Origin of the sequence: Arenibacter troitsensis (assembly GCF_900177645.1) — a bacterium.
GTDB lineage: Bacteria > Bacteroidota > Bacteroidia > Flavobacteriales > Flavobacteriaceae > Arenibacter > Arenibacter troitsensis.
The window spans coordinates 57,672-115,342 of record NZ_FXAO01000011.1 but is presented as its reverse complement, the minus strand read 5'-3'; the positions used below and the strand labels follow the sequence as shown (position 1 = coordinate 115,342).

Annotated in this window: 36 protein-coding genes and 1 tRNA gene (2 of these 37 cut by a window edge); 18 read left to right on the top strand and 19 right to left on the bottom strand. The window is 41.2% G+C overall.

Features of this window, described 5'->3' with window-relative positions; translation table 11 throughout:
- From B9Y87_RS19660 to B9Y87_RS19650, 3 genes are all read left to right on the top strand, one after another.
- Nucleotides 1-1,828: the 3' portion of an efflux RND transporter permease subunit gene (locus B9Y87_RS19660; RefSeq protein ID WP_085500674.1), read on the top strand. Its footprint begins 1,418 nt before the window's first position; 1,828 of the gene's 3,246 nt are visible here — the last part of the coding sequence; its start codon lies off the left edge, out of view; its stop codon occupies nt 1,826-1,828.
- The gene (locus tag B9Y87_RS19655) at nt 1,815-3,272 is read left to right on the top strand and encodes a TolC family protein (protein WP_085500673.1); all 1,458 of its coding nucleotides are present in this window, start codon (nt 1,815-1,817) and stop codon (nt 3,270-3,272) included. The genes B9Y87_RS19660 and B9Y87_RS19655 overlap by 14 nt, the downstream gene beginning before the upstream one ends.
- A gap of 201 nt (nt 3,273-3,473) precedes the next feature.
- Nucleotides 3,474-5,084 (top strand): sulfatase family protein, encoded by a 1,611-nt coding sequence (locus B9Y87_RS19650; RefSeq protein WP_085500672.1) that lies wholly within the window; start codon nt 3,474-3,476, stop codon nt 5,082-5,084.
- Between the two features lie 271 nt (nt 5,085-5,355).
- Here B9Y87_RS19650 and B9Y87_RS19645 read toward each other — a convergent pair whose 3' ends face one another.
- From B9Y87_RS19645 to B9Y87_RS19630, 4 genes are all read right to left on the bottom strand, one after another.
- Nucleotides 5,356-7,578, bottom strand: coding sequence for a xanthine dehydrogenase family protein molybdopterin-binding subunit (locus tag B9Y87_RS19645; protein ID WP_085500671.1), 2,223 nt, complete (start codon nt 7,576-7,578; stop codon nt 5,356-5,358).
- Between the two features lie 12 nt (nt 7,579-7,590).
- Nucleotides 7,591-8,055: a (2Fe-2S)-binding protein gene (locus tag B9Y87_RS19640; RefSeq protein WP_085500670.1), complete on the bottom strand. Its 465-nt coding sequence runs from the start codon at nt 8,053-8,055 to the stop codon at nt 7,591-7,593.
- A 227-nt stretch (nt 8,056-8,282) separates the two neighbouring features.
- Nucleotides 8,283-9,743 (bottom strand): sulfatase, encoded by a 1,461-nt coding sequence (locus B9Y87_RS19635; protein ID WP_217807553.1) that lies wholly within the window; start codon nt 9,741-9,743, stop codon nt 8,283-8,285.
- Between the two features lie 68 nt (nt 9,744-9,811).
- Entirely contained in the window at nt 9,812-13,930 is a 4,119-nt protein-coding gene (locus B9Y87_RS19630) for a hybrid sensor histidine kinase/response regulator transcription factor (protein ID WP_085500668.1), read from the bottom strand.
- Between the two features lie 294 nt (nt 13,931-14,224).
- Between B9Y87_RS19630 and B9Y87_RS19625 the strand changes: the two genes are divergently transcribed.
- The 6 genes from B9Y87_RS19625 to B9Y87_RS19600 all read left to right on the top strand — a co-directional run bounded on the left by B9Y87_RS19625 (nt 14,225) and on the right by B9Y87_RS19600 (nt 24,554).
- Nucleotides 14,225-17,272, top strand: coding sequence for a SusC/RagA family TonB-linked outer membrane protein (locus B9Y87_RS19625; protein ID WP_085500667.1), 3,048 nt, complete (start codon nt 14,225-14,227; stop codon nt 17,270-17,272).
- A gap of 11 nt (nt 17,273-17,283) precedes the next feature.
- Nucleotides 17,284-18,843, top strand: a complete 1,560-nt coding sequence (locus B9Y87_RS19620; protein ID WP_085500666.1) for a RagB/SusD family nutrient uptake outer membrane protein — start codon at nt 17,284-17,286, stop codon at nt 18,841-18,843.
- Nucleotides 18,830-20,401: an arylsulfatase gene (locus tag B9Y87_RS19615; RefSeq protein WP_217807552.1), complete on the top strand. Its 1,572-nt coding sequence runs from the start codon at nt 18,830-18,832 to the stop codon at nt 20,399-20,401. Before B9Y87_RS19620 ends, B9Y87_RS19615 begins: the two co-directional genes overlap by 14 nt.
- A gap of 160 nt (nt 20,402-20,561) precedes the next feature.
- Nucleotides 20,562-22,106, top strand: a complete 1,545-nt coding sequence (locus B9Y87_RS19610) for a glycoside hydrolase (RefSeq protein ID WP_176225689.1) — start codon at nt 20,562-20,564, stop codon at nt 22,104-22,106.
- Between the two features lie 48 nt (nt 22,107-22,154).
- Entirely contained in the window at nt 22,155-24,272 is a 2,118-nt protein-coding gene (locus tag B9Y87_RS19605; RefSeq protein WP_085500664.1) for a sulfatase-like hydrolase/transferase, read from the top strand.
- 36 nt (nt 24,273-24,308) lie between these two features.
- Nucleotides 24,309-24,554, top strand: coding sequence for a hypothetical protein (locus B9Y87_RS19600; protein ID WP_139827295.1), 246 nt, complete (start codon nt 24,309-24,311; stop codon nt 24,552-24,554).
- Between the two features lie 171 nt (nt 24,555-24,725).
- On the opposite strand, the gene B9Y87_RS19595 is transcribed toward B9Y87_RS19600, so the two are convergent.
- The 7 genes from B9Y87_RS19595 to B9Y87_RS19565 form a co-directional block, all read right to left on the bottom strand.
- Nucleotides 24,726-25,388: a DNA-binding response regulator gene (locus B9Y87_RS19595; protein ID WP_176225688.1), complete on the bottom strand. Its 663-nt coding sequence runs from the start codon at nt 25,386-25,388 to the stop codon at nt 24,726-24,728.
- 13 nt (nt 25,389-25,401) lie between these two features.
- Entirely contained in the window at nt 25,402-27,276 is a 1,875-nt protein-coding gene (locus tag B9Y87_RS19590) for a tetratricopeptide repeat-containing sensor histidine kinase (protein WP_085500661.1), read from the bottom strand.
- Nucleotides 27,277-27,393: 117 nt separating this feature from the next.
- Nucleotides 27,394-29,568: a xanthine dehydrogenase family protein molybdopterin-binding subunit gene (locus B9Y87_RS19585; RefSeq protein ID WP_085500660.1), complete on the bottom strand. Its 2,175-nt coding sequence runs from the start codon at nt 29,566-29,568 to the stop codon at nt 27,394-27,396.
- Nucleotides 29,569-29,572: 4 nt separating this feature from the next.
- A complete protein-coding gene (locus tag B9Y87_RS19580; RefSeq protein WP_085500659.1) occupies nt 29,573-30,049 on the bottom strand; it encodes a (2Fe-2S)-binding protein in 477 nt (158 codons plus the stop codon).
- Nucleotides 30,050-30,361: 312 nt separating this feature from the next.
- Nucleotides 30,362-30,964 (bottom strand): class I SAM-dependent methyltransferase, encoded by a 603-nt coding sequence (locus tag B9Y87_RS19575; RefSeq protein WP_085500658.1) that lies wholly within the window; start codon nt 30,962-30,964, stop codon nt 30,362-30,364.
- A gap of 107 nt (nt 30,965-31,071) precedes the next feature.
- A complete protein-coding gene (locus B9Y87_RS19570; protein ID WP_085500657.1) occupies nt 31,072-34,374 on the bottom strand; it encodes an amidohydrolase family protein in 3,303 nt (1,100 codons plus the stop codon).
- Between the two features lie 540 nt (nt 34,375-34,914).
- A complete protein-coding gene (locus tag B9Y87_RS19565) occupies nt 34,915-35,280 on the bottom strand; it encodes a nuclear transport factor 2 family protein (protein WP_085500656.1) in 366 nt (121 codons plus the stop codon).
- A 537-nt stretch (nt 35,281-35,817) separates the two neighbouring features.
- On the opposite strand from B9Y87_RS19565, the gene B9Y87_RS19560 reads away from it, so the two are divergent.
- From B9Y87_RS19560 to B9Y87_RS19545, 4 genes are all read left to right on the top strand, one after another.
- A complete protein-coding gene (locus B9Y87_RS19560; protein WP_085500655.1) occupies nt 35,818-38,949 on the top strand; it encodes a SusC/RagA family TonB-linked outer membrane protein in 3,132 nt (1,043 codons plus the stop codon).
- 3 nt (nt 38,950-38,952) lie between these two features.
- Nucleotides 38,953-40,407 (top strand): RagB/SusD family nutrient uptake outer membrane protein, encoded by a 1,455-nt coding sequence (locus B9Y87_RS19555; protein WP_085500654.1) that lies wholly within the window; start codon nt 38,953-38,955, stop codon nt 40,405-40,407.
- A gap of 365 nt (nt 40,408-40,772) precedes the next feature.
- Nucleotides 40,773-42,170, top strand: coding sequence for a sulfatase family protein (locus B9Y87_RS19550; protein ID WP_085500653.1), 1,398 nt, complete (start codon nt 40,773-40,775; stop codon nt 42,168-42,170).
- A gap of 291 nt (nt 42,171-42,461) precedes the next feature.
- Complete coding sequence (locus tag B9Y87_RS19545; RefSeq protein WP_085500652.1) at nt 42,462-44,192, top strand: FAD-dependent oxidoreductase; 1,731 nt, start codon at nt 42,462-42,464, stop codon at nt 44,190-44,192.
- A 70-nt stretch (nt 44,193-44,262) separates the two neighbouring features.
- Here the strand turns inward: B9Y87_RS19545 and B9Y87_RS22340 are convergent, their stop codons facing one another.
- Both B9Y87_RS22340 and B9Y87_RS19540 read right to left on the bottom strand, forming a co-directional pair.
- Nucleotides 44,263-44,394, bottom strand: coding sequence for a hypothetical protein (locus tag B9Y87_RS22340; RefSeq protein WP_262483191.1), 132 nt, complete (start codon nt 44,392-44,394; stop codon nt 44,263-44,265).
- Between the two features lie 385 nt (nt 44,395-44,779).
- Nucleotides 44,780-44,852: transfer RNA gene (locus tag B9Y87_RS19540), tRNA-Met, on the bottom strand.
- Nucleotides 44,853-45,101: 249 nt separating this feature from the next.
- Here B9Y87_RS19540 and B9Y87_RS19535 point away from each other — a divergent pair.
- From B9Y87_RS19535 to B9Y87_RS19525, 3 genes are all read left to right on the top strand, one after another.
- On the top strand, nt 45,102-46,583 hold the full coding sequence (locus tag B9Y87_RS19535; protein ID WP_085500651.1) for a Na+/H+ antiporter NhaC family protein: 1,482 nt from the start codon (nt 45,102-45,104) through the stop codon (nt 46,581-46,583).
- A gap of 48 nt (nt 46,584-46,631) precedes the next feature.
- Nucleotides 46,632-47,516 (top strand): GTPase Era, encoded by an 885-nt coding sequence (gene era, locus B9Y87_RS19530; protein ID WP_085500650.1) that lies wholly within the window; start codon nt 46,632-46,634, stop codon nt 47,514-47,516.
- 144 nt (nt 47,517-47,660) lie between these two features.
- Complete coding sequence (locus tag B9Y87_RS19525; protein ID WP_085500649.1) at nt 47,661-49,184, top strand: choice-of-anchor I family protein; 1,524 nt, start codon at nt 47,661-47,663, stop codon at nt 49,182-49,184.
- 365 nt (nt 49,185-49,549) lie between these two features.
- On the opposite strand, the gene B9Y87_RS19520 is transcribed toward B9Y87_RS19525, so the two are convergent.
- Complete coding sequence (locus B9Y87_RS19520) at nt 49,550-50,041, bottom strand: GTP-binding protein (protein WP_085500648.1); 492 nt, start codon at nt 50,039-50,041, stop codon at nt 49,550-49,552.
- Between the two features lie 79 nt (nt 50,042-50,120).
- On the opposite strand from B9Y87_RS19520, the gene der reads away from it, so the two are divergent.
- Complete coding sequence (gene der / locus B9Y87_RS19515; protein ID WP_085500647.1) at nt 50,121-51,425, top strand: ribosome biogenesis GTPase Der; 1,305 nt, start codon at nt 50,121-50,123, stop codon at nt 51,423-51,425.
- Between the two features lie 132 nt (nt 51,426-51,557).
- Nucleotides 51,558-54,323 (top strand): outer membrane beta-barrel protein, encoded by a 2,766-nt coding sequence (locus tag B9Y87_RS19510; RefSeq protein ID WP_085500646.1) that lies wholly within the window; start codon nt 51,558-51,560, stop codon nt 54,321-54,323.
- A 988-nt stretch (nt 54,324-55,311) separates the two neighbouring features.
- On the opposite strand, the gene B9Y87_RS19505 is transcribed toward B9Y87_RS19510, so the two are convergent.
- The 5 genes in view from B9Y87_RS19505 to B9Y87_RS19485 are tightly spaced (at most 21 nt apart) and all read right to left on the bottom strand, a layout consistent with a single transcriptional unit that may run on beyond the window.
- Nucleotides 55,312-56,118, bottom strand: coding sequence for a TPM domain-containing protein (locus B9Y87_RS19505; RefSeq protein WP_085500645.1), 807 nt, complete (start codon nt 56,116-56,118; stop codon nt 55,312-55,314).
- The gene (locus B9Y87_RS19500) at nt 56,099-56,536 is read right to left on the bottom strand and encodes a TPM domain-containing protein (RefSeq protein WP_085500644.1); all 438 of its coding nucleotides are present in this window, start codon (nt 56,534-56,536) and stop codon (nt 56,099-56,101) included. The genes B9Y87_RS19505 and B9Y87_RS19500 overlap by 20 nt, the downstream gene beginning before the upstream one ends.
- A 6-nt stretch (nt 56,537-56,542) precedes the next feature.
- The gene (locus B9Y87_RS19495; RefSeq protein ID WP_072860727.1) at nt 56,543-57,142 is read right to left on the bottom strand and encodes a LemA family protein; all 600 of its coding nucleotides are present in this window, start codon (nt 57,140-57,142) and stop codon (nt 56,543-56,545) included.
- A gap of 21 nt (nt 57,143-57,163) precedes the next feature.
- Nucleotides 57,164-57,493 carry a MerR family transcriptional regulator gene (locus B9Y87_RS19490; RefSeq protein WP_085500643.1) on the bottom strand — a complete coding sequence of 110 codons (330 nt, stop codon included), beginning with the start codon at nt 57,491-57,493 and terminating at the stop codon, nt 57,164-57,166.
- Nucleotides 57,493-57,671 carry the end of a M23 family metallopeptidase gene (locus B9Y87_RS19485; protein ID WP_085500642.1) on the bottom strand. The gene runs 799 nt beyond the window's last position, so only the last 179 of its 978 coding nucleotides appear in the window; its start codon lies off the right edge, out of view; its stop codon occupies nt 57,493-57,495. The genes B9Y87_RS19490 and B9Y87_RS19485 overlap by 1 nt, the downstream gene beginning before the upstream one ends.

The following is a 57,671-nucleotide window of genomic DNA, read 5'->3' as shown; positions in this document are numbered from 1 at the left end:
TACTATGGCCGGGTCCATTGTAATATCAGCGGTTGTGGCCCTTACCCTTACCCCGGTATTATGTGCCATAATGTTAAGGAGCAATCATGGGAAGCCCAAGAGGAAATCGCCCGTGGATAAGTTTATTGCCTGGTTTAATAAGGGCTTTGAACGTCTTACGGGGACCTATGTAAATTTATTGGATAAAATCGTAACCAGAAGGATCGTCACCTTTGGTATCCTAATAGCTTTTTGCGCGGGGATATTTTTTACGAACGAATCGCTGCCAGCAGGATTTATTCCCAATGAAGATCAAGGGATGATTTATGCCATTATACAGACGCCACCTGGAGCCACTTTGGAAAGGACCAATGATGTTGCCCGTAAATTGCAGCAGATCTGTGAAGAAATGGATGGAGTGGAGTCGGTTTCTTCTTTGGCCGGTTATGAGATTATGACCGAAGGACGTGGGTCCAATGCCGGTACCTGTCTCATCAATTTAAAACCATGGTCCGAGCGTCATCATTCCGTACATGAGATTATGGAGGAATTGGAAGAGGAAACCCAAAATCTAGGGGCCAGGATAGAATATTTTGAGCCGCCGGCGGTACCTGGTTTTGGATCTTCGGGCGGATTTTCCATGCGTTTATTGGATAAGACCAATTCCACGGATTATCATGGTTTTGGAAAGATAAATGATGATTTTATGGACGCTTTGTCCAAAAGGGAAGAACTAACAGGATTGTTCTCTTTTTTCTCTGCCAACTATCCCCAATACGAACTTAAAATCAATAATAAGATTGCCATGCAAAAAGGGGTTTCTATAGGTAAGGCTATGGAAAACCTCAATATTTTGATTGGTAGTACCTATGAACAGGGCTTCATTCTGTTTGGGAGGTTCTTTAAGGTCTATACCCAGTCGGCTCCCGAGTATAGGGCACTTCCATCTGATTTGGAAAAATTGTTCGTAAAAAATGAAGAAGGGGAAATGGTACCTTATTCTGCCTTTATGACCATGGAAAAGCGTTTGGGCCCCAATGAGATTACCCGCTACAATTTGTATAATTCGGCCACGATCAATGGGCTTCCTGCGCCTGGGTATACCACTGGGGACGCTATTAACGCCATAAAAGAGGTCGCCGCCCAAACCCTGCCCAGGGGCTATGACATTGCTTGGGAAGGGCTTTCGTTCGATGAGGCCAAAAGAGGAAATGAATCCCTATACATTTTCATCATAGTATTAATATTTGTGTATTTTGTGCTAGCGGCCCAATATGAGAGCTTTCTATTGCCTTTTGCCGTTATTCTATCCTTGCCAGTGGGTGTTTTTGGCTCTTTTGCATTATTGAGAATGATGGGCTTGGCCAATGATGTCTATGCTCAGATAGGGGTAATTATGTTAGTGGGTCTATTGGGCAAGAACGCGGTGCTTATAGTTGAGTTCGCCGTACAAAAGCATCGGCAAGGTGCCAGCATTCTTGAAGCGGCCATCGAAGGTTCACGCGCCCGTTTTAGGCCTATTTTAATGACTTCATTCGCATTTATTGCCGGTTTGATTCCTCTGGTCGTTGCTACCGGAGCTGGAGCCATTGGAAATAGGACCATTGGCGGGTCGGCTTTGGGCGGAATGCTCATAGGAACACTATTTGGAGTGTTGGTCATACCAGGGCTTTACTACATTTTTGCTACTATGGCAGAAGGAAGGAATCTGATCAAAGATGAGGCCAGTGAACCTTTTTCCGAAGAATTGATGCGTACGAGTGAGGGAGAAAGTAGGACTAGGACCAAAATGAGGGAGATTACGAAACTTTTGAAAAAACTAACCAAAGGAAAAGATGATGAAAAATAAGAGAATATTATGCCTAAAAAAGAGCAGGGTTTACGGGCTGACTTTGTTTGCTGTTGTAGCCACCTATTCCTGTGTTCCTTCAAAAACGCTATTGGAGGAAAATTCGGATGTGCCGATGAGGTATCAAAATCAATTGGAAGATAGCCTGAACAGTGCAAGTACCCGCTGGAAAGATTTTTTTTCGGACCCCTATCTAAATGCGCTGATAGATACTGCCTTGATTAAAAATCAGGAGCTTAATATAATGCTTCAACGGGTAGAGATGGCCAAAAATGAGATCAGGACCAGAAAAGGGGAATATCTGCCCTCTGTGAATCTTCAGGCTGGAGCGGAAATTGAAAAAGTGGGTGCTTATACCAGGAATGGTGCAGTGGAGGAACAGCTTGAAATACGGGAGGGAAAAGAGTTCCCTGAACCTCTTTCCAATTTTGTAGTTGGTGCCTACGCTTCTTGGGAGGTGGATGTTTGGAAAAAGCTAAGAAATGCTAAAAAAGCAGCTGTTTTCGAATATCTTTCTTCCATTGAGGGAAAGAATTTCATGGTCACCAATCTGGTATCCGAAGTAGCCGCATCCTATTACGAGTTGGTAGCTTTGGACAGTCGATTGGCTATTATTGAACAGAATCTTGCCATTCAACAGAATGCTTTGGCCATGGTAAGGCTTCAAAAAACGGCAGCAAGGGCGACGGAGTTGGCCGTGCGTAGGTTTGAGGCAGAGGTACTTAAGAACAAGAGCCAAAAATACGAGGTTCAACAGCAGATCGTAGAGACCGAGAATAAGATTAATTTTCTAATCGGGAGATCACCACAACATATCCCAAGGGATTCTAAGGGTTTTATTGAAAGGACCGTGGGAGAGGTAAACGCAGGGATACCCTCCCAACTGCTTCAAAACCGGCCAGATATAAGACAGACCGAATATGAATTGGCTGCGGCCAAGTTGGATGTTAAAGTAGCCAAGGCTAATTTCTACCCTTCCTTGGGGATAAAGGCAGGTGTTGGATTGGAGGCCTTTAAACCGAAATTTTTGACTAGTACACCACAATCTTTGTTGTATAACGTAGTGGGGGATGTAGTGGCCCCGTTAATCAATAGAAATGCAATCAAGGCAGCTTATGGCAATGCCAACGCTAGGCAAATACAGGCAGTGTACGAGTATGAAAAGGCTATTTTAAATGCGTATATCGAGGTAGCCAATCAACTGTCCAATATTGATAATCTTAACAGAAGTTATGAATTAAAAGTAGGTCAGGTACAGGCACTTAATGAATCCATAGATATTTCCATTCGACTTTTTCAGTCGGCCAGGGCAGACTATATGGAGGTACTTTTGACCCAGCGGGATGCCCTCGAATCCAGTGAGGATCTTGTAGAGACCAAAAAGGACCAAATGTTGGCCAAGGTAAGTATGTATAGGGCCTTAGGAGGAGGATGGGATAGATAAAGCTGATCCAAGGGTTGCCAATTACTTTGATGGAAAGCCATTTTACATTCGTGTAGAATGGCTTTTCCTATTTTGAGGTTGATAAGACTTTTGGATTAATTCCAAAATGAAGGGGCGGCTCATATTTATTTGAAGTTTATATATAAACCTTATATATTTAATGTTTCCTATAGTAGAAGCTTTAATAAACCATCCAATTATATGAAAGTATTACCATTATTTTCCCTTGTTGCTCTATGTCTAATATTAGGGTACAGTTGTGCCGAGAAAGAGGCGAAGAAGCCCCAAAAACCTAATTTTTTGTTTATCATGTCCGATGATCATGCTTATCAGGCCATTAGTGCTTATAGCGATCATCTGATCCAGACCCCTAATATAGATCGGTTGGCCAAGGAAGGGATGTTGTTCAGAAATGCCAGTGTTACCAATTCCATTTGCGCACCTTCACGAGCCACCATTCTTACAGGGAAACATACCCACATTAATGGGAAAATAGATAATCACAATCCTTTCGATACTACCCAGGTTACCTTTCCGCAAATCTTTCAGAAGGCGGGTTACCAAACGGCCATGTTTGGGAAGCTACATTTTGGGAACAATCCCAAGGGGGTGGACGATTTTATGATCTTACCAGGTCAAGGACATTATATCAACCCAGATTTTATCACCCAAAAGGGCGATACCACCATTACCGGTTATGTAACGGATATTATTACGGACATGAGTTTGGAATGGTTGGATAAAAAAAGAGATTCCGATAAGCCGTTCTTTTTAATGTATCTCCATAAGGCACCGCACAGACCATGGTGGCCAAGGGCGGATAAGTTTAAGGAATACACTCAAAAAACCTTTCCCTTGCCAGAAACTTTATTCGATGATTACTCCAATAGGGGTACTGCAGCCAAAACAGCCGAAATGAATCTTTTGTACCATATGCAGTATAGCCATGATAGCAAGATTTTTCCAGAAACATTGGAAGCTATGGGAGGAGTGGAGCCATTGGTAGAAGGTTCCCAAGCCGACGTTTACAACGAATTTAACCGTGGGAACGAGGAACAGAGAAATGAATACAAACCTATTCTGGACTCCATTAACCTCGATTTCAAGGAAAAATGGCCCAAGTTGACCGATAAGGAAAAAATGATCTGGAAATACCAGCGGTACATGCAGGACTATTTGGGAAGTATTTCCTCCGTTGATGATAATGTGGGACGGGTACTGGACTACCTGGACAACAATGGCCTGGCCGAAAATACCATAGTAGTCTATACCTCCGATCAAGGTTTTTATTTAGGGGAACATGGTTGGTTCGATAAGCGTTTTATTTACGATGAGTCCTTCAAAACGCCTTTGTTGATCCGTTGGCCAAATGAAATAAAACCGGGAACCACCGAGGAGGAAATGGTGCAGAACCTTGATTTTGCCCAGACCTTTTTGGAGGCTGCCCAAATCTCAGCACCGACAGATATGCAGGGAGAAAGCCTTATGCCGTTGCTAAAAGGGGACGGTGCCAAATGGAACCGCGAAGCTGTTTATTATCATTATTATGAATATCCCAGTGTGCATATGGTAAAACGCCACTATGGCATAGTGACCAAGGAATACAAACTTGCCCATTTCTATTACGATGTGGACGAATGGGAATTATATGATCGCAAGAAGGACCCCAAGGAAATGAACAATGTTTATGATGACCCAGCTTATGCAGAGATCGTGAAGGAGTTAAAGGGAAAACTGGCCGAACTTAGGGTAAAGTATAAGGATTCCAAGGAACTGGATGATAAGTATATTGAACAATCCAAGAAATATTAGAGCCCGCAATTTATGTTTCGGTTGCGCAATCTGTGTGATTTCTCCCTTCCGGTCGAAATGACGGGAGCAGTCACTTCGAAATGAGGGGCTTTCCGCACCGATTGGGAAGTTGCACAAGCAAGGTTATGGTGAAGCCATTCACTTTTGGGGTATAGAGAATTTATGCACTTAATATGTGTTTTGGTTGCCCTGGCTGTGTGATTTCTCCATCCTGGTCGAAATGACCTATTCCATGATAATTTGTATGGTTTTATTGGAGAACAGGATTGGCCTATGCCCTCAATATCTTATCTGGGGTAATCGGTAGATCAAATACACGTTTGTCACAAGCCTTATAAATGGCATTGGCAATTGCCGCAGGGGTTGGAGGCATAGGGACTTCTCCTACACCCTTGGCATCCTCTTCAGGGCGGTTGATAATGGCTATCTCCACTTCCGGGATTTCCGAAAATCGTAAAATGGGGTATTTTAAATAATCCGTGCCAGTGATTTCAGTGGTATTGAAAGACACCTGCTCCTTAAGGGTCCAACTGGCCGCCTGGATCAATCCACCTTCAATTTGATTCGTAATTCCATCCATATTGATCACTTCGCCTACATCTACCGCTGCCCACATTTTAATAAGCTCAATACTGCCCGTAACTTTGTCTACGGCAACTTTGGCGGCCATGGCTATATAGGCGTCCGTATTCTTGTACCTCATAAAGGCATAACCGACACCTTGATCATCGGCTATATTTTGGGAGGCGGTAAGTTCTTTTACCTTCTGGATAACCGCAATGGCCCTTTCGTCTTCCAAATGTTTTAGACGGAATTCCATAGGGTCTTGTCCTGCCTTTTCGGCCAAGCTATCCATAAGGGACTCCACGGCAAAGATATTCGTAAAGGATCCAAGGCTGCGCAAAGATGAGGTCCGCAACGGTCCGTAATAGTAATGCGCATTCACGGTCATGTTCGGAATACTGTAATATGGATCGGCATTTCTATGTCCGCCTCCCAAATATCCTCTCGATTTCATCTGATAAGGGGTTTCCAAATATCTGGCCGTTAATACGGTTCCTGCATCTTCGTTGGGGCGGGTGCTATGGGAGTCTGTCCACACTTCAGCTTTCCAAGAGTTTATATTTTTGTTTTCATCCAAGCCAGCTTCCAATTCCACAATCATGGCCGGACCAAAGGGGTCCCATGTATGTTCATCCTGCCTGGACCACTGTACCCGCACATGGGTGTTGGGGTATTCCAGGGCCAAAAGGGCGGCATCGGCAGCAGCGTCATCCGCAGTGCTATGTCCAAAACAACCGGCTCCGGGAACAGCAGTAATATGAATTTTTTCGGAGTCCAGGTTAAGCATGGTCGACAAGGCTTCCCTCATTGGATATATCCCCTGACTATGGGACCAGACATGCAATACTTCCCCGTCAAACATAGCTATTCCACAGGCTGGCCCCATGGAAGCATGTTTTATATAGGGTTTGGTATATCTTGCCTTAAGGGTGTCCATTTCTTTGGAAATTGCCGTTACATCACCTGCGCTTTTCACGGTTTCTGGTCCGGTGGCAACCTCCTTAATATGTGCATAGAGCTTACTATATTCGGGAAAGGGTATGGGAGTTGTCCATTCGGTATGATTCCTAAGGTATTTTTCCGCTTTAATTGCTTGGTGTTCCCTTTCGGTAATGACTGCTACAATACTGCCTTTTACTACCGTTTTAAGAACACCCGGAACCTCGTTTCTTAAGTCGGTATCATCTATGGACATGAGTTGTGAGGTATATCCTGGAGGTCGCACCACCCTGGCATGCACCATTCCTGGGAAGCGCAGATCTTGAATATAAATGGCCTGTCCACGTACCATGTCCCTAATATCCGTTCTAGGGATAGCTTTTCCTACATAGCGGTGTTCCTTCTTATTTTTAATGGGGACAGGAAGGCTTACTTCCTTTTCTATTTGTACACCTTCGAGGATTTCAGCAAAAGTGAGGGATTTGTTGTCCAGTTTCGACTTTACAATGCCACTGTACAATAGCAGGTCATCAATGGGTGTATTCAGTTTTTTACTTGCCAACCCCAATAATTCTTGCCTAGCGGTAGCAGCTGCATAACGTACGGACATGGCACTGTTCTGAATGGAGGCACTGGCCCCGGTATAGCCTTCATTAGGGGTGCGTCCGGTCTCTGCCAGCTGTACCTGCACCTTCTCCAGATCCATATCCAGCTCCTCCGCAGCAACTTGTTGGATAGCAGTGCGGATACCTTGGCCCAGTTCTACTTTTCCTGATAAAACCCTAATACTACCATCATCCAAAATTTCCAACCAAGCGTTGACCGTATTGGCGCGACCCATACTTCCTGGTAGCTTTCCGTCATAATCCACTCGGGCGGCCATTATGGGGTCTTCCACACCTGTGCAGGCTCCCAACAATGTGAAACCAACGCTGATATAACCCAAGTCTTTGAGAAATTTTCTTCTGGTTCTAAGTGGTTTGACTTTCATGGAGGGTTGGGATTACAGGTTTTTAGCCGCTGTCTTAATGGCTTGGATGATCCTGGGATGGGTACCGCAGCGACAGAGGTTGCCTTGCAGGGCATTTCTGATTTCCTTTTCATCAGGGTTTGCGTTGGTATTTAAAAGCCCAACTGCGGACATTATCATACCGTTGAGACAATAACCACATTGCGCAGCCTGTTCGTTTACAAATGCCTGCTGCACGGCATGTAGCCGGCCTTCAGTAGATTCAAGTCCTTCCAAGGTAGTTATTTCGGCATCCCCAATAGTGGATACCGGAAGCATACAACTGTTTGTAGGTTTGCCATTTACCAAAACGGCACAGCTTCCGCATTGGGAAAGTCCACAGCCAAATTTTGGACCATTAAGTTCTAGGTAATCCCTTAGAATATATAGCAAAGGCGTGTCGGCCTCGGTATCGATCTTGCTTTTGGAACCATTGATGTTGAGGTGGTAGGTGGGCATAGCAACGAGTTAAGCTTCTAAGATAATGAAATGCTTTTCTAATACAAATGGTCGGGCAATATTAGAAAGCAGGAATTATCTGATTTACGATTTTTTTGCCAAACCTCTGGAAATCCTCCTTCATAATGGCATTGATGGCATTTAGAGACCAAATTTTTGGCCTACCAATAATTTATTGAATAATCCCACCAAGTCGGGATTCCGCTCCATAAGATTAGTAAAAATCGTTATCTCACACTTTTTTCTTGAATCATTTTTTGTTCAAAAGCTGCGTCGTATTCATTGTTCTTTTGGCTTGGAACCAAGGCATTGGTTGCGTTGCGCCAATCCATCAGTTTTTTAAGGAGTTCCTGGGTTTTTTCTGGATTTTGTTCTGCAACATTATTTTCTTCACTAGGGTCAGATATTAAATTGTAAAGTTCCAATGCGCCGTCTTCAAAATATTCATGCAGTTTCCAGTCGCCCGAAATAATTACGGAACCTGGGCGAGTACGGAACAAGGGGTCACGGCTACCATCCTGTACGCCTTGGTATTCCTGAAGGTAGATAGGGAAGTGAAAGAAAAGGTCTCTCTCTGCCTTGGAACTGCCCTCGAATATAGGTCCTAAGTTAATACCGTCCAGTAGCGGAGCCTTTTTATCCGGGCTTGCAATATTTTGTAGGGTGGGATAAAAGTCCATATTATTTACACGGGCAGTAGAGCTAGAATTAGGTTTTATTTTTCCAGGCCATTTTATGAGTAAGGGCACACGGATTCCCCCTTCATAGTAAGAACCCTTCCCAGCACGTAAGGGGTTTTGTTCGGATATGGACCTAATTCCTCCATTATCCGAAGTAAAGATTACCAGGGTGTTTTTTTCCAGTCCGTTTGCTTTTAACGAAGATAGAAGTTTGCCCACATTTTCGTCCATGGAGGCCACCATAGCGGCATAGTCCGGTCTATCCTGACCATTGGAACCCTTTTTGGTCTTAAATTTATCAATGAGCTCCTCTTTTCCCATTATTGGGGTATGTACCGTATAGAAGGGAAGGTAAAGAAAAAAGGTGGTGTCCCTATATGTTTCAACAAAAGAGATGGCCTCATTGGTAATGCGGTCTGTTAAATATTCACCCTCCGGGCCATTGGTAATATGGTCTATTTTATAAGGAGAAAAGTACCCCCCTTTTCCAGGATTGCCCTTGGAGCTTCCACCAACATTAACATCTATCCCCTGTTTCTTTGGGTCATTGCCTACATGCCATTTTCCGAAACTTCCGGTAATATATCCGGCCGATTTTAGCATTTGTGGGAGGGTGTATATGGTGTCATTTAAGTGGTCCGTGTTTTGGATAGGGATAAGTTTTCGTGTCTTGGAATTTCCTCTGTCCGATGGGCTTACCGTATAAACACCATGTCGTGGAGTATTAAGTCCGGATAGTAGGCAGGCCCGACTGGGAGCACAATTTGCGGCACCGGCGTATGCATTGTAAAAAATCATACCCTCTTTGGCCAATGTGTCCAAATTTGGGGTTTCATAATACTCACTTCCCATAAATCCTAAATCTTTCCAGCCCAAATCATCTACATTTATAAGGACAATATTGGGAAGTGACTTATTTGGCAAACTTTCTTTGGGGGTTTTGCAGGACTGTAGGCAAGACATTATCGTTAAAACAATAGTGGCGAGGTATGGTCTGATGTGATTCATGTTTCTATGGTAATTTGGTATTGGATAGGGTCTAAGTTATGTTAAAATGCTTTAAACAGTGCCTTGCATTAAGGCACCAAGTCTTTTTTGTTTACTGTTTTATCTTTTGAAAATTGCCTTGCAAATTCTGTGGGACTTTTGCCGTACTGCTTACTGAAACATTTGCTAAAGTATTTTTGATTGCTGAACCCCGTCATATAGGCCACTTCTGAAATGTACATTTGGTTTTTCTTTAGGAGTTGGGCGGCTCTTTTTAAACGTATTTGTTTAATTAAGTTTACAGGAGTATCGTCCATAATGGCTTGCACCTTTCTATAAAGATTGGCCCTACTCATCCCCACTTCCGAAGCTAGAAACTCCACACTCAGTAAATTATCATCCATGGAGTCTTCTATAATTTGAACCAGCTTTTTAATAAACATTTCATCCAGGGAGTCCACTTCAATCTCTTGAGGTTCTGTAGTAATTATTTTACTGTACTTTTCTTTGAGTTCTTGTCGGGTTATAAGTGCGTTTTTTACTTTCCATTTTACAAATTCTAAGCTAAATGGTTTTTCAATATAATCCTCAGCTCCCAAACTCAGACACTTTATTTTTGTCTCTTCCGAGTTTTTGGCAGTTAGCATAAAAATGGGAATGGTATTTATGTCATTATTGTCTTTCACCCTTTTGAGCATGGATACACCATCTTCGATGGGCATAAGTATATCACATATGATCAATTGGGGTTTTTCTCTAAGAATGGTTTCGTAACCTTCTTGACCATTGGAGGCCTCAACTACATGGAAATCATCCTTTAATTCCTCTTTTACCATAAACCTCAAGTCATTATTGTCCTCAATCAACAATACCTTGGGTTTGTCTTTATCCTTTGAATCGGTTTGAGCATCGAATTCTGAGGAGACCTCCTCAATAACCTGAAATTCGGAATTATGGATAAAATTTCGGGTTAGGGGTTTGCCCGTATCTATTCTTTCTTTTTTATCGAAGGCATTTTTATGGATTGGTAGAAAAAAGGTAAATTCTGTAAATACACCTTCCTCACTTTCAACTATGATTTTGCCGTGATGTCTTTCCACAAGTTTTTGTACCAATTCCATGCCTATTCCCGTACCGGGAATCTGATTGCTATAAGTCTTGGTAGCTTGGTAATATCTATCAAAAATATGTGGTAGGTCTTTTTTGGGTATACCAATTCCGTTATCCCGAACGGAACATTTTATATACTCGCCCTTTTTTCTGTGTAGCCTTATAAAATCGTTGTCGTTCATATTTGCAACTTCCAGGGTCACGCTTATTTCCCCTTTTTTAAGGGTGTGTTTAAACGCATTGGAAAGTAGATTGAACAGTATTTTTTCCATGATGTCTACATCGTACCAACCCCTTATTTCTTCCTTGTTACAGTTAAAGTGGTATTTTATTTCGTAAATTCTTGCAAAATCGTTGAAGGCATTTTTTATGGTTCTTATGTCCCTTACAATATCATTTTTGGATATCCGCAATTTGAGTTTGCCCTCGTCAAATTTCCTAATATCCATGATTTGATTGATCAGCCTGTGCATTCGTAAGGTGTTGTTGTAGATGCGTTGGGAAGTCAACGGACTTAGAGTAAATTTCTTTTCTTTTACCACTTTTTCAATAGTTCCAAGAATTAAGGATAAAGGTGTGCGTAATTCATGGGAGATATCCGTGAAAAAAACCATTTTCATTCGGTTTATCTCATTATCTTTTTCTCGGCTTATGGTCTCGGCAACTAAATTTTTCTTTAAAGTATACCATCTTTGCACCAATAGAAAGGTAATGTAGATGCAAACGGCCAGAAGCACAGTGTAAATGAAGTACGCTAAATTACTTCTCCAGTAGGGAGGTGCAATCACAAAGCTGAGTTCGGTGGGGGTGGTATTCCAAACACCGTCACTGTTGGAACTTTTTACCTTAAAGGTGTATTTTCCAGGTGGCAGGTCATTGTAATTGGCATTTCTATTGGAAGCCTTGGTGTGATGCCAAAAATCATTGATGCCCTCCAATTTATAAGTATATTCATTTTTATTCGGTGCAGTAAAATCCAGAGAAGAAAATTCTATGGCGATGTTATTGCTGTTGTAGGGGAGTTCCAGTTTTTCTGAAGCCCCAATGATCTGTATTGGCAATGAAAAATTCTCGGATGGGGATTCTGTAGATTCATTGCCCAGGATATCAAATCTGGTGATAACGGTATTGGGAATAAGTTTTGATTTTTTGTAATTTTTGGTAGCAACGCTGTAAAATCCGCCGGGACAGCCAAAGTATATGGTCCCATCTTGGTCTTTTAAATAAGAGTTGAAGATAAAATGACTTTCCGCCAGTCCATCCTCCATTCCGAAATTCACGAATTTTTTTTCTGTAATATCAAATCTTGAAATTCCACCCTGTGTACTAAGCCATAAATTTCCGGAGTTGTCGGTTTCAATACTGGATACGGTGGTAGATAATAATCCCTGTTTTTTACCAAAGGATTGTACGGTTTTGGTTTCACTGTTGTAAAAATTTATACCGCCACCCCTTGTCCCGATCCAGAGGTTCCCGGGTTCCGTTTCCAACAAACACAAAATGGCATTGGAAGAAAGGCCATCTTTATCTTTAAGGTTGGGGTTAAATGTTTTTAATTCTTCATTAATCAGGTCTACCATAAATAGGCCATCGCCCCTAGTGCCGATCCATAGGTTCTGCTTTTTGTCCAAATGCATTACCGAAACATTCTTTCCCATTAATAGGGAAATAGTCTTTTGTTTAAATTTGGAAAGATTGGGCCCTGTCTGTACAATGTCTATTCCTCCACCCCATAGGCCGACCCATATTTCATTTTTGTTCAAGGGGATAATGTCTTTTATGCCTTTTGAAAAATGTTGCAGGGTATCTACCTCTAAGGTTTGGTTTTTTATTGTGTAATTATTGGATTTCAAAAGTGCTCTTCCAAATCCAATTAACAGCTCCTTGTTTTCATAATCTTTTTTTACTACCGTGTAGTTTTCTGTGGTACGTAGTAGGGGTTCATTGGTATTTAATCTCTTGTTGAATCTGTAAAGACCTTTTTGATTTATAGTCAAGAGGATCTCTCGGTTATTTTCCTTTAAAAAGGATTGAGGGAAAAAATTTGTCAAATTTTCGTCTATACCTGTATATTCGAAAATCGAAGTCCTTCCTATGTATTTATATACTCCTTTGTTGGAGGCAATCCATAGGTTGTTGTATCGGTCAAGTGTCAAGGAATTGATTCTGCTTTGGGATGATCCGTTCTGACTATTGGAATTATTTACGTTCTCAAAAGAATATGTATTGTTTTTCAGGGTTCCCTTGATTAAGCTGGATGGTGTTCCGATCCACAGGGTTGCAGATTCCTCTTCCTGGGCCAAGGCGGTATATGTAGGGACTACAGGGTTGGCATCGGGAAAATCGGTATAGGTTTTTAAGACCTCCAATTTATTATTGGCCTTTGCATAATCAAGAACAAATATACCCTCATCAGTGGTGGCAATAAAACTGTTGTTTTTTGTATGGATAAGGGTTTCGGTGTTTTTTAGAAATCCAGACTGGATTAATTTATTTTCCTTTCCCAAAAAAATTATGCCGTTTGGGGTGGCAAACCAAATACGGCCAAACTTGTCTTCAGCAAATTGATTGACTTGTTTGTCGTTGGCCCAAATGCTATTGTCTTGTGTATAATTAAATTCGGTTTGAAATTGGAGGTTTTCGGCCTTTTCATTGGGAATTATTTTTACGATTCCAGTGTTACGCAAATTGGCCCAAATAGTGCCATCCAAAGATTTCCCTAAAACTTTTGAGGTATTGTTTTTGTAAAAGCCTTTAAACCTGTTGGTTTGCCGATCATAGAAAATTAAGTAGCTTTCGCTTCCTATCCATAAATTTCCAAGATCATCCTCTACAATAGAATTTATACTATTGTTGGGGATGGAATTCTCATCAAATACATCGTATTGATTTTCTATTAGGGAATGTCCATCATATCTATATAGGCCACTATCCGTTCCCAACCATAGAAAACCTAAATGATCCTCAAAAACAATATTGGTCTTTTTGTTAAAGGGTACTCCGTCTATATTCAGTTTTTGTAGGATGGTGTTGTTTCCTTGAGCCATGCAGCCAAGGTGAATTAACAATGTAAACAGATATAAAGTTATGTACTTCATGGTTTGGAGCTGAAATCAGGTATTGGCCGGGTCTTTTAACCAAAGGGGTTTGGATAATACCATGATAATGTTAATAAATGTTAAAAATAGCTCGACTTACTGCGAAATAAGGAGGACTAATGTCAAATATTAAGGGTAAATATGTTGCAAAATAGGCTATCCAGGCCTTTAATTCAAGGAAATGCAACATTATTGCACCAAATTGGGATGTATAGGCCTAGGTCCCATTTTATATTTACACCATGTCGATTATTTTGGGATAATCGTATTAATTATTAACCAACATATACCAATATGAAATTAAAAAGTATTTTATTGTTACTACTGTTTTTCAGTATTGTATCGCTTCAAGCTCAGCAAATTATAAGCGGAACGGTCGTGGATGAAACAGGTCAGCCTCTTCCAGGGGTGAATGTTTTGGTCAAGGGGACTACTACAGGTGCTGTTGCGGATTTTGATGGAAATTATTCCATTGCCGCATCTGAAGGCGCTGTTTTGGAATTTAGGTATTTGGGCTTTATTGCTCAAAGTGTTCAGGTGGGAAAGTCTACTACTATTGATGTAGTGCTTCAGGAAGACGTTTCCCTTTTGGATGAGGTGGTGGTTATAGGTTATGGTACCTCCACCAAAAAGGATTTGGTGTCTTCCGTAGCTTCGATCAAATCCGATGTTCTGGAAAACCAGCCAGTGGCCAGGGTAGACCAGGCATTACAGGGTAGGGCTACCGGGGTGGAAGTTACATCCAACAATGGAACACCGGGTACCGGTGCTACCATTCGTATTAGAGGAAACAGTTCCATTAATGGAAACAATGATCCCCTTTACGTTGTGGATGGGTTTATTGCAGGTACCGGATTTAACCTTAATACTATTAATGTCAACGATATTGAATCTGTTGAGATATTAAAGGATGCTACCGCATTATCAATCTATGGAACTAGGGGAGCTTCGGGCGTTATTTTGATTACCACCAAAAATGGTAAAGGTATGGCACCAGGAAAACCTGTAATCGCAATCAATCATTACCAAAGTATTCAGGAGACGGCCAACCGTATCAATATTTTGGGCGGACGGGATTTTATCGATTATAAAAATGAATCGTATCAATTTGTACCTGGACCCGATGGTTTTGGGTTTACGGATACAACTTTGCCATTGGTATTGGATCCAGAGAATACTACGACAACCGATTGGTTGGATTTGGTGGAGCAACCAGGTTCTATTTCCAATACCGATTTGTCCATTACGGGGAATTCTGAAAATGCCAATTATTTTATATCTGGAAACTACTACAATCAAAAGGGACTGTTAAGAGGTTCTGGATTGGAAAGGGTAAACTTTAGAACCAATGTGGATGTAAAGGTTTCCGATAGGCTTAGGACCGGAATCCGGACAAACTTAACGCATTACAAAATTGAGAACAACAAAGTAGATTATGGCAATATTGTTTCCAGCGTATTGCCAATACGACCAGTTTATCTTGAAGATGGTAGTTTTTCTTTTGAGAATCCTATAAGTGCAGGTCTGGAGAGAAACCCGGAAGCGGATATACAACATAGAGTGGATCACGACTTGGTTACCCAAATCATAACGAATGCCTATGCCGAGTATGAATTGGCAAAAAACCTTTCTTTTAAATCTACTTTTGGTGCACAGTTAAACTATGTTAAGCAGAACAATTATTTGCCAGGGATCTTGCCTGAACGTGTTAATGGTGGTTTTGGTAGGATCAATACCAATTTTTCCAAGAGTTTATTGAATGAGAATACCTTAAATTATGACGTGGATTTGGGGAACCATTCCTTAAAAATATTGGGAGGTTTTACCTGGCAGAAAGATAATAACGAAAGTACGTTTGCCGAAGCCGATAATTTTCCCAATGACGTAGTTTCGTTTAATAACTTGGCATTAGGTGATTCAGAAACAGCACTGGTTGGTTCTGGATATGGACAACGAACCCTGACTTCTTTCTTGGGTCGTGTCAATTATGGTTACAAAAGCAAATACTTGCTTACCCTTGTAGGACGTTATGACGGGTCCTCTGTATTTGAGACAGGTAATAAATATGCCTTTTTCCCTTCTGTGGGTGCAGCTTGGAACGTTGATGAGGAAGAGTTTATGATGGATTCCAACCTGATCAATAGGTTTAAAATAAGAGGTAGTTATGGTATTGTGGGGGAACAAGGTGTTGCGGCTTACAATTCTATAGCCACTTATGCCAATACAACTACTGTCTTTAATGGTTCTCAGGTAAATGGAGTACTTGTTGGACAAGTGCCCAGTAGTGGTTTAACCTGGGAGACAACCAAGCAAATGGACATAGGTTTGGAGCTTGGATTTTTGAACAATAGGATTTCCTTTGAGGCCGATTATTATAAAAAGACAACAGATGACCTACTATTATCCGTAGCCCTATCTGGTCAGGTAGGAGCCAATTCAACTACCCAATTACAGAATTTGGGATCTGTAGAGAACAGGGGCTTCGAATTTGGCCTCAATACCATAAACGTACAGAACGATAATTTTACTTGGGAGTCCAATCTTAGTATATCTTCCAACAAGAGTGAGATATTGGAGTTGGATAATCAGGAATATATTTCATTGCAATCTACAGGAAATCAAGGAGGTAACTCTGCTAGGTTGATTGTAGGGGAAGCATTGCCGACATTTGTAGGGGCTAAATACCTAGGTACCTATAAAACTGCTGATGAGATTATTGCCGATGGAAGGCAAGGTAGATCATTTATCGGAGGTCCAAGATATGAAGACGTTAATGGTGATACCAATATTAATGATGAAGACTTTCAGGTACTTGGTAGTCCAATACCGGATTTTTACGGAGGATTTAGAAACACCTTTACCTACAAAAACCTTTCCTTGGATGTGTTTTTCCATGGTAGCTATGGTGCCGAAATTTGGAATGTAAGAACACAGACGGCTTACTATGGTAGGGGAGAACAAAATGTAGACCCTATCGTTTTGCAACGTTGGATAGCAGGTGTAAATGAGACTTCCGATATACCAAGGGCAGGACCATCCAACAGTCTATTTAATGTTAATAGTGATTTGAACATAGAGGATGGTTCTTATTTGAGATTGAAAACGATGACCTTAAATTATAATATTCCTATGGAGGCAAAAGGGCTCGGAAATGTATTTAGCGCAATGAATGTCTATGTTACCGGTACGAATCTTTTCCTTTGGTCAGACTTTACATTGGGAGATCCAGAAGTAAATGCCTTTACTGCGGGTAGCGGACTTGGTTCTGTTTCCCAAGGTTTTGCTTCGGGTCAATATCCATATGCTAAGTCAATAACCCTAGGTGTAAAACTAGAATTTTAAAAAATACAGATATGAAAACTATAATAACGAGCAAATTTTTAATGCTACTTATGGGCTTATTGGTTTTGAGCTCATGTGACAAGTTTTTGGAAGAGGATTTAAGGGACGAGATTACGCCAGAATCTTTTTTTACCAATGACAAGGAAGCAGAACTTGCTGTAAACGGTGTCTACAGGTTGTTTCATAACAACAACCTTTACGCGCAACGTGGATTGGACAATTATTACACTAGTGGTGCCGACATACAGGCGGCCAGTAGAAATGTGAACAATGAGATACACAATTATCTTATTCAAGAAGGTACGGCGGATGGCAATGGTACCTGGATTTACCTCTATCGTGTAGTAAATAATACTACCGAGTTTATCTCCAATATTGAAGGTAATGAAAGTTTATCGCAAGAAGCCAGGGATCAAAGAGTGGGAGAGCTTTTGTTTTTAAGGGCATTGGCCTATTATCATTTGACCAACCTTTGGGGCGACGTTCCTTTTTATACCGAGCAATTGCCGGTACCAGAAAGGTCCATACTAGGGAGAACGCCAAAAGCGGAAATAAGAAGCGCTATGAAAACAGATTTGGCAAAGGCCTTTGATTTGTTGCCAACTTCCTATTCCGGCAGTAATTTGGGTAGGGCTACTAAATGGGCCGCAGCAACTCTTAAGGCCAAGTATCATCTTTTTGATAAAGAGTGGGGATTGGCGAAGATTGAATGTGATAAGGTAATAGATGAAAGTCCACATAGGCTCTTGGATGATTATGCCGATGTATTCGATCAATCAGATCCAAGTAACCAATACAATGATGAATATATTTTTGTAATCGATTTTGAGGCAGATTTAGTAGGTGAATTATCTACTACAAGAACAGATGATTACAACCCACGTATCAGGGACGAACCTGCAAACCGTAATAAGGATACCGTGGTAAATGGGGTTTCCGGTTCCAAGGTTAATATATTTCAAGGCCTTTTGCGCGAACGAAATGAAGATATGACCGGTTATGGTTGGTCAGTGCCTTTGCCAGAATTTGCCTTAAGGGAAAATTGGCAGGATGGGGATTTACGCTATGATGCTACCATCGTTACAGAGTATTTGGGATGGAAATTATCTTTCCCATACTTCCGTAAAAATTGGAATTTGGACCAGGAAAATTCATTACGAGGCAATCATCCTGAAAACTATATCGTATTTCGTTTAGCTGACGTTTATCTTATGGCAGCTGAGGCTGAAAACGAAGCCAATGGCCCGGGCAATGCCTATGCCTATGTTAATAAGGTAAGGGAGCGCGCTTTTGAGCCAGATCAGCCTTGGAGTGGTATGTCCCAAGTTCAATTTAGGGAAGCCATGTACGAGGAACGAAAATTTGAGCTTAGTGCAGAAGGACATCGCCGAATGGATCTTATTCGTTGGGGTATTCTGTTGGACAGGGTAAAGACGGTTCAACATAGAGCTTGGAACAATCCTGCTGCCAACATACAGCCTTACCATGTTTTATTACCTATTCCACAGAATCAGTTGGAATTGAATCCAAATTTATTGGAGTCGGACCCTACCAATAATGGGTATAGATAGTGCCAAAATTAAGTTATTGCCATGGGGCGCATTTAAGCTGTCCCATGGCATTTATGATACCATTTCAATGATGAGACAGTCTTCTTATTTCGTTATATTTTTATTATTGATTATTGGCTTGTCCTCATGTAAAAACAAGGGGCAGCAAACAACGTCCACCAAAACTGACAATGCTCAGGAAAATACTGCCAAACCCAATATTATTTACATATTGGCCGATGATTTGGGTTATGGGGATCTAAGCGCCTATGGGCAGCAGAAGTTTACAACGCCCAACATAGATAAGTTGGCTAGCCAGGGAATGCTGTTTACCGAACATTATTCGGGTAGTACGGTATGTGCCCCATCTAGATCGGCCTTGTTGACAGGGATGCACACCGGCCATACCTTTGTGCGTGGTAACAAGGAAATACAACCAGAGGGACAATATCCCATTCCAGATAATACCTATACATTGGCGGAAGCCCTGAAGAAAGCGGGTTATGCTACTGGGGTCTTTGGTAAATGGGGCCTTGGTTACCCAGGTTCGGAAGGCGATCCTTTAAACCAAGGTTTCGATACTTTTTTTGGGTACAATTGCCAACGTTTGGGACATAATTACTACCCTCGCCATTTGTGGGCCAATAACGATTCCTTAGTGTTGGAGGAAAATTCAGGGAAGCAAAAAGGGATTTATGCTCCCCAGCTTATCCATGAGAAAACGTTGGATTTTATTGAATTCAATAAGGACAATCCATTTTTTCTCTATGTGGCATCTATTATCCCCCATGCAGAACTTGTAGCTCCAGAGGAAATAATGCAAAAATACAGAGGTAAATTCCCTCCTGAAAAGGCCTATAAGGGTGTGGATGATGGGCCTGAATATAGAAATGGACCCTATGAATCACAGAAGGAAACCCACGCCGCCTTTGTGTCCATGATCCATATACTGGATAACCAAGTTGGTGAGATTATGGCCAAATTGGAAAAGTTGGGCATAGCGGACAATACCATAGTAATGTTTACTTCAGACAACGGTCCACATACCGAAGGTGGTGCCGACCCGGATTATTTTAATAGTAATGGTCCACTTAAAGGTACCAAGCGGGATCTCTATGAAGGAGGAATCAGGGTTCCGCTAATTGTTAAATGGCCTGGATATGTTAAACCAAATACCAGAACAGATCATGTTTCTGCATTTTGGGACGTATTTCCCACATTTGCAAGTATTGCCGATATGGAAGTGCCCTCTTCCTTAGACGGTGTTTCCTTTTTACCTACTCTGTTGGGAGAGGAAAAAGAGCAAAAGAAACACGAATATTTGTATTGGGAGTTTCATGAGAAAGGTGGCAGACAAGCCATTAGAAAAGGCAATTGGAAAGCCGTAAAATATAATGTTTTTGCATCCACCGAAGACCAGATGGAACTCTATGATCTTGATACCGATATAGGGGAAGAGAATAATATAGCCAAGGAATACCCGGAAATTATAGAGGAAATGAAATTGCTTTTCAAGGAGGCAAGGACACCTTCCGACGTATTCACTTTTGATCAGGGTACCTATTTGAGTGTAGAATAAAAAATTGTTAGTAGTTAGATTAGTTTAGTTTTTAAAGAGCCCTATCATTACGTATAGGGTTCTTTTTATTAATTTGTTTCATCAATGATGACTGACATTCTAAGTGTTGATGAAGATTAAAAACAATTTACCCCTACTATAAAATCTGTAAATGGCTGCGATGAAAAATTGGATAAAATTATACTTCATTTGGTGCGCCTTTAATTGGGCGGGAGCACAAGAAAATCCTACAATAGAGGTTTACATAAATAAGAATACCCATTTCCAGACCATTCATAATTTTGCAGCCTCCGATGCTTGGGCTGCCCAGTTTACGGGCTTATGGCCCATTGAAAAAAAGCAAGCAATGTCCGAGTGGTTGTTTAGTTTGGACAGCAATACGGATGGATCACCTCGGGGAATCGGCCTATCGGCTTGGCGATTTAATATTGGGGCAGGAAGTATGGCCCAAGGTGAAGAAAGTGGTATTAAGGATCCTTGGAGGAGGGCCGAAGGCTTTTTACAGGATAATGGGAATTATGATTGGCAAAAACAAGCAGGACAACAGTGGTTTCTGCAGGCCGCAAAGGCGAATGGGGTGAATCAATTCATAGCGTTTGTAAATAGTCCGCCCATACAATTGACCAGAAACAACAAGGCACATTCAGACTATGGATTGGCGGCCAATGTATCCCAGGACAAGTATGTGGATTATGCCAACTTTCTTGCGAGGGTATTACGACATTTTAAGGATAGTTTAGCCATCGATTTCGATTATATAAGTCCGTTCAATGAACCTCAATGGGAGTGGAAAGGCGGACAGGAAGGTTCTCCTTGGAACAACGACGAATTGGCCAATGCCACTAGGGTAATCGATTCGGTATTTAATCAATATAAAATAGATTCCAAAATTGAAATTACGGAAGCCGGTCAAATAGACTATTTAACCGGGGAGAAAGAAAAACATCTTAACAGGAGCAATCAGATTGCATCGTTCTTTGATCCTGAAAATCCGAATTATTTGGGGAATCTAAAATCCTTGGCGCCAAAGATTGCGGCACATAGTTATTTTACTACCTGGGATATTTCAAAACTTAAAAAGGAAAGGGAACGAATAGCTCAAAAATTAGTGGAATACCCTTCCTTGGAATATTGGATGAGCGAATATTGTATTTTGGAGAACAATGAGGAGATTAAGGGAAAAGGTAGGGATTTTGGAATGCCTACGGCATTATATGTAGCCCGTCTTATACATGCCGATCTTACTATTGCCAATGCCAGTGCATGGCATTGGTGGTTGGCCATGAGCCCATACGACTTTAAGGACGGACTAATCTATATTGACAAGGAGACAAGTGACGGGGATTTTTATGGCTCCAAATTGCTATGGGCCTTGGGTAATTATTCCAGATTTATCAGGCCGGGGGCCAAAAGGGTGTCAGTTACCTATGATGCCTATAATACAGAGGAAAACTTAAGGGACGGGGTGCTGCTATCCGCCTATAAAAATACCGATGATAGTTTGGTGCTGGTGGCAATAAATCAAAGTGATGCCGTAACGGATATAAAATTGAACGTGGCCTTACCACCCAATACCAAAATGGAGAGGTATGTTACCAGTGAATCTTACAATCTTAGTAAAATGCCCAACGTTCAATTTGGTAAAGGTAAAATACAGGTCCTGGGTAAATCGCTCACCACATTTGTTTTTAATAAAGCAGATTAATGCTAATTTGCCCGAACCATTTTCAATCATTTAAGAAAAAATCGCTTTATGCTTTATAGAACTACGATTACAAAAATTATGCTCGCCCTAATGATGATTGTGGGCACAACTACAGTAATGGCCCAAGGGAATGAAAAGGAGGAGGGTAATAGGAAACATAAAAAGCCCAATATTATTTTTATACTCACAGATGATTTGGGTTACGGGGATTTGGGGGTACTGTTTCAGAATATGAGGGCCCAGGAAAAGGGAGCAGCCCATCCACGTGAGTATACGCCCAATTTGGATAGAATGGCGGAAGAGGGTGCGTTGATGACACAGCATTATTCCGCAGCCCCGGTGTGTGCCCCTTCCAGAGCTTCACTTTTATTGGGGCGGAGTCAGGGTCACGCCAATATACGGGACAATCAGTTTGACAAGGCCTTGGACAACAACCATACTCTAGGGTCCGTATTGCAGACCGCGGGCTATACCACTGCTGCCATTGGGAAATGGGGCTTACAGGGCAAAGGTGGTAAGGCACCCAATTGGACGGCACATCCCCTTAATCGCGGTTTCGATTATTATTTGGGCTATATACGCCATGGTGATGGCCATGAACACTATCCTAAAGAAGGTATTTATAGAGGCAGGAAGGAAGTGTATGAAAACAGGGTCAATATAGCCGAAGACCTTGATAAGTGTTATACGACCGATTTATTTACGGCAGCTGCCAAGAAATGGATCGTAGACTTTAAAAAGGGAGAGGAAGGTGAAAAACCCTTTTTTATGTATCTGGCCTATGATACCCCCCATGCCGTTCTTGAACTCCCAACCCAGGCCTATCCGGTAGGTGGTGGATTAAATGGCGGACTTCAATGGTTGGGGGAGCCGGGAAAAATGATCAACACGGCTTCGGGAGTAGTGGATTCATGGATGCATCCGGATTATGCCAATGCAACCTATGACCATGATGGGGATCCGGTAACTGCCCAATTGTCTTGGCCAGAGGTGTATAAACGATATGCTACGGATACTAGGCGTATAGATGATGCCGTGGGCGATATCCTTCAGTTGCTCAAGGATTTGAAAATTGATGAAAATACCATAGTAGTGTTTACTTCGGACAATGGTCCTTCCAAGGAATCCTATTTGGCCAACGAACCTATAGACCCTACTTTTTTCAAAAGTTTTGGTCCCTTTGATGGTATAAAGCGCGATTGTTTGGAGGGAGGAGTGCGTATGCCAACATTGGCACTGTGGCCAGGGCATATTCCGGCAGGAAATAAGATTGAAACACCTAGTATATCCTATGATTGGATGCCCACTTTTACTCAAATGGCCGGACTTCCTGCCCCTGCCATTACGGACGGGGTCTCACTATTGCCTTCCTTGCTTGGAAAAGGAACACAGCCGGAAAGCAATATTTATATAGAATATTTTCAAGCAGGAAAGACACCGGACTATGACGATTTTATACCAGAACATCAAGGACGTGCCCGTAATCAAATGCAGTTGGTGCGCTTTGGAAATTATGTTGGCCTCCGATACGATATCAAATCGCATAACGATCATTTTGAAATTTATGATGTTTTACAGGATCCACAACAGACCCACAACTTGGCAGATGATCCAAAACTGGCCACATTACAACAAAATATGAAGGATAAGGTTCTAGGGTCTCGAATTCCAAATACTACGGCATTAAGGCCCTATGATGATGTTCTTGTCCCTGCCGTGGACGAGTTGGAAACGAAAAACGGCATTTCATGGAAATCCTTTAAGGGCGAATTTCCATGGGTACCGGAAGTGGCAACCCTTGCCCAGTATGAAGCAGGTGTTGTTGACCAGTTGAATGGTACTGTAAATAGCGGTAATGATTCTGGAGCCATGTTCTTTGAGGGGTATATTCGTGTTCCGTTGGACGGTAACTATACTTTTTACCTATCGGCCAATTCAGCGGCATTTCTTAGGATCCATGATGCAGCAGTAGTTGATGCCGATTATGGGTATTTTCAAAACTCGCCCAAAAGTGGAAGCATTAAACTAAAAGCCGGACTTCATCCTTATAGGATTTACTATAAAAGCCCTAGGAAGGGAAAATCATCCCTGGAATTGGAATGGAGCGGTCCAAGTCTGGAAAGGGAGATTATTCCGGCTAACGCGTTTTTTAAGCCTAGAAATTAGCCTAAGAGTCTTGCATAGATACTACTGCCCTACTATTTGAGGAAGGGTAACAATGGTATTGGCCAGATGTACGCTTCCAACGGGAAGTCGGTCATTAGGGCCAACATTCCTTGGTATAATGCCTTGGACGTTCCGGGGACAAATCAAATGAAACATCTTAGAACCTTAGTAGAGGTACCTTCCTTTTCAAGGTGGATATCTAAGTCTGAACTGATCCTAAATGGCATGGAGGTGAAGGGAGAACCCATAAGGTTGGAACTGGCAACCGATAATTTGTTCTAATGCTTTTATATTTCAAGAACAAAGACGGCCACAACAGATTTTTCATGATGTTGACTTCGTTCACCTAAAGCTGACCTTTTGTGTACAGGACCTTTCAAATCGATAGATTAAACGTTTTTTGCGTCCAAAAGACTTGAAAACCCAATGGGTTAAATAAAAATGGGAACAATACTAAATAATCCCCATACTCGTAGCTATATATACTAGTTGCGTGGTGTTGGAGGCGTCAAAATAATCCTTTAACTTGCTAATGTTGGCTTCTACCGATCGTATACTGTTGGGGGATATTCCTTTTTCCTTTAATAAGGCGCTTATTTCATTTTGTTTGTGGCCTTGGGCCAAGTACAAGAGCAGCTGTTGTTCATATCCATCCAATTCCAGGACGTTTTTACGCTGTAAAACGGCTGTGGCTATGGGGCAGGTATATGTTTTGTTTTGGGATACAGCTTCAATACTATTTTTTAGTTCTTTTAGGCCATTCAATCCCTTGCATACATAACCCTCAATTTTTTGATTCTCCAATAAGGATTTTATGGTGCTGTGGTTGTCCTCCACGGAAAAAACAACCACCTTTATTTCGGGTTGGACCGCTTTTATGGCGGCTATGAGTTCTTGGCCGTTTTGTAGGTGTTTTTTGTCCCTGGGATTATCGAAAGACAGGTCGGTTATCAAAATTTGGAACGGATTCCCGTCCAACAAAGCCCTTTTTAATTTTAGTAAGGCTTCATCACAGTATTGTGAATGCCCAATTTGAGTATATCCCAATCCTTGAAGCATGGTAATAACTCCCAGATTATTGCTGTCTATGTCCTCTGAAACAAATATCCTATTCAATTGCATATATATCTTAGATGGCAAACGTAATGGTAGCCGTAACCCCTTCGTTTGGTTTGGAGTCGAAAATAATATTTCCTTTTATACCTTTTATGCGGTTTTCCACATTCTTAAGTCCATTTCCCAAATAATTTCCTTTCAAGGAAAATCCCACTCCATTGTCCACATACTTTATAACAACCTGTTTGCTGCTCTTACTGCAGGTAATGGCAACCAAAGAGGCATTGCTGTGTTTTTTCATATTCACCAGTAATTCCTGTAGAACCCTATATACTTCAATTTTGGCCTCTGCCGAAACATTATCCCAGAAGTTGGAGGGTAATTCCTTGGTGATCAACTTTGTTTTAGTGGAGCTATAGGAATTTAAAAGGGAGAAGAATTCCTTGCCAAAGTTATCTCCGGTATCAATGGCCGTAAATTCTTTGGAAATATCCCTTATTCTTTGGTAAATACTATCCAGACCTTCTAAAATTATTACTTTCTGTGGGTTAGCTATATCCTGGCCCTCTTTTTGAACCTGTGTCATAAGGTAAAAAATGTCATTACCCAGTTCGTCATGCAATTTTTTGGAAAGGCGCAACTCGGTCTTATAGGCCATCTCCAGCTGTTCTTTCTTTTTTTGCTGATTTTTATACAGGACAACAAAGACTATCAGGATCAATGAAATAATTGTGGCAGAAATGGCCAAAATATTTTGTTTCTCTTTAATAGCGACTTGCGCCAAAAGCATAAGGTTCTTTTTTTCCAATGCATCATTGTCATATTTTGTGGCGGCATAGATAGCGCGAACGGCTTGTTTTGTTTTTTCAAGGGTATTCTGCACATTGGAATAAAATATGGCCTCTTCGGAAACATCCTGGCCCAAGGATTTTTTCAAGGGCAATAGTAGATCCAAAGCTTCCAAAATAGCGACAGAATTATTTGTTTTTTTCGAGTTGGCAAGAGCTTTTTGGGCATAATCCAACGCCAATGGCTTATTGGTCTCAAAGTAATATTCTGCCAAATGTATAGTGCTGGATATTAATCCGGGAACCGTGTTAAGTTCTTGCCGTATTCTTAAGGCATCCAACTGTAGGGACTCGCTCTCAGGGTTATTTTTGATTTCTAACCACATATAATGGCCCTTGTTGCAAATAGCACGTGCAAATTGCGAGGGGTTGCTGGCTTGGGTGTTCGCGGCAATGCTGTCCAAAATTTTAAGGCTGGTGCCGTAATCTTTTAGTGCTGCCAGGATATTCGCCCTGGTGGTTTTAATGTTGTATAGATTTTCGGTGCTGATGTCAGCTGTCGGGTGTTTGTTTAGAAGACTAAAAATTTTATCGCTCCACCGCAAGGCTTCTTTAGGGTGTCCCAACTCCTTTTGGCATACAGCAATGTTTTGGTACAGACCGGAGATGGATTCTATTTCATTGGAACCTTCCAAATATTTTAATCCTTCGGTAGCAGTGATCATCCCTCCGTTGTAATCGCCCAAACTCTTTTGGATGTTGGCCATGTCCAGCAGTCGGTCTCCCGCACCTATGCTATCCTTTAATTTGAGATTTATAGAATATGCTTTGTCAATGTAGAAATAAGACGAATCCAATTGATCCAATATTTTATAATAATATCCCAGCCTCCAATAGGCATTGGTGATGTGGCTGCTATCCGATAATACTTTGGCCTTTAAGAGCAATTTTTTGGAATGGACAATAGCGTTTTGGTAATCCTTCTTTTTAGCAAAACCCTTAATTTGTTTTTTGAGTTGTTCTATTGAGTCTGTTGGTTTTTCAACTGTAGCGGAATAGTGGTAATCGGAATTTGCAATGCCATTTTCAGGGGACAAACCTGCTAGACAACAATTGTAAATAAGGACAAAAATGAAGGACAGGCCAAACTTAAATTTCATCCCCCCAAAATACAAAAAGCCTTCAGATTATTGAAGGACATTTCTGATTTAGGGATCAAAATAAATAATCCCATTTTGTAATAGTTCGTGTTTTGAGGGTGTTATTATTGGAACGGTTTAACTGTTCAAGGCCTGCAACACACGCTCTGGGGAAAAGGGCAAATGGCGAAGTGGTTTTCCAGTTAATCTTAAAAAGGCATTGGCTATGGCACAGGGCACCATGGGTGTTGCCGTTTCTCCTACCCCTTCGGGAACTTCTGCCGATTCAAGGATTACAGTTTCAATACTATCAGGGACGTCCTGCATCCTAAGTAAATTATAGTCGTGATAATTGGACTGTTGCACCCGGCCATTCACTATGGTAATTTGTTCTTTGAGGACACTGCTCATGCCCATAATAATGCCGCCTTCCATTTGGGCCTTAACGTTGTCCGGTTGTACTACTACCCCTGCATCCAAGGCAATCCAAAAATGGTGTACTTTGATATTTCCGGTACTGCGGTCTACCGAGATTTCGCACACACCAGTTCCCAATGATCCATGTTCCACAAAGGCCATACCCTTGGCACGTCCATTAACGGAAGGTGTGTTCCAATTGGATAGTTCAGCGACTTTTTCCAATGTAGCCAGGGCCCTGGGGGCTTTGGCCATTAATTTTCTCCTAAGATGCAAAGGATCCAAGCCCTGGTCCCGTGCAATTTCATCCAGCATACATTCAATGGCAAATTTGTTGGGGCCATGACCCACGGCACGCCAATGTTTTAGTCGAATGCCATTGGAGGCTTCCCTCCATTCTGCAAATTGGTTGGGGATATCATAGTGGTCATTGGTCACTGCACTGGCCACCAGATTGCCTCCGTCTCCCACCACAGTGTGCGAAAATGACGTGATGTTCCCCTTAAAATCCGTGTTGGCCGTAAGTCGCTGTAAGGAAAGGGGGCGAAAGGCACCATAGGTAACATCGTCCTCCCTGGTCCATATTAGTTTTACTGGAAGTGGTGCCATTTCTTTTGCCAGGTTGGCACATTCCTCCACAAAATCGTTCATGCTTCTTCTGCCAAATCCACCTCCCAAATATTGCAGGTGTACCTTAACATTTTCCGGGGCTATTCCGAGAATTTTGGGCACTCCCAGCTTGGTGTCCATACCCTGCTGGCTACCTACCCAAACTTCTGCACTGCCACCATCTTCCGCAACCTTCACCACCGCATTCAGCGGTTCCATTTGGGCATGGTATACATAGTCGTTTTTATAGTCCACCGCATAGGTTTTGGCAGCCGTTTTTTTGGCTTTGGAAACGTCCCCAATTTCAATGATCACCTTGCCCTTTTCTTTTTGGGAGGCTATTTTTTCATAAGTGGAATAAATTTCCTGTGAATTGTGTCCGCTTGCCTTGGAATCGCTCCAATCTATTTTTAAGCTTTTTTTTGCACTCAAAGCCTGTTCTAGGGTCTTGGCAACGACCCCAATGGCATAATCCAAAGGGATTATCCTTACTACCCCGTCCATGGCCAGAATTTCGGCTTCATTGGTCAGTTTGGGTTTGGAACCGTGGAGGTTACCTCTTTCCAAGACTCCGTAAACCATTTCCGGCAAGCGGATGTCAATGGCAAACATAGCACTACCAATTACCTTGGCAGGGATCTCGGTACGGGGAATGTCTTTCCCGACCAGCTTAAAATCCTTGGGATTCTTTAATTGTGCTTCGCTAAAGTCGGGCAGAGTTTCCTGCATTTCCAAAAAAGGGATTAGGGCTCCGTAATTTATTTTTTGGTTGGTTCTTCCGTGGAGTACATGGCTATTGGATGTTGTAAGTTCCTCTATGGGTACTTCCCAATGTTTGGCGGCACTGTTCATTAAAACATAGCGGGCCTGGGCGCCTGCCTTTCGCATAACATTATAGTAGCTGTTTGTTGTCCTGCTTCCTACCGTAAACATTAGCTTACTGCCCGGGTTCCATCCCGGGGAACCGTAGATTTCCGATTCCTGGGGTGAAAACTCCACCTTCACCATAGACCAGTCGGCATCCATCTCTTCGGCAAATATTAGTGGTAAGGAGGTCATGGATCCCTGCCCCATTTCGGCGGCCGGATTATAAATGGTAATTAGGCCGTCCTCGGACAATTTTACCCAGGCCGTAAGTGGTTGTTGGGCGAGTTGTTCCTTAATTTTATTAGGGTCTTTGCAGGATATCAACTGCGGCAGTATACCCGATATGCCAATGAAGAGGGCCACCCCAGAGGATGATTTTAGAAAGTTCCTTCTGCTAATTTCGGCTTTCGTTTGAACCATGACTTTAGTTTTCAATGGATGTTGGGGTTTTGGAGGCTAATTCAATGGCCTTGATAATACGAAGGTAAGTACCGCAGCGGCACAGGATACCGTTCATATGGGTCTTTATTTCCTCCCTTGTGGGATTGGGATTTTTTTTCAAGAGGGCTACGGCCTGCATGATCTGCCCGGCTTGACAATAACCGCATTGAGGTGCTTGGGCCTCGATCCATGCTTTTTGAACTGGATGATCCCCGTTTTTGGACAAACCTTCTATGGTCTTGATTTTTTGTCCGTCGGCATAATTGTCTACCTGAAGAAGACAGGCCCGCATGGGTTCATTGTCAATATGTACCATACAGGCCCCACATTGCCCTATGCCACAACTGTATTTGGTGCCGGTAAGGCCCAAATGTTCCCGCAATACCCAGAGTAGGGAAGTGCCTTCGGTAACTTCTACTTTATGTTTTGTGTTGTTGATATCTAGTTGAAACGTAGCCATGACAAACAATGTTTTCCATTAAATTACTGAAAAAGAAAGATGTGGCCTATTTGGGGCTTGAAATTTTTTGAAAATTAGGGTATTTGTTAGGAGATGCCGATGGTCGGTGCTCGCACTAGAAGCGAGTTATAGAGCGCAAAATATGTGTTGGTTAAGCTACTAGTGCAATTTAGCTCATGACATAATTATTCTACGGGTATTTATGTGGTTTAGATTTAGCTACGTTGAATCTAAGGTTTTTCCTCGCTCATATTTCCCTTCGCTGGCGCCAGCGTCACGCTCGTACCCCTCGCTGCCCAAACTAGAGTTTTTTTAGTTTTTCTTGCACTTAATTAAAAACATGGGTTGGTCTTCCTTTACCTCCACAATTTCGATTAGCCCAGCATGGTCAAATTCGGTATGTACTGCTTCCCTGTCGTAATAGTAAATTTTGGCACCTTCATGAACTTCGTACCTGTCTTTGCTGATCATTTTTCCTTTGCCGAAATTTGGGGCACCCTTACTTATTGCGGTAAAAACCATATAACCATTTTTGTCCAATTGGTGAAAGCAGTCTTGGATTAGTTTTATTCTTTCGTTCTTGCTCAAAAGATGGATCAAGGCATGACAAAAAATGCCATCGTATTTCTTTTCATCAAAAGGCATTGCGGAAACGGATCCGTGATAAATAGTCATACCATTTCCATAATGTTTTTTTGCTAGGGCAATGGCTGTTTTGGAAATTTCTATCCCGGTGACATTAATGCCGTTCTCCATAAAAATTTGTGCGTTACGACCGTAACCAATACCAGGAACTAGCACATTTTTAACGGATTGCTTTATAAAAAATTCTTTTGTTATAACAGCTGATTTTGCAGGTTCAAAGCCCCACATTTCCTGTTTTCCAATAAAATTCGTTTCCCAAAATTCTGACATAACAGTATATTTTCTATACAAATGTTGTCATTATAAAATTCAACAAAAATTCATCGCAGGCTTATGCGGACTGCGTGCCCATTCAAGCTCGTCTTAAACGCACTATATCAATGTCCTACCTCACAAGAACATCCTGTATGTGTTTCCCCGTGCCAATCGAAAGCAGGGGCGTAGTCGCTCATTTCCCAATAGAAAGGGCTTCTAGGGTTATCATAGTTGCCTATCTCGTTCATAGTTTCGGTATCGTATAAACGTCCATTGATCATGGTATAGATCACCGAATTGGAATTTTGGATATCCTCCAAAGGATTTTTGTCCAATACGATTAGATCGGCCAACTTTCCTTGTTCCAAGGACCCAAGTTGATCCCCCATTCCAAGGTATGAGGCCCCGTTAATGGTGGCTGCCTTTAAGGCTTCCATATTGCTCATTCCCCCTTGGGCCAACATCCAAAGTTCCCAATGTGCGCCAAGACCCTGCAATTGCCCATGGGCACCGAGGTTTATTTTTACACCGGCATCGGCCAATTTCTTGGTTGCATTGGCAACCAGGATATGACCGTTTTCATATTCCTTAATAGGTGCCATGGTACGATGTCTGGAGCGAGCATCAATTACACTTCTTGGCGTGTATTTTAATAGTTTTTCGTTTTCCCAAACATTGGTGGTCTGGTACCAAAAGTATTCCCCGTTCAATCCGCCGTAATTAACAATCAGGGTGGGGGTGTAGGCTGTTTCGCTGGCCGACCATAATTTTAGGACATCATCATAAATGGGAGCCACCGGTATATTGTGTTCTATACCCGTATGTCCGTCCAAAATCATGGACATATTGTGAAAGAAGGTAGATCCTCCTTCCGGAACTACTTCTATCTGCTTTTCATGGGCCGCCTTAATGATCTGCTGTCTTTGGTCACGTCTTGGTTGATTGTAACTTTTTACCGAAAAAGCGCCAAAGGCTTTGGTTCTCAGAATGGCCGATCGTGCATCTTCCAAGTTGTTTACGGTAGCTTTAAAGTCGCCGTCCGCACCATATAAAATTACCCCGGTAGAAAAAATTCTGGGCCCAACCATAGTTCCCGCCTTTACCATTTCCGATTGGGAAAATACCACTTCGGTATTGGCCGAAGGATCGTGGGTAGTGGTTACCCCATAGGCCAAATTGGCATAATAGGGCCAGTGTTTTTGGGCACTCAAACCAAACCTAAAATGACTAAGATGTGCATGCGCATCCACTAGTCCTGGCATTATGGTTTTGCCGCTAACATCCAAAACTTTGGCCTCGGCAGGGATATTGATTTCATCACTGGAGCCAAGGTTTGTAATTTTATTGTTGTTGATGATGATGGTGCCATTCTCTATAACTTCATCATTGTTCATGGTAATGATTCTGGCCCCTTTTAGGGCAATGGTTCCCTTGGGTTTGTCCGTTGGAAGGCTTAGGTTGATTTTAAGGCCTACAGTGTCCATAGCCGGAATACTATCCGGAGCTCCCTCCATAAAGGTGAAGCGTTGGTTGATGGCGGTATTAAAATAGGCATCGCCCAAAGTCCAGTTTAGTTTGTCGCTATTCGAAGACCAGTGTAGATTAATGCCTGCATCACGGGCTACCTGAGCCACTGGAACATTGGTAGCATTTCCGTCCAATTCTATGGTATTTCCTGTCTTGGGCAGGGCAGCAATATATACCTTGTACAGATTGGTAAAGGCCAGCCAGTTATCATCCGGACTGGGAATGATTCGTTGTGCGTATTTCGATTTTACAATTTCCCGTTCTTCCTTACCCTGGAGGTTGACAGATTTTAGGGTCTTGGTGATGTTCCCCAATAGATATCCTCCGGTTTGGTAGTAGATCCTTGAGGCATCCTTATTAAAACTTGGAAAAATACCTTCCTTTACCACTAATTTTTTACTGGTAGTGATGCCCGATTTTCTGGATTCACTTATTTCCATAAGATAGATCCCGGGCTCTTTGGTATGTACATATCCCTGATGTTGATTGCCATCTTCTTCTCGGTATACAATATGGTTGTTATTGATTGGAGAAAAGTTGGGCTCCCTATAAATTGCCTTTTCATTGGTTAGTTTAATAGGACGGTTTTTATTGGAGCTGAGGTCCAACCTATGTATGGCCCCCATATCCTCATCGTTCCAGGTTACGTACACTAAGTATTTGCCGTTTTTGGAAAAGGCAGGTTCATATTCCAGATCCTTTCCGGTGGTAAGTCGGGCAGGGTTGCCATTGGGCAGTGTTTTTTTCCACAGGTAACCTGCGGCGTTGAATATTAGTGTTTTTCCGTCAGGTGAGGTTACCGCATTGCGTATAGCCTTTGGGATAAAGGTTTCTGGCGCCGCATCGTTTTTAAATTTTAAAGCATTTACGATCTTGTGTTCTGCCGTGGCCTCAAAGGGAATATCGCTGGCCTTTAAGGAATTGAGGTCAATTCTTTTGATTTTGCCCTGGACCCAGATTATGATGGCGGTATCATCCGGGGTAAAATTGAATCCGGTATAGGGTCCAAATATGGCCCATGCTTCCTGTTGGTCCTTGCTTAGTTGATCGTATACGGGCCATTCCCTCCCGGTTTTAAGGTCGTGCAGATAGAGCACTGTTTTTTCCCTAACCCTTTTTACAAAGGCCATTACGTCACCTTTGTGCGAAATTACAGGCCGTATGGCCCCTCCGGGCCCGCCTGTTACCCGTTCTATTTCCCCATCTTCCAAATTGTAACGGTTTATAACATATATCTGGCTATTGGGATCCTTATTGTACTGAAATTCCCCGCCTGGATAAATGTCTTCGCTATAGTATACATATTTACCATCAGGTGAAGCCCAAGGCTCTCCAACATCCTGTTGGTCGTTTTTCTTTTTGGTAAGCTGAATACCCTTGCCGCCAGATTTATGGTACATCCATATTTCGCCAGCACCTAGAGAGCGGGTGGAGGTAAAATGTTTACGGCAAAAAATATAGTTTCCGTCTACCGACCAAACCGCGTTGTTTACCAATCTAAAATCTTCCTTGGTGATCTTTTCGGCTTCGGAACCGTCTGTATTCATCACCCAAATATTATCGCCCCCGCCGGCATCGCTGGTAAAGCTAATATGTTTTCCATCCGGGCTGTACCTAGGTTGCACTTCAAAGGCATGGCCGCCCCGTATCAGGGTGGCAGTGCCGCCTGATATTGGCATGGTGTAGATATCACCCAGCATATCAAAGACAATCTGGTTCCCGTCCGGACTTACGTCCAGGCTTATCCAAGACCCTTCGTTGGTGGTGATGGAAACATTTTTAAAGGGAAGGGCAGGGGTGTTGACATCCCATTTGTCCTTTTTGGTATCTTCTTTATCCTGGGAATAGGAGGTTTGGCAAATTAGTAATACTAGGGCGAATAGGATACTGTTTTTCATAGAAGGTGATTCTAGCAAAATATTGTTCTGCACTTAGGTTAAAAATAAAACTTTAAAGATAGCACTTTGTATTAAATAGCCCATTGGAAATGTGGCTTTGAGTGTTGGGAAAAGCTTGTGAAGGTTGAGAACCGCCAAGTTGGGAGTTTTTGCGCGGCGGATAATTTCAATATCTGCTGAGACCTTATATTTAATTTCGGTACTTGAGTTGATAATCACTGCTATTTGAATTATTTTGGGTTATAATTTTTTTATAATGGTCCGGTTTTTTCGAAGTATTGCGCTCAAGGTGCCGGAAATTAGAATCCCCGGTTTGGTAACCATTATAAATTTAAGATTGGTGTTTAGCTCTAAATCAACCAATACCATTTGAAGGTCGATAAGGTTTTAAATAATTTAAATTAGGGTTGTCCGATCAAGTCGAAAAGACCTTGTTAAAATCGATAAATACGATTCGCTTTCTTGCACTTTCCATGGATTATAATGAAAATTTAAATCCTACGGTATGTCATAATTATGCCCTGTGAAGGCATCTTATTATTATTTTTTATCGGAAATACAATAAGAAGAGATTTTTTCCAATTCATGGTTCCCGTTAAATTCATAAACGTCACAGGCCGAAATAAAATTAACCCGTCTGCCGTCCTTTATAAACTCCGCCGTTCCACTAACGACCACTTTATTGTCCGCAACAATAATATGATCCGTTATAAAGTTGGTCTGGACAGATTTAAAATAAGCAGCTGTTTGTTGGCAATTCGCAATTACGTCGGTTTTGCCGGTGAGCACATTTTCACCAATAATGTTCCAAGTAATATTTTCTGATAAATATGGAAATGCAAGTTCAAAATTTCCATTGGAAAAGGACACCGCTATTTCTTTAATTGAAGGCTTGTAATTTACCATGATTTAGTGCCATTTTTTTGGTTATAATCGTGTAATTGTTGTCGAGCTATTATTCCTAATTTCCTGAATTCTAATTTATGAAATATTGGTTGATGTTGATTAAATGCTAAGAGAAATATCAATTGTATTTATTTTGAATAGTTCCTGCGGAAGCAATTGGGCATTTTGCCCTTCCACCTAGTTTTGTTTTTATTTCATAACCCTTTCTTAACGGTTTGTTAATATTGTACATGGTTATGCTAATTATAGAATCTTAAAAGCGCTTAATAGAAATTATATTTACCCTCATTATTAATATTAGTATATAAGTTTTAAATCTTATGTATATGACGTTGGGACTTGTGGATTAATCTACTTGTTCAGTTTCAAATAATGAAGGGAAAGTTTGCCTTCTCCTTAAAATTATCACAATAAAGATCCCCGAAACAACACTCCCAGAAAGGGAATAAGTAACCCATTAATTCATAGTACCTGCTGTTATACAGCAAAATAATTAGATAACAATGGAAAATAATTTAACATTAAACACTTTACGGAATGACAAAAAAAAACAAGCTTAAGCAGGAATTACCCCGGAAGTTGAGATTTCATAGGGTACTAAAACCCTCGTTAACACTTCTAATAGGCGCAATGGTTGCTTTTCCAAGTGGTAATTACGCTTCAGAACTGAATGCTATTAGGAAAAATAAGAGTTACAAGACCTTAAGTGTATTGGCAGAAAAACCCATGCCACAAACTGTAGTTAATGGGGTGGTACTGGATAACACTGGACAACCATTATCTGGGGCTAATATTTTAGAAAAGGGTACTACAAATGGGGTGATTGCCGATTTTGATGGTAATTTCGCTATTTCTTTAAGTGATGAAAATGCCGTTTTAGTGGTTTCATACTTGGGCTTTGCAAGTAAAGAGGTCGCTGTTGATGGAAACGAGAACCTTCGGATAAGCTTGGAGGAAAGTGCTGCCGGATTGGAGGAAGTTGTAGTAATTGGTTATGGCACGGTAAAAAAGAGCGATTTAACAGGTGCTGTTAGCTCAATAAAGGGTGAAGATCTTAATACGGATTCACAGGCCTCTATTGATGAAATTATACAAGGGAGAATCGCTGGAGTGCAAGTTACTCAAACCAGCGCTGAACCGGGAGGGGCTTTTTCAATTAGAATTAGGGGGACCAATTCAATTACAGCAGGTAATGAGCCTTTGTACGTGATTGATGGTCTGCCAGGTGCAAACCCGGGTAACTCATTAAACCCAGCGGATGTAAAATCAATTGAAGTACTAAAAGATGCTTCGGCTACGGCAATCTACGGAGCAAGAGGTTCGAACGGAGTAGTACTTATAACTACAAAACAAGGACTTAAGGATACCCAATTGGAAATAAATTACAATTTGACAACTGGGATACAAAATGCATCCAAAACCCTGGATCTGATGAATACCCAAGAATATATGGCATTTTACAACGCCCTTAGCTTGGATCGTGGAGTGGCTGCCCCTTTTAGTCAGGAATTTATGAATACTATAGGCTCAGGGACCGATTGGCAAGACGAAATTTTGCGCTCAGCCCTTATGCAAGAACATCGTCTTTCTTTTTCTGGGGGGTCAAGTGATACACAATATTATTTGTCGCTCAATTATTTTGATCAGGAGGGAATCGTAATAGATTCTGGTTTTGAGAGAATAACGGGAAGGGTAAATTTAACCCATTCTATAGGGGAAAAATTGAAAGTAGGTATAAACTTTAGTAATAGTTTGCTATCTGAAGATCTTATACCATCCGGCACTGGAACCAATAGGGATGCAGGTGTAATTGCAACTGCAATTCAGTTACCACCTACGATGCCTATATATGATGACAACGGGGATTATGCCTTTAGCTTACAGGATTTAAGTAATTCAGTGGCACAGGCCAGAACGATTGAGCAATTCTCAAAAAGCACCCGTATGTATGGAAATACCTTCATTGATTATCAAATCTTCAAAGATTTCAAATCGAGAATTAATCTGGGATATGATCATATGATCACAGAATTTGATGAAGTTATGAATAAGGAGACCCAAAGAGGACTTCTTTTTGAAGGAAGGGCCACTAGAAGTTCAACCGAAAACGACAGCTACCTATTCGAATTTATAAATGATTATAGCAAAACATTCAGTGCTAAGCATAGGTTGAATGCTCTTTTGGGTTATTCATATCAAAAGTTCGAAAACTCTTCTTTTAGGGCTTCAGCTCAAAATTTTCCAAGTTCTTCATTTGGTTCCAATAATCTAGGAGCTGGGGATACCAGTCAAAATATTGTTGGGTCTTCTAGGGATGAGAATACGATCATTTCTGGCTTCGGTAGGCTAAACTATAATTTTGATGATAGATACCTTTTAACCGGTTCTTTGAGGGCAGATGGTTCCTCAAGGTTTGGTGAGAATAACAAGGTGGCATACTTTCCATCCGCAGCTTTTGGTTGGAATGTTTCAAATGAATCGTTTTATTCAGACGAAAGCCCGGTTTCTAGTTTAAAGCTAAGGGCAAGTTATGGTTTAAGTGGTAATCAGGAAATCAACAACGCAAGATCTTTAGTGCTGTTGGGAAGTGGGCCAATCGCTGTCTTGAACGGTCAGGAATTTCAATCTATTGCACCCATACAGTTAGCTAATCCGAATCTTAAGTGGGAGACTACGGAATCACTTAATTTTGGATTGGATTTTGGTATCCTTAACGGTCGCTTAACGGGATCTTTGGAATATTTTAGAAATAAGACAAGAGACTTATTACTTGAGTTGCCTGTGCCAACAACAACCGGTTTTTCCAGCTCTCTTCAAAACGTAGGGGATACTAAAAATAGTGGTTTCGAGTTCAATATTTCATCGAATAATTTTATTGGTGAGTTTTCATGGACAACAGATTTCAATCTAGCCACAGTACGTAATGAGGTTTTAAACCTAGGAGAACTACCAAGAATTTTACAAGGTGGAACAAGGTTTATTCAGGAATTTACGCTACTTGAGGTGGGGCAGCCTATCAATTCGTATTATGGATATGTTTCTGATGGGGTATTTCAATCGCAAGATGAAATTGACAACAATCCCAGTCAGGCAAATGCGGCGCCAGGGAGTCGAAAATTTAAGGATATAAATGAGGATGGTATTATAGACGATAAGGACAGAACAGTTTTGGGAGATCCATTTCCTGATTTCACCTTCGGACTTAACAATACTTTAAATTATAAAGGTTTTTCGCTAGATGTCTTTTTAGAAGGTAAATTGGGTTATGAATTGGCAAACTTCACCAATATTGATTCTGAAAATCCTATAGACAATCTTAGGAACAGGCAACGTTATGTATTGGACAGATGGACACCGGAAAATCCAACAAACGATACTCCTTCATTTGTTAATCCATCGAGAACTTTTGATTTTAACAGTAGAATAGTTGAGGATGCTTCATTTGTGCAATTGAAGAATGCCAGAATAGGCTATTCATTCCCTAATTTGAAAATGAATAGTATATCTTCATTATTGGTGTATGTTTCCGGACAGAATTTGGCAATGTTTACCAATTATAAAGGATATAATCCTAACGTAAATGCATTGGGTACTTCCAATGTTAGAATCGATTATAATGCATATCCTCTTGCAACTATATACTCATTAGGAATTAACGTAAAATTTTAAAAGATGAAAAAAATAATAAATTTTTGTACGCTTTTCTCAATTGTTTTTTTGTGGCTTGCATTTACGGGATGCGAAGATGCACTGGATGAAAAAACTTTTACCACATTAAGCCCAAACGATTTTTTGACAAATGCTGAAGATGTAGAAGTGGTTCTTAATTCTGTCTATGGAGAATTAAGATATAGTGATATAACCCGAGATGCCATTACGCTTAATGAGGTAAATACCGACATCCATATTGAACGTAATGGAGGTATTTTCGCAGCCAATGAGCTTATGGAAGAATTTATTTGGACTTCCTCCCATAGCTATTTGCAATCATCCTGGGAACGCCGGTATAGAACAATATACAATGCCAATGTAGTGTTGGATAATGTTCCAGGCGTTGAGATGGATGAAACAAGGAAACAAGAGGTTTTGGCAGAAGCAAGGTTTTTAAGAGCATTTTCGTATTATTTGCTATTTGACTTTTTTGGTCCGGTTCCATTAATTGTTACCAGTGAAACTGCAGTTACAGATCGTCCTGCCCGTGCCACTGAGGAGGAAATGATTTCCTTTATAGAAAGTGAACTGATGGCAGTAAGCGAAATTCTTCCGGTGACCTCCCCGAGAAATGAATACGGAAGACCTACAAAAGGAGCTGCACTTGGGATCCTAGCCAAATTTTATATGATGACCAAAAAATGGAAAGAGGCTGCAGATACTTCTTTAGAAGTGATGGATTTAGGTGTATACGACCTATTTACAGATGGAAATAGAATAAACTTATTTAGTCCTGATAATCAGCGTGATAACGAATTTATTTTTGTTGCTAACATGTCAGATACCCCAAATGATGTTACAGGTAACGGTTGGTTAAGCCATGTTGTTCCACGTGGGTATCAGTGGCAATATCCGCCAAGAGCAATTTTTGCTGCAGAATTTAAGATTAGATCGGAATTTCTTGAACTTTTTGAACCTGAAGACGAAAGATTGGATGCATTTTTATTTGAATTTGTAAATGCAGATGGGGAGACAATTGTACTTGGTGAAGATGATGCTCGAAGTATGAAATTTCCAGAGTATCCTAATCAAGACATTAGTAGGGCATCCGATGATTTTCCTTTTTTACGATATGCAGATATATTATTGTCTAGAGCTGAGGCACTAAATGAGCTCAATGGGACAAACCAAGTTTCAGTGGATCTTTTAAATTTAGTGAGGGATGCTGCTGGTGTAAGCACATTTGATATTGCTGATTTTGCTACTAAAGAAGCATTTAGGGATTTTATATTAGATGAAAGAGGTAGGGAGTTCCACACGGAGGCCTTAAGGAGACAAGATTTGATTAGGCACGGTAAATTTATTGAGTCTGCAAATGAAAGGGGTAAGTCGGCCGAAGATTTTCGTGTTAGGTTTCCAATTCCTCAGACAGAGATTGAACGTAATCCGAGTCTAATCCAGAATGATGGATACTAGATTTTAAGTAAAAGAAAGACAATTTTACAGTTAAGTTAGGTTTGTTAAAAGGGCTCCCAGTTATTGGGGGCCTTTTTTATTTTTATCAATCGAAAATCCCAATTTCCCACAATTAAACCACAACTTCCCGACAGCATATTTACATTGGGGGTATAGATGTTATTATTGGTACTCGTGGGTGTAATATATAAGAGTGAATTGGTTGCTAAAGGGAATCAGGAAAACTGTTCTCCAACTTTTGTATCACTCATAATTCCATAAAAATACAATTTGGTATTGAACACATCAACAAATCTGCATTTCATGGTTTGGGTTTATTTATTTTTTGCAATCTTTATACACCACTAAATTTTAATTAGACCGAAATGAACGTATTTAAAAAATCAATAGGCATTGAATTGGCATTGCTTTTTTTACTTTTTTACCATGGAGCTTTTTCCCAAACTCCGGAGAAGAACAGGCCCAACGTCATTGTAATTTTGACCGATGACCAGGGATCCATAGATTTGAATAGTTATGGGGCAACCGACCTGCATACCCCAAATATGGATAGGTTGGTGAAGGAAGGTGTAAGGTTTACCCAATTCTATGCTGGAGCACCGGTATGTTCACCATCACGTGCCGCCCTTATGACCGGGAAGACCAATTTACGGGCAGGTCTGGAGGGTAATGTTCCAATACCCGAACGAGCGGAAATTAGCGGGGAACATGGATTGCCTACCGAGCAGATCACTATGGCAGAGATGCTTAAGCCCAATGGCTATTATACGGCACTGATTGGTAAGTGGCACCTCGGACATAGGGAACAGAACTTGCCCAACGGACAGGGATTTGATTATTTTTTTGGGCATCAGCGAGGTTGCATTGATAATTATTCCCACACCTTTTATTGGGACGGGCCTAACAAACACGACCTGTATAGAAATTCAGAGGAGGTATATTATGATGGCCAACATTTTTCCGATTTAATGGTGGAAGAAGTCAAGCAGGTAATTAACCACAGACAGGATAAGCCTTTTTTTATTTATTGGGCGTTTAATGCACCGCACTATCCCTATCAAGGTACCACAAAGTGGTTGGAACATTACAAGGATCTTCCAACGCCAAGAAGGGAATATGCCGCTTTTGTCTCCAACACGGATGAGAAAATTGGGAATGTCCTGGATTATCTGGACGAGATGGGTATAGCGGATAACACCATTGTTGTTTTTCAATCAGATCACGGGCATTCCTTGGAGGAAAGGGCATTTTGGGGAGGAGGTAATGCTGGGCCCTATAGGGGAAGCAAATTCAGCTTGTTCGAAGGGGGTATCCGTGTGCCGGCCATAATACGTTATCCGGGAATTATTCCCGCAAATGAAGTTCGCGATCAGTTGAGTATGGAAATGGATTGGTTTACTACGATAGCTGAATTGACCAACTCCAAAGCCCCCAATAATTTGGATGGAAAAAGTCTTATGCCCATTATTCTGGATAATAAAAAAGAATCAGGTCATGAGGTGGTGCACTGGCAATTGGGGAGTTATGACGACAAAACGGCCCAATGGGCAGTGCGCAAAGGTCCGTGGAAACTTATTGGAAACGTAAGAGAACCTGTTGTTGGAGGGAAGAAAATGGAGTTGGAAAAATTATACTTGTTGAATCTGGAAAATGACATTGGTGAGAAGAACAATTTGGCCGAGTCCAATCCTAAGAAGTTGAACGAACTATTAAAGTTACATACTACTTGGATAAAATCTGTGCGGACAGAAATGAAGAAATAGCCAATTTTATATTCGTTTATGGCTAGTCTCAAAATAGTTTGAGTTAGTTTAGACTAAAAGGAACTTTAGGAATCCCTTGTTCCTTTTTTTTGATACTGGTAGATAGTATTTCATTCCTAAAAGTAAAGTGGATAACGTAATTGAAAAAGAACTACGCATGCCAATCACAGTAATTCATCATACCTACATCAACGCTTAGCTTAAAGTGAAAAATAGTTATTTTAGTGCTGTTGTCCATATTGTTAATTGTCCAGCAATTAGCAGTAAAGGTATTTTCGTAATTTACTTCCTATGAAAAGAAGAAATTTTTTTGGCAATTTGGCCGCCGGTACGGGGTTGTTGGTTTTAAACCCCATTTATGCATCCCAAGGAAAAAAGCATTCTAAAAAAGGCAATAGTATAAACATAGAAGGTAGGACCTTAAAAACAGATCTTGTAATAATCGGTGGCGGAACGGGTGGTTGTGCCACAGCCTTTGGGGCGCTTCGCAACGGCCTAACGGTAATAATGACCGAGGAAACAGATTGGATTGGCGGTCAATTAACCCAACAGGGCGTACCTCCGGATGAGCATAAATGGATCAACGATTTTGGAGCTACCGCATTATACCGGGAATTTAGAAAAAAAGTCAGGGAATATTATCGCAATAATTATCCAATCAAAGAACAGTATGCCGATAACGAGAGGTTTAATCCCGGGAATGCCAGTGTTTCGGAAATTAGCCATGAGCCCAAAATTTCGTTACGGGTGTTGGAAACCATGTTCGATCCGTATATCAGTGCCGGTAAACTGGTCCTTTTAAGGGAAACAGTGGCTTTGGATGCCTCTAGCAAGGGGAACAAAGTGCAATCTGTAAGGGTTAAAAACCTTTCCACAGGGGAAATAAGGAGTTTAGAGGCGCCTTTCTTTGCGGACGCAACAGAATTAGGCGATTTATTGCCCATGACTGGTACAGAGTATGTTACCGGTGCCGAAGCCAAATCCGATACAGGGGAACTACATGCGGCAGAAATAGCAGATCCTACAAATAATCAGGCTTTTACCGTCTGTTATGCCATGGACTATAGGCTCAATGAGGATTGGACTATTGATAAACCCGAGGAGTATGGGTTTTGGCGCGACTTTACCCCAGAAATGAAAATGCCTTGGGCCGGAAAATTACTGGAACTCAACTATTCCAACCCGCGAACCCTCTTACCAAAGAATTTGGGTTTTGACCCTCAGGGAAATCACATGAAGGAGGTATTGAACCTGTGGATGTATCGCAGGATATTGGCCAAGGATAATTTTGAGGACGGTTTTCTTACGGGAGATATCACCTTGGTCAACTACCCCCAAAACGATTATTTTTTAGGTAATATTGTCGATGTTAGCGACACTGAATTGAAATATCACATCAATAGGGCCAAACAATTAAGTCTGTCTCTGTTGTACTGGCTGCAAACCGAAGCACCCAGGCCAGATGGAGGGAGAGGCTGGCCAGGTATTAGACTGCGGCCTGATGTAATGGGAACGAATGATGGATTGGCAAAATACCCCTATATAAGGGAGTCTAGAAGAATTAAGCCTTTATTCCGTATCACGGAACATCATGTGGGAAAAACCCAAAGATCAAGTATTCAAGGCGTTTCGGAAGCTGAAGCCCGTGCCCAGGATTTTCAGGATAGTGTGGGGATAGGATATTATCACATCGATCTGCATCCTAGTAGTGGTGGGGATAATTATATCGACTTTGCTTCCCTTCCATTTCAGATTCCTTTGGGAGCGTTAATTCCACAACGGATGGAAAATATATTTCCGGTAAATAAAAATATTGGAACCACCCACCTTACCAACGGATGTTACAGACTGCACCCAGTGGAATGGAGTATTGGTGAAGCCATAGGGATGTTTGTGCCTTTTTTAATGGAAACGGGACGAAGCCCCCAAGAGGTTTACAAAGACCCTGCTGCTTTGCGGAAATTTCAAAGCCTCATTCGTAGTCAAGGTGTAGATACGCATTGGCCTTACGAAAAAATGTAAAAAAAATGGATGTGAAATTCCTACACTCAAGTGGTTAGGCCGCCTTTTAAATATTATTGTGCAGACAGTACTAGTTAAAAACGTATCCCAACAGCCAATATAGTATTAGAAATACAATAACAGCGCCTATACATCCACATTTTCCTCCTCCTATTTTTTTAGCTCCCCAACCAGCCAAAAGTGCCCTTATTATTTTTTGCATATGCTATTTTTATGGTTAATTATAATTTTCGCGATACTACAATGCTATATGAAATTCTTTAGCCCATACCCGTAACTTTGCAAGGGACTATGCCATAAATTTACTAATGTTTATGAGAACATGATATAAAAATAGAAACCAATCTTTTTGAATGTTGGCTGTATCGATTAATAATTTGATTTGTACCAAAATAGCAGTATGGTTTTCATAGAAATAGGAACTGGATTCTTTCCTTCGCTATGCTCCGGAAAGGGCCAGGGGGGTAACTTTACAAGGAAAGCTCCAGCGCTGTTGTGCTGTCATTTTTTTATGTCGCCTGCCTAAGCAAGTACACATGCTCAGCACTCCATAAAAAAAGCCTTTCATTGCTGAAAGGCTTTCCTAGTAGCGGGAACTGGACTCGAACCAGTGACCTTCGGGTTATGAGCCCGACGAGCTACCTACTGCTCTATCCCGCGATGTGCGTTTCCAAAATAGTCAACTTGGCTCTAAACCCTCAGTTCATAATGCTGACTGAATTATTTCGGACTGCAAAGATACATGCTTTTTATGATTTCCCAAATCTATTTTCAATTAAATATTAAAAATGAGACTAAATTTTTATCAAACATTTAAAAATAGATAGTTGTAGTCCTCATTGTCCAAAATCTTTCTATTTTGTATCGATTTTAATATAAATCCGTCACCTTTAATTCGCCCGATCATCTATGGATAACTATGGTTTTCTCTCAATCCTACCGCCTGTAATCGCTATTGTACTGGCGCTCAGAACCAAACAAGTTTATATAGCCCTGCTTTTTGGCATATGGTTCTCTTGGGTGATCATCAATGATTGGAATTTCTTTACGGGTACCTTGGCAGCCATTGAAGGGATGGTCAATGTCTTTAAGTCTCCGGGCAATACCAGAACCATAATGTTCAGTGCCCTGGTAGGGGCTTTGCTATTGTTTATACAGTACTCCAAAGGGGTGGAAGGATTTATTAACGAGCTTAATAAGGTGATAGCCTATTTTGAGAGAAAACAAAGTGGCTATAGCAGGGTAGTAGTGCAGCTTATGGCCATGTTTACGGGGATTTTGTTGTTTGTAGAAACAAGCATTAGTTCCTTAACGGTAGGAACCCTATATCGTCCGGTTTTCGATAAACTGAAGATTCCCAGGGAAAAATTGGCCTACATAGCCGATTCCAGTTCCGCCCCCTCCTCCATTTTAATTCCCTTTAATGCATGGGGAGCATTCATAATGGGGCTTTTGCTTACACAGGGTATCGAAAATCCGTTTGGAACCATGCTTTCTTCCATAGTTTTTAATTTTTACCCCATCTTGGCAATAGTTATCGTTTTCGTGGTGATAATTACCAAAAAGGATATTGGACCAATGTCGAAAGCGGAAATGCGCACTAGGGAAACAGGTAAATTGCTGAATGATAATGCCAAACCTATGTTGTCCAGTGAGGTAACTTCCTTTGAGTCCAAAGAAGGGATCAAGGCCAGGGCTTATAATATGATCGTTCCCTTGGCAACCATGGTAGTCATGATGCCTTTCTATCTTTCCTATACTGGTTGGGATGCCGTGGAGGATGCTACTTCTTTTGGCGATCATGTGTTTAAGGCTATTGGCCAGGGTTCCGGCTCATCCTCTGTCCTATACGCGGTTCTTACGGCGATTTTGGTTGCCATGGTGCTTTATAGGTCCCAAAAAATTATGAAAACCAAGGAAATGATAGATCTGGTATTGAAGGGTATAAGTGAATTGATGCCACTGGCATTGTTAATGCTATTGGCCTTTGCTATTGGCGACGCCTGTAATGCCTTGGGTACCGGACAATTTGTTGCAAACTGGTCCAAGGATTGGTTGTCTCCCGCTTTTTTGCCGGCAGTTATTTTTGTGATCAGCTCCTTTATTGCATTTTCAACCGGGACTTCCTGGGGAACCTTTGCCATTATGATGGCGATTTCCATGCCCATGGCCGAAATCCACGGTGCGCCTCTGCCTTTGATAGTAGCCGCGACTTTAGGGGGTGGAGTTTTCGGGGATCACTGTTCGCCTATTTCTGACACTTCCATTATCTCCTCCATGGCTTCTGCCAGTGATCATATAGATCATATTAATACCCAATTGCCCTATGCCTTGATCGGCGGTTTGGTAACAGTGCTGCTTTACGTAATTTTAGGCTTAATTATGATATAGATGGAAGGATTCCACTACCTTTGCACTTATTAAAGATAAAAAGGGAAGATGGTGCATAAAGCCGGTTTTGTAAATATTATAGGAAATCCCAATGTGGGGAAATCCACACTTATGAATGCCTTTGTAGGGGAAAAATTATCCATTATTACCTCTAAGGCGCAAACTACCCGGCACCGTATTTTGGGAATTGTCAATGGGGATGATTTTCAAGTGGTACTTTCCGATACTCCAGGGATCATAAAGCCCGCTTATGAATTGCAGTCCTCTATGATGGACTTTGTAAAATCTGCCTTTGAAGATGCCGATATCCTCATCTATATGGTAGAAATTGGGGAAAAGGCCTTGAAGGACGAGCGCTTTTTTGAAAAAATTAAGAATAGTACCATTCCTGTATTGCTTTTGTTGAACAAGATTGATGTTTCCGAACAAGGAATCCTGGAAGAGCAGGTTCAATATTGGCAGGAACAATTGCCAACGGCTGAAATTCACCCTATTTCCGCCTTGCAGAATTTTAATGTAAAGGAGGTTTTTATGCGGATTTTGGAATTGTTGCCGGAAGCCCCACCTTATTATCCCAAGGATCAATTAACCGATAAGCCAGAACGCTTTTTTGTAAACGAAACCATTAGGGAAAAAATCCTTCAATTCTATAAAAAGGAAATTCCATACTCCGTGGAGATCGACACCGAGGAATTTTTTGAAGATGAGGATATCATCCGCATGCGTTCTGTTATCATGGTGGAACGCGATTCCCAAAAAGGAATTATTATAGGCCATAAGGGAAGTGCCCTTAAAAGGGTAGGGGTGGAAGCCCGTAAAGACCTGGAGAAATTCTTCGATAAACAGGTGCATTTGGAACTCTATGTTAAGGTAAACAAGAATTGGAGAAGCGATCCCAATCAGTTGAAGCGCTTTGGCTATAACCAAGGTTAGTGTTTTAAAAGTTCGTTTCTAGGGAGGTAAATTTTTCTTTACCCACAACATTTTAGCTAGATCCTTAACAATTAGTTATTATTTATTTTACGCTTAGCTTATAGCTAGTTTTCATCTTTGGTTTTAAATAAATAACCAAAGAAAATGAAAAAAACACTTTTAGCACTTTTCGTAGGTGGAACGCTATTCACCTCTTGTATCAAAGATCATATTGGCCATGGTGGCGGTAATGACGATGTAGATGTATCAACCCTTACATTCGCCAAAATAGGTGGGTTCTCCAACGGAACAGGAGAGGAAGGTTATGCTGAAATCAGTGCCTTTGATCCCAAGACCAACAAATTGTTTATCGTCAATCCAGTTCAGTCCGAAGTTTCCGTTTGGGATATTTCATCTCCTTCTTCTTCAGTAAAATTAAGCTCAATTTCATTGGCGGGAACGCCAAACAGTGTTGCGGTTCACGACGGACTTTTGGCTGTGGCCGTGGAAAATGCCAATAAACAAATGAATGGTACAGTACAGACTTATGATACTGAGACCCAAGCCTTGGTAAATACATATAATGTAGGGGCATTGCCAGACATGGTTGCTTTTAGTCCTGATGGGAAATATATAATTTCTGCCAATGAAGGGGAGCCAAATGCTGATTATTCGGTAGATCCAGAGGGTTCCATTTCTGTAGTGGACGTTCAAAAAAATGAAGTTAACACTATGTTTTTTACTTCCTATAGTGCAGCTTCAATAGGGAACGATTTTAGGGTTTTTGGTCCGTTGGCAAGTATTGCCCAAGATGTGGAACCGGAATATGTGGCAGTTTCGGACGATAGTAGGTTTGCCTATGTAACGCTGCAGGAAAATAATGGTATTGCCGTAGTCGATTTAAAGAATAAGGCCATTGCCAATGTTTTTGGTCTAGGTGTAAAAGATTATTCTTTTGGTGATAATAAGATGGACGCCAGTAATAAGGATGATTTGGTAGGGAACTTTCAGAATTGGCCAGTGTTTGGTTTCTATATGCCGGATGCCATTACTTTTACCAAGCTAGATGGGATGGAATATATTATTACGGCCAATGAAGGGGATTCTAGGGATTACGATGGATATTCCGAAGAGGAAAGGGTAGAAGACGTAATCTTGGACCCAACTGCTTTCCCTAATGCCGCTGATCTACAAATGGAGGAAAATTTGGGAAGGTTAAAAATTACCACCGCCAATGGTGATATCGATGGCGATGGTGACTTTGATAAAATATATGCCTACGGAGGAAGGTCCTTTACCATCTGGTCTACTTCAGGAACTTTGGTGTATGACAGTGCGGATGAAATTGGAAGAAGGACTTTGGAACTTAACCCGTCTTATTTTAATGCCGATGAGGGTGAGGCCGATGGAAGAAGTGATGATAAAGGTGCCGAACCGGAATCTGTAACTACTTTAAAGGTGGGCAACTCTACCTTGTTGTTTGTAGGTTTGGAGCGTACCGGGGGTGTTTTGGTGTATGATATTACCAACCCCAATAGTCCGGAATACGTAAACTGGCTTTTTGATGCCTCGGATATTGCCCCAGAAGGTTTGGTGACTATTGCAGAGGAAAATAGCCCAACAGGAAATGCCTTGGTCATTATCACCAATGAAGTTTCCAACACCGTAGCGATTTACGAAATAAAATAGATTGAAAATGGTTTTGTAAGTAATCCCCGGGTATCTGCTTTGTATACTCGGGGATTATTTTTTGTAATAGTCACTTCTGCAGAGTCTATCTTCTGGACGAGTAGAAGTCGAACATTTTAGGCCGGACCCATTGGCGCGGTTTGGTAACTCTGGATATTTATTTGGATGATTATTTGGATGAATAACATTCTCCGATTATTGTTGGGTGGCTGAGCGGTGCCGAAGCCACTGTCAATAGTTTTTCTTTCTGACTCAATTCTATTTCGACTACGCTAATCTTCGTTTAGAACATGGAACTTTAAACTTTGAACTGAAAACTATACATTGCGATTGCCAACTCCTAGTGAACCAGAAACTTTGAACTTTCAACCTTTGGTATGCCTTAGCATAAATTCATGCAATTGATGCATTTGGGGCTTGCCCTTTCTTTTTCCTATCCTTCCAAATATATAAAGCACAATCCAGGCCAAGACCATTAAGGCCATCAAACCGATCTGAAGGCCCATTTCTTTACCCAAAGCCTGATTGGAATAGGCCCAAACCCCAAAAATGATAAATAAGGTGGCCACGCCAAAATGGACAAACATGAAGAATGTCCATAGGGTGGGATTCGGTCCAAACAAGCCATAAATGGTACTGTTTCCGTCCTCCTGGTCCACTATCTCGATCTGTAATTGCGGCGACCAAAAATGGGTTTCTGCCTTATTAAATTTTATAAAAACATGATGATCGGATACTTTAACGATAAAAGGAGGCTTGTCCACTTCTTGAAACAATTGTAGAATGGGTTGGGCCGGACCCTTTAGGTTAAGCTGGAACCTTGGTCTTAGTACAATTTCGTTGGGTAGGGGCTTCAAACTATTAGGCTGATAATTAGGATAAAAGATACTGTTTTTTCTTCGGATATAAATAGTACTTTTGCATCAAATTAAAAGTATGAGTGCTATAGTAGCCATTGTAGGAAGACCTAATGTAGGCAAATCAACCTTTTTCAATAGATTAATTCAAAGAAGAGAGGCCATTGTTGATGCCGTGAGTGGGGTTACGCGAGATCGTCATTACGGAAAGAGTGATTGGAACGGTGTGGAATTTTCTTTGATCGATACCGGCGGATATGTGTTGGGGAGCGATGATGTTTTTGAAAAGGAAATAGATAAGCAGGTAGAATTGGCCATAGATGAGGCCGATGCCATCATCTTTATGGTAGACGTGGAATCTGGCGTTACCGGAATGGATGAGGATGTAGCCAATTTGTTGAGACGTGTAAATAAGCCCGTTTTCTTAGTGGTGAACAAAGTGGACAATGGTAAAAGAGCCGAGGATGCCGTGGAGTTTTATTCCTTGGGCCTAGGCGAATATTATACCATTGCCAGTATAAATGGTAGTGGCACGGGCGACTTACTGGACGATTTGGTAAAGGTATTGCCGGAAAAGGAAAAGGAGAAGGACGATTTGCCTCGTTTCGCCGTAGTAGGTAGACCCAACGCTGGAAAATCATCTTTTATCAATGCCCTAATTGGGGAAGAGAGGTACATTGTTACGGACATTGCCGGTACCACTAGGGATAGTATAGATACCAAATACAACCGCTTTGGGTTCGAGTTTAATCTGGTGGATACTGCTGGTATCCGTCGTAAGGCGAAAGTACGGGAAGATCTGGAATTCTATTCCGTAATGCGCTCTGTAAGGGCCATTGAGCACTCGGATGTCTGTATTCTTATGTTGGATGCCACCCGTGGTTTTGACGGACAGGTAGAAAATATTTTCTGGTTGGCACAGCGTAACAACAAGGGAATAGTGATCTTGGTAAACAAATGGGATTTGATTGAAGACAAAGAGACCAATACCATTAAACATTACACTCAGAAAATTAAAGAGGCCATAGCACCCTTTACGGATGTGCCCATTCTATTTATCTCGGTTTTAACAAAACAGCGGATTTTCAAGGCCATAGAAACGGCCGTTCAGGTGTATGAAAACAGGCAAAAAAAGGTGGTTACCAGAAAACTGAACGATATTATGTTGCCCATAATAGAAAATTATCCTCCGCCCGCCTATAAGGATAAGTATGTGAAGATAAAATTCTGTACCCAATTGCCAACACCTTATCCACAGTTCGCTTTTTTCTGTAATCTCCCACAATATGTAAGGGAACCTTATAAGCGTTTTCTGGAGAATAAATTAAGGGAGAATTTTGATTTTACAGGGGTGCCGGTAACCGTATTTATGAGGAAGAAATAGGAAACTTTGCTTGTATTGGGGTATTTACTAATATGAGGTCTTAAAGTTCTGTTAACCATTTGGGTCGTAGAAGGTCAAGGGTTATTTTTGGGGGCTTACCAAACTACCAAGAATCCGAGACATTTTTACCAAATGAAGAAATTTCACTTTTCTATTCTATTTTCCATTTTATTTTTTAGCCTTTCTTTTTCCCAAGATTTTGTATTGAGCGGGAAGATTGTAGATGCCATTACCCAGGCCCCGTTGGAGGCCTCTACCATTTATGCTGAATCTGTAAAGGACAGTACTTTGGTATCATACACCGTGTCCGATCAAAAAGGAGTATTTGAACTGGAAGGGGATACCAGTCTTAAGGAGGTAAACGTATTCTTCTCCTATAATGGGTATAAACCACATTATATAAAGGTGAAACTGGAATCTCAGGTAGATTTGGGGAAAGTACAATTGGAGGAGCAGGCGCAAGAGTTGGAGGGAGTCCTGATCGTGGGCGATAGGGTGCCGATTACCATTAAAAAGGATACCTTGGAATTTAATGCGGATTCCTTTAAGACAAAGCCCGATGCTAACGTAGAGGACGTATTAAAAAAGTTGCCCGGAGTAGAAGTGGATAGTGATGGCAAGATTACTGTTAACGGAAAGGAAGTTGATCAGGTTCTGGTAAATGGCCAAGTATTCTTTAGTAACGACCCCAAGGTAGCAACCAAAAGTTTGCCCAAGGATATCATAAGTAAGATACAGATTTCGGACACCAAGACCAAAGAGCAGGAGTTTAGTGGAGAGGAAGGGGAAGGGGAAACCAAAACCATTAACCTAACCATAAAGGAAGATAAGAATAAAGGATATATGGGAAGAATGGCGGCAGGCTATGGTACTGATGAAAGGTATCAGCTCAACGGACTTCTCAATTATTTTAGTAATAAGAAAAGGTTGAGTTTTATTGCCAGTTCCAATAATATTAACAATTCCGGTTTTTCCTATGACGAGATTTACGATATGGTAGGGAATACCAATGGAGGGTATTCCGGTGCGCAGGAATCTGGCTTGATCAATAACTTTGGAAATGGTATTACCACCTCTTCCAACTTGGGTGCCAGCTATGCCAATGCGGAAAAGGGAGAGTACAAGATAGATGCCAATTACTTTTTTGGATACAGTGATTCCTACAACGACCAAAAAACATCCCGGGAGAACATTTTACCGGACAGCAGATATTTTACGGAAAGCGAATCTAATTTTGAGGGGTCTACCAATTCCAATCGAGGGGCGGCCAATATTGAATATGATGTGGATGAAACCCTTCGCATTAGCCTACAGCCCTCCATGAGTGTCAATAGGACCAATTCTGTGAACAGGAATAATACATTTTCTACGGATGAGGAGGGAGATTTGATCAACAGCAACAATCGTATCACGGTCAATGACGGATTTCAAAGAAATTTTTCCAATAGGTTGAGTGTAATGAAAAAGTTGGATACGATTGGAAAACTGATCACTTTTACCTTTTCCAACGACAATACGGAAAACCAAAGCAGTTCCAACCTCAATTCCGTTAGGGAGGTATTTGGGGACGATCCCAGTGTAGAGAACGTGGATCAGCTATCCGATATCGATAACAAAAGAAATTCCTATGAACTGGAAGCCCGTTATAGACAGCCTTTGACTACCAAGCTGTTCTTGGATATTGGTTATGAATTTAAGAATGATCACAGGGACAATTCCAAGGAGGTCATGGACTATGACGTGGATGATAATAGGTATACCCAGTTTAACGAGGCTTTGAGTTCGGATTTCAACTTCGTAAATATTCAACAGTCGCCTTTCTTGGGCTTGCGCCATAACGGGGATAAGTTAAACCTAAGGGTGAACGCCTCTTATGTAATGACCGAGCTGGATAATCAGGACTTCCTGCAAGGGACATCCTTTTCCAAATCATACAAAAACCTATTGCTAAGAAGTAGATTAAGGTATTCCTTGGGGAAAAATAGTCGGATTTATTTGCGCTATGACTCCCGACTAAGTCTTCCTTCGGTAACTCAGTTGCAGCCAGTGCCCAACGTAAACAATCCTTTGAACGTAGTGATAGGTAACCCCAATTTATTGCCAAGTGTAAATCATGGAATAGATCTTAACTACAATAATTATAATTGGAAAGAACGGAGTGGGGTCTTTTTCTATACGGGGCTGGATATACAAAAGGATAGGGTTTCAGCCATATCAACTACCGATGAGAATTTTCTAAGGACCACAAGATATACCAATATAGATGGTAATTACAGCGGATACGGTGGAGTAGGTTATTCCAAGCAGATCAAAAAGGATAGCCTTTATACCTTAAAATTTAATGTAAGGCCACGATTGAGTTACGGTAGGCAGGTTAGTTTTACCAATGGAGTGGAACTTAAGGCCAAAAGGTTTGATGTAACGCCTTATGTGTCTACCACCTATAATTATAAGGAGGTACTGGAAATTGAACCAGGCTATGGCATATCTTTCAACAATACCACCTACAATCTGGATAACATAGAGGATGTGGAATATACTTCCCAAAATGCCAATCTTAGGGTTACCTCTTACTGGCCCAAAAATTTAATTTGGGGCAATGACCTTCAATATAGTTACAACGGCAATGTGGGTCCAGGATTTAGAAAGGATGCCCTTTTTTGGAATATGAGTCTGGGACTTCAAATATTGGAAGATAAAGGAACTCTTAAAGTGTTGGCCTATGATTTGTTGGATCAGAATATAAATACCCGTAGGACTACAGGGGAAGATTTTATTCAGGATTTTCAAGGTACTGTGCTGCAGCAGTATTTTATGGCAAGCTTTACCTATAAGTTTGATCAGTTTGGGGGTAAAAAACCCGATATGGGATCAAGGGGAAGGCGTTATTACAATTAATGCTTTTGTTTGAAGACTTTCTGGTTTGAAGGGTTTTAGGTTTGGAAGGTTGTACAGTAGTAGTTCAAATCTTCAAATTCACTGATTTCCAAATTGATCGATTGCTACATTGAACCATTGTTATATTAACCAATTGTTCCAGTCTTTTGTTTCTAGTTTCTAGTTTCTAGTTTCTGGTTTGATAGGTTTGAGGTTTGGAAGGTTATACTTTTTTTTTCCAAATCTTCACATTTTCAAATTTGCCCATTGCTCCAGTCTCTTGGATATTGCTTGACCGTCTATTTTCTTTTTTCTAATCTCTTGTTTCTGGTTTGATAGGTTTGGACGGTTATACAGTTGTAGTTTCAAATCTTCAAATTCTCAAATTAACTGATTTCCAAATTGATCGATTGCTACATTGAGCCATTGTTATATTAACCCATTGTTCCATTATCCTGGATGTTGATTGACCTTCTTTTTTCTTTTTTCTAGTCTCTTGTTTCAGGTTTGAAGGGTTTCTGGTTTACAGGGTTTAATGTTTGAAGGTTTATTTTCAAATCACCAAATTAACTTAACGTGAGTTGTCTATTGGAAAATTTACGTCAGTCAGAGTGATTTTTGGTAGAAAATCGTATCGAAGACAAGTGAATTTTCGATCAAAAGCCTAATTTCGATACAGTTTTTCTTCGTTTCACTATGAAAAACCACTCAATTTGACGGCTTTTGATTTTTAAGTTTTTACATCGAACTCGCGATCGCTTATTACCAAATTTTCAAATTAACTCATTTTCAAATTAAGTAATTGCTACATTGAACCATTGTTATATTAACCCATTGTTCCATTCTCCTGGATGTTGATTGACCTTCTTTTTTCTAGTCTCTTGTTTCAGGATTGAAGGGTTTTAGGTTTGGAAGGTTGTACAGTAGTAGTTCAAATTGTCAAATCTTCAAATTGTCAAATTAACACATTGATGCATTAAACCATTGGTAGATTTCCACATTATTACCATCACCAACTCCCAGAGGAACCACCACCGCCAAAGCCGCCGCCACCGAAACCACCTCCAAAGCCTCCACCACTTCCAAAGCCTCCGCCACTTCCGAAACCGCCGCCGGAAGATCCTGATCTGTAGCCGCCCCGGCCCATATTGCTGAGTACAATAATATCCCAAAGGTCCATGCCCTTACGATTGCCACCTTTACCACCACCCCTTCTTCCCTTATTGGAAAGTATAATGAGGATCACTATAAAAATGATGAATGGAAGTAAGGTCTGAAATGGAAATCCAGGACTTTGGTCAAAACTGCGTTCTTCCTTGAATTCTCCATTGAGTACGTTAAAAATGGCATCCGCTCCTTTGTTGAGTCCGTCATAATAGTTGCCCTTTTTGAATTCTGGTATAATGACGGTTTCTATGATACGTTTGGAAAGTGCGTCCGTTAACAGTGGTTCTATACCATAACCTGTATTGATGGCAATCTTACGGTCGTCCCTGGCCAGCAGAATTAAAATGCCGTTATCCTCCTTGGCCTGTCCTATTCCCCAGGCATGTCCCCAGTTTGCACCTAAAAAGTTGATGTTTTCCCCTTGGGTGGAGGAGATAATGGCTGTTACGATCTGGGTGGAGGTACTGTCCGAATAACGGATCAATTTTTGTTCCAGGCTTTTTTTTTGTTCGGCAGAAAGTAAATTTATATAGTCATAAACACTGGTTTGATCCTGAAGTTTTGGCTTTTCGGGAATTTTAAATTGGGCAACAGTTATGGAGAAGCTGCATAATACCAGGAATAAGAGACTACCCTTTAGATACTTCATTGCTTAATTCGTTGGTGTTGTTGTGTAGCCATGGAAAATGGGTTTCCAATTCTTTGCCGGCCATGAGTATACCTTCTATGATACCTTGTTTAAAATCTCCTTTTTTAAAATGATTTTCTAGAATCGTTTTGGTGTTGTCCCAAAAATTATCGGGTACTACCCGGTTAATGCCCTTATCGCCATAAATCACAAACTTCTTGTCATGTACTGCAATGTAGATCAATACCCCATTTTCTTCTTTGGTATTGTCCATTTTTAAATAGTGGAAGACCTCTTGGGCACGTTCAAAATGAGGTTTCTTGGACATAGGTTCAATATGTACCCTTATTTCCCCGGAAGTATTTTTTTCGGCCTCTACAATAGCATTCACTATTTCCAATTCCTCATTGGCCGTTAAAAAATCTTCTACTTTGGACATCTTGTTTTAGTTGAATTCGAAATTCACGTCTGGAGCCTGTTCCGCACCGGCTTCCGATTTAAAGTACGCCAGTTCATCAAAATTAAATAGACCTGCCAATACAGAATTTGGAAAGGTTTTTATGTGATTGTTATAGGGCAAGACGCTTTCGTTAAAACGATTTCGTTCTATGTTTATTCTGTTTTCGGTGCCTTCCAATTGGGACTGCAGTTCTAGAAAATTTTGATTGGCCTTTAGGTCGGGGTAACGCTCTACGGTTACCAAAAGACTTTTCAGGGCGCCGCTAAGTCCGCCTTGTACCTCATTGAATTTTGCCAGTTGCTCAGGGGTAATATTGGTGGGGTCTATGCTTACCGAAGTAGCTTTGGCCCTGGCCTCTATCACTGCGGTAAGGGTACCTTTTTCAAAATCTGCAGCACCTTGTACCGTCTTAACGAGGTTACCGATAAGATCGTTCCGTCTTTGGTAGGCGCTTTCAACATTGGCCCATGCCTGGGTAGAGGTTTCTTTGAGTTTAACAGCTGTGTTGTTAAAACCTACGGCCCATTGGTACAGGCCTATTCCTAAAACAGCAAGAATAATTACTGGAATTAACCATTTTTTCATGATCGGTGTATTTAGTGTTATTTATAGTTGGTTCTTTATTTTGATCAGTTCTGCCTTGACCTTTTCCAATTTTTGGATTACATCAAAGGTAGACAAGGTTTTTAATTTATCCTCCTTTAGATGGATTTTGGCACCTTCCAAGGTAAAACCCCGCTCTTTTACCAAGTGGTAGATAAGTTGTAGGTTTTTAATATCCTGGGGAGTGAATTTTCTATTGCCCTTAGCGTTTTTTTTAGGCTTAAGTACATCGAACTCCTTCTCCCAAAAACGGATAAGCGAGGTGTTCACATCAAAGGCATCGGCTACTTCACCAATACCATAATATCTTTTTTCCGGAAGATCTATATGCATTAATCCAGGGATTGATTTTCTTGGTTGGCAAATTTCAACATATTTTCGAATTCTTCCGCGGTTAAACTGCCGTAGTAGAAGTTAATGGGGTTAATGCGTTCGTCATCTTTCCAAACCTCATAATGTAAATGGGGCGCTTCCGATCTACCGGTACTACCTACAAAACCGATAAGGTCCC

Bases quoted from the DNA above. Each gene is read 5' to 3' on its own strand.
- B9Y87_RS19580 (WP_085500659.1), bottom strand. From the start codon at position 30,049: ATGGCTACGTTTCAACTAGATATCAACAACACAAAACATAAAGTAGAA.
- B9Y87_RS19495 (WP_072860727.1), bottom strand. From the start codon at position 57,142: ATGAAAAAATGGTTAATTCCAGTAATTATTCTTGCTGTTTTAGGAATA.
- B9Y87_RS19550 (WP_085500653.1), top strand. From the start codon at position 40,773: ATGAACGTATTTAAAAAATCAATAGGCATTGAATTGGCATTGCTTTTT.
- B9Y87_RS19490 (WP_085500643.1), bottom strand. From the start codon at position 57,493: ATGCATATAGATCTTCCGGAAAAAAGATATTATGGTATTGGTGAAGTA.
- B9Y87_RS19555 (WP_085500654.1), top strand. From the start codon at position 38,953: ATGAAAAAAATAATAAATTTTTGTACGCTTTTCTCAATTGTTTTTTTG.
- B9Y87_RS19610 (WP_176225689.1), top strand. From the start codon at position 20,562: ATGAAAAATTGGATAAAATTATACTTCATTTGGTGCGCCTTTAATTGG.
- era (WP_085500650.1), top strand. From the start codon at position 46,632: ATGGTGCATAAAGCCGGTTTTGTAAATATTATAGGAAATCCCAATGTG.
- B9Y87_RS19630 (WP_085500668.1), bottom strand. From the start codon at position 13,930: ATGAAGTACATAACTTTATATCTGTTTACATTGTTAATTCACCTTGGC.
- B9Y87_RS19605 (WP_085500664.1), top strand. From the start codon at position 22,155: ATGCTTTATAGAACTACGATTACAAAAATTATGCTCGCCCTAATGATG.
- B9Y87_RS19500 (WP_085500644.1), bottom strand. From the start codon at position 56,536: ATGTCCAAAGTAGAAGATTTTTTAACGGCCAATGAGGAATTGGAAATA.
- B9Y87_RS19620 (WP_085500666.1), top strand. From the start codon at position 17,284: ATGAAAACTATAATAACGAGCAAATTTTTAATGCTACTTATGGGCTTA.
- B9Y87_RS19525 (WP_085500649.1), top strand. From the start codon at position 47,661: ATGAAAAAAACACTTTTAGCACTTTTCGTAGGTGGAACGCTATTCACC.
- B9Y87_RS19545 (WP_085500652.1), top strand. From the start codon at position 42,462: ATGAAAAGAAGAAATTTTTTTGGCAATTTGGCCGCCGGTACGGGGTTG.
- B9Y87_RS19590 (WP_085500661.1), bottom strand. From the start codon at position 27,276: ATGAAATTTAAGTTTGGCCTGTCCTTCATTTTTGTCCTTATTTACAAT.
- B9Y87_RS19565 (WP_085500656.1), bottom strand. From the start codon at position 35,280: ATGGTAAATTACAAGCCTTCAATTAAAGAAATAGCGGTGTCCTTTTCC.
- B9Y87_RS19560 (WP_085500655.1), top strand. From the start codon at position 35,818: ATGACAAAAAAAAACAAGCTTAAGCAGGAATTACCCCGGAAGTTGAGA.
- B9Y87_RS19635 (WP_217807553.1), bottom strand. From the start codon at position 9,743: ATGAATCACATCAGACCATACCTCGCCACTATTGTTTTAACGATAATG.
- B9Y87_RS22340 (WP_262483191.1), bottom strand. From the start codon at position 44,394: ATGCAAAAAATAATAAGGGCACTTTTGGCTGGTTGGGGAGCTAAAAAA.
- B9Y87_RS19585 (WP_085500660.1), bottom strand. From the start codon at position 29,568: ATGGTTCAAACGAAAGCCGAAATTAGCAGAAGGAACTTTCTAAAATCA.
- B9Y87_RS19535 (WP_085500651.1), top strand. From the start codon at position 45,102: ATGGATAACTATGGTTTTCTCTCAATCCTACCGCCTGTAATCGCTATT.
- B9Y87_RS19625 (WP_085500667.1), top strand. From the start codon at position 14,225: ATGAAATTAAAAAGTATTTTATTGTTACTACTGTTTTTCAGTATTGTA.
- B9Y87_RS19510 (WP_085500646.1), top strand. From the start codon at position 51,558: ATGAAGAAATTTCACTTTTCTATTCTATTTTCCATTTTATTTTTTAGC.
- B9Y87_RS19650 (WP_085500672.1), top strand. From the start codon at position 3,474: ATGAAAGTATTACCATTATTTTCCCTTGTTGCTCTATGTCTAATATTA.
- B9Y87_RS19640 (WP_085500670.1), bottom strand. From the start codon at position 8,055: ATGCCCACCTACCACCTCAACATCAATGGTTCCAAAAGCAAGATCGAT.
- B9Y87_RS19645 (WP_085500671.1), bottom strand. From the start codon at position 7,578: ATGAAAGTCAAACCACTTAGAACCAGAAGAAAATTTCTCAAAGACTTG.
- B9Y87_RS19570 (WP_085500657.1), bottom strand. From the start codon at position 34,374: ATGAAAAACAGTATCCTATTCGCCCTAGTATTACTAATTTGCCAAACC.
- B9Y87_RS19615 (WP_217807552.1), top strand. From the start codon at position 18,830: ATGGGTATAGATAGTGCCAAAATTAAGTTATTGCCATGGGGCGCATTT.
- B9Y87_RS19505 (WP_085500645.1), bottom strand. From the start codon at position 56,118: ATGAAGTATCTAAAGGGTAGTCTCTTATTCCTGGTATTATGCAGCTTC.
- B9Y87_RS19575 (WP_085500658.1), bottom strand. From the start codon at position 30,964: ATGTCAGAATTTTGGGAAACGAATTTTATTGGAAAACAGGAAATGTGG.
- B9Y87_RS19655 (WP_085500673.1), top strand. From the start codon at position 1,815: ATGATGAAAAATAAGAGAATATTATGCCTAAAAAAGAGCAGGGTTTAC.
- der (WP_085500647.1), top strand. From the start codon at position 50,121: ATGAGTGCTATAGTAGCCATTGTAGGAAGACCTAATGTAGGCAAATCA.